The 56,239-nt window shown below is 63.1% G+C and carries 51 protein-coding genes and 1 tRNA gene (1 of these 52 cut by a window edge); 28 read left to right on the forward strand and 24 right to left on the reverse strand.

Annotated elements, in window-relative coordinates; translation table 11 throughout:
* Window positions 1-64 precede the first annotated feature (64 nt).
* On the reverse strand, window positions 65-433 hold the full coding sequence (locus NKH71_RS27410) for a four helix bundle protein (protein ID WP_023719407.1): 369 nt from the start codon (window positions 431-433) through the stop codon (window positions 65-67).
* A 67-nt stretch (window positions 434-500) separates the two neighbouring features.
* Complete coding sequence (locus tag NKH71_RS27415) at window positions 501-1,934, reverse strand: glutamine synthetase family protein (RefSeq protein WP_023719406.1); 1,434 nt, start codon at window positions 1,932-1,934, stop codon at window positions 501-503.
* 168 nt (window positions 1,935-2,102) lie between these two features.
* On the opposite strand from NKH71_RS27415, the gene NKH71_RS27420 reads away from it, so the two are divergent.
* The gene (locus NKH71_RS27420; protein ID WP_352493833.1) at window positions 2,103-2,819 is read left to right on the forward strand and encodes an HAD family hydrolase; all 717 of its coding nucleotides are present in this window, start codon (window positions 2,103-2,105) and stop codon (window positions 2,817-2,819) included.
* Window positions 2,820-2,851: 32 nt separating this feature from the next.
* Here NKH71_RS27420 and NKH71_RS27425 read toward each other — a convergent pair whose 3' ends face one another.
* Window positions 2,852-3,241 (reverse strand): ANTAR domain-containing protein, encoded by a 390-nt coding sequence (locus NKH71_RS27425; RefSeq protein ID WP_156948085.1) that lies wholly within the window; start codon window positions 3,239-3,241, stop codon window positions 2,852-2,854.
* A gap of 431 nt (window positions 3,242-3,672) precedes the next feature.
* Between NKH71_RS27425 and NKH71_RS27430 the strand changes: the two genes are divergently transcribed.
* Window positions 3,673-4,134, forward strand: coding sequence for a RidA family protein (locus NKH71_RS27430; protein WP_023719403.1), 462 nt, complete (start codon window positions 3,673-3,675; stop codon window positions 4,132-4,134).
* Between the two features lie 64 nt (window positions 4,135-4,198).
* On the opposite strand, the gene NKH71_RS27435 is transcribed toward NKH71_RS27430, so the two are convergent.
* Window positions 4,199-4,441: an SMc00767 family acetate metabolism repressor gene (locus tag NKH71_RS27435; protein ID WP_352482385.1), complete on the reverse strand. Its 243-nt coding sequence runs from the start codon at window positions 4,439-4,441 to the stop codon at window positions 4,199-4,201.
* A gap of 61 nt (window positions 4,442-4,502) precedes the next feature.
* The gene (gene aceA, locus NKH71_RS27440; protein WP_023719401.1) at window positions 4,503-5,792 is read right to left on the reverse strand and encodes an isocitrate lyase; all 1,290 of its coding nucleotides are present in this window, start codon (window positions 5,790-5,792) and stop codon (window positions 4,503-4,505) included.
* Between the two features lie 239 nt (window positions 5,793-6,031).
* Here aceA and NKH71_RS27445 point away from each other — a divergent pair, with 239 nt between their 5' ends.
* Window positions 6,032-7,483, forward strand: coding sequence for a helix-turn-helix domain-containing protein (locus tag NKH71_RS27445; protein ID WP_352482384.1), 1,452 nt, complete (start codon window positions 6,032-6,034; stop codon window positions 7,481-7,483).
* A 43-nt stretch (window positions 7,484-7,526) separates the two neighbouring features.
* Here the strand turns inward: NKH71_RS27445 and NKH71_RS27450 are convergent, their stop codons facing one another.
* Window positions 7,527-8,273 carry a class I SAM-dependent methyltransferase gene (locus NKH71_RS27450; RefSeq protein WP_352482383.1) on the reverse strand — a complete coding sequence of 249 codons (747 nt, stop codon included), beginning with the start codon at window positions 8,271-8,273 and terminating at the stop codon, window positions 7,527-7,529.
* Window positions 8,274-8,519: 246 nt separating this feature from the next.
* Here NKH71_RS27450 and NKH71_RS27455 point away from each other — a divergent pair, with 246 nt between their 5' ends.
* From NKH71_RS27455 to NKH71_RS27475, 5 genes are all read left to right on the forward strand, one after another.
* On the forward strand, window positions 8,520-9,467 hold the full coding sequence (locus NKH71_RS27455) for a DMT family transporter (protein ID WP_352791196.1): 948 nt from the start codon (window positions 8,520-8,522) through the stop codon (window positions 9,465-9,467).
* 352 nt (window positions 9,468-9,819) lie between these two features.
* Window positions 9,820-10,920 carry a polyamine ABC transporter substrate-binding protein gene (locus NKH71_RS27460; RefSeq protein WP_352791200.1) on the forward strand — a complete coding sequence of 367 codons (1,101 nt, stop codon included), beginning with the start codon at window positions 9,820-9,822 and terminating at the stop codon, window positions 10,918-10,920.
* A gap of 72 nt (window positions 10,921-10,992) precedes the next feature.
* Window positions 10,993-12,132, forward strand: coding sequence for an ABC transporter ATP-binding protein (locus NKH71_RS27465; protein WP_352791194.1), 1,140 nt, complete (start codon window positions 10,993-10,995; stop codon window positions 12,130-12,132).
* Window positions 12,133-12,141: 9 nt separating this feature from the next.
* The gene (locus NKH71_RS27470) at window positions 12,142-13,110 is read left to right on the forward strand and encodes an ABC transporter permease subunit (protein WP_031194151.1); all 969 of its coding nucleotides are present in this window, start codon (window positions 12,142-12,144) and stop codon (window positions 13,108-13,110) included.
* Window positions 13,107-13,925 (forward strand): ABC transporter permease, encoded by an 819-nt coding sequence (locus NKH71_RS27475; RefSeq protein ID WP_352791192.1) that lies wholly within the window; start codon window positions 13,107-13,109, stop codon window positions 13,923-13,925. The genes NKH71_RS27470 and NKH71_RS27475 overlap by 4 nt, the downstream gene beginning before the upstream one ends.
* A gap of 11 nt (window positions 13,926-13,936) precedes the next feature.
* On the opposite strand, the gene NKH71_RS27480 is transcribed toward NKH71_RS27475, so the two are convergent.
* Window positions 13,937-15,787, reverse strand: a complete 1,851-nt coding sequence (locus tag NKH71_RS27480; RefSeq protein WP_023719392.1) for an AsmA family protein — start codon at window positions 15,785-15,787, stop codon at window positions 13,937-13,939.
* A 182-nt stretch (window positions 15,788-15,969) separates the two neighbouring features.
* Here NKH71_RS27480 and NKH71_RS27485 point away from each other — a divergent pair, with 182 nt between their 5' ends.
* Entirely contained in the window at window positions 15,970-17,928 is a 1,959-nt protein-coding gene (locus tag NKH71_RS27485; protein WP_352791191.1) for an acetoacetate--CoA ligase, read from the forward strand.
* Window positions 17,929-18,202: 274 nt separating this feature from the next.
* Here NKH71_RS27485 and NKH71_RS27490 read toward each other — a convergent pair whose 3' ends face one another.
* Entirely contained in the window at window positions 18,203-22,006 is a 3,804-nt protein-coding gene (locus NKH71_RS27490; RefSeq protein ID WP_352482380.1) for a PAS domain S-box protein, read from the reverse strand.
* A 253-nt stretch (window positions 22,007-22,259) separates the two neighbouring features.
* Between NKH71_RS27490 and NKH71_RS27495 the strand changes: the two genes are divergently transcribed.
* Entirely contained in the window at window positions 22,260-22,718 is a 459-nt protein-coding gene (locus tag NKH71_RS27495; protein ID WP_352895488.1) for a phasin, read from the forward strand.
* 344 nt (window positions 22,719-23,062) lie between these two features.
* Window positions 23,063-23,139 (forward strand) — tRNA-His (locus NKH71_RS27500).
* 44 nt (window positions 23,140-23,183) lie between these two features.
* Here NKH71_RS27500 and NKH71_RS27505 read toward each other — a convergent pair.
* A complete protein-coding gene (locus tag NKH71_RS27505; RefSeq protein WP_352482377.1) occupies window positions 23,184-24,107 on the reverse strand; it encodes a LysR family transcriptional regulator in 924 nt (307 codons plus the stop codon).
* A gap of 137 nt (window positions 24,108-24,244) precedes the next feature.
* On the opposite strand from NKH71_RS27505, the gene NKH71_RS27510 reads away from it, so the two are divergent.
* The 3 genes from NKH71_RS27510 to NKH71_RS27520 all read left to right on the forward strand — a co-directional run bounded on the left by NKH71_RS27510 (window position 24,245) and on the right by NKH71_RS27520 (window position 26,160).
* On the forward strand, window positions 24,245-24,997 hold the full coding sequence (locus tag NKH71_RS27510; protein WP_352791189.1) for an SDR family NAD(P)-dependent oxidoreductase: 753 nt from the start codon (window positions 24,245-24,247) through the stop codon (window positions 24,995-24,997).
* 90 nt (window positions 24,998-25,087) lie between these two features.
* Window positions 25,088-25,816: an SDR family oxidoreductase gene (locus tag NKH71_RS27515; RefSeq protein ID WP_352482372.1), complete on the forward strand. Its 729-nt coding sequence runs from the start codon at window positions 25,088-25,090 to the stop codon at window positions 25,814-25,816.
* Entirely contained in the window at window positions 25,816-26,160 is a 345-nt protein-coding gene (locus NKH71_RS27520) for an Atu4866 domain-containing protein (protein WP_502895967.1), read from the forward strand. Before NKH71_RS27515 ends, NKH71_RS27520 begins: the two co-directional genes overlap by 1 nt.
* 378 nt (window positions 26,161-26,538) lie before the next feature.
* Here NKH71_RS27520 and NKH71_RS27525 read toward each other — a convergent pair whose 3' ends face one another.
* Genes NKH71_RS27525 through NKH71_RS27540 form a run of 4 tightly spaced genes read right to left on the reverse strand, consistent with a single transcriptional unit; the run spans window position 26,539 to window position 30,664 of the window.
* On the reverse strand, window positions 26,539-27,009 hold the full coding sequence (locus tag NKH71_RS27525; protein WP_352482371.1) for a hypothetical protein: 471 nt from the start codon (window positions 27,007-27,009) through the stop codon (window positions 26,539-26,541).
* Window positions 26,987-28,114: a DmpA family aminopeptidase gene (locus NKH71_RS27530; protein ID WP_352547835.1), complete on the reverse strand. Its 1,128-nt coding sequence runs from the start codon at window positions 28,112-28,114 to the stop codon at window positions 26,987-26,989. The genes NKH71_RS27525 and NKH71_RS27530 overlap by 23 nt, the downstream gene beginning before the upstream one ends.
* Window positions 28,115-28,121: 7 nt before the next feature.
* On the reverse strand, window positions 28,122-29,687 hold the full coding sequence (gene xseA, locus NKH71_RS27535; protein ID WP_352482369.1) for an exodeoxyribonuclease VII large subunit: 1,566 nt from the start codon (window positions 29,685-29,687) through the stop codon (window positions 28,122-28,124).
* Window positions 29,684-30,664, reverse strand: a complete 981-nt coding sequence (locus NKH71_RS27540) for a LysR substrate-binding domain-containing protein (RefSeq protein ID WP_352493845.1) — start codon at window positions 30,662-30,664, stop codon at window positions 29,684-29,686. Before NKH71_RS27540 ends, xseA begins: the two co-directional genes overlap by 4 nt.
* Window positions 30,665-30,796: 132 nt before the next feature.
* Here NKH71_RS27540 and NKH71_RS27545 point away from each other — a divergent pair, with 132 nt between their 5' ends.
* The gene (locus NKH71_RS27545) at window positions 30,797-32,224 is read left to right on the forward strand and encodes an MFS transporter (protein ID WP_352791185.1); all 1,428 of its coding nucleotides are present in this window, start codon (window positions 30,797-30,799) and stop codon (window positions 32,222-32,224) included.
* A 61-nt stretch (window positions 32,225-32,285) separates the two neighbouring features.
* Here the strand turns inward: NKH71_RS27545 and NKH71_RS27550 are convergent, their stop codons facing one another.
* Window positions 32,286-33,242, reverse strand: a complete 957-nt coding sequence (locus tag NKH71_RS27550) for a LysR substrate-binding domain-containing protein (protein WP_023716458.1) — start codon at window positions 33,240-33,242, stop codon at window positions 32,286-32,288.
* A 178-nt stretch (window positions 33,243-33,420) separates the two neighbouring features.
* Here NKH71_RS27550 and NKH71_RS27555 point away from each other — a divergent pair, with 178 nt between their 5' ends.
* The gene (locus NKH71_RS27555) at window positions 33,421-33,711 is read left to right on the forward strand and encodes a DUF1127 domain-containing protein (RefSeq protein ID WP_023716459.1); all 291 of its coding nucleotides are present in this window, start codon (window positions 33,421-33,423) and stop codon (window positions 33,709-33,711) included.
* Between the two features lie 176 nt (window positions 33,712-33,887).
* Here the strand turns inward: NKH71_RS27555 and NKH71_RS27560 are convergent, their stop codons facing one another.
* The 4 genes from NKH71_RS27560 to NKH71_RS27575 all read right to left on the reverse strand — a co-directional run bounded on the left by NKH71_RS27560 (window position 33,888) and on the right by NKH71_RS27575 (window position 38,074).
* Entirely contained in the window at window positions 33,888-34,964 is a 1,077-nt protein-coding gene (locus tag NKH71_RS27560; protein ID WP_352895489.1) for a DUF937 domain-containing protein, read from the reverse strand.
* A gap of 102 nt (window positions 34,965-35,066) precedes the next feature.
* Window positions 35,067-36,440 (reverse strand): glutamate--cysteine ligase, encoded by a 1,374-nt coding sequence (locus tag NKH71_RS27565; RefSeq protein WP_352895490.1) that lies wholly within the window; start codon window positions 36,438-36,440, stop codon window positions 35,067-35,069.
* 204 nt (window positions 36,441-36,644) lie between these two features.
* Window positions 36,645-37,379: a 16S rRNA (uracil(1498)-N(3))-methyltransferase gene (locus NKH71_RS27570; RefSeq protein WP_352791199.1), complete on the reverse strand. Its 735-nt coding sequence runs from the start codon at window positions 37,377-37,379 to the stop codon at window positions 36,645-36,647.
* A 32-nt stretch (window positions 37,380-37,411) separates the two neighbouring features.
* Window positions 37,412-38,074: a hypothetical protein gene (locus NKH71_RS27575; RefSeq protein ID WP_352482363.1), complete on the reverse strand. Its 663-nt coding sequence runs from the start codon at window positions 38,072-38,074 to the stop codon at window positions 37,412-37,414.
* Between the two features lie 74 nt (window positions 38,075-38,148).
* Here NKH71_RS27575 and NKH71_RS27580 point away from each other — a divergent pair, with 74 nt between their 5' ends.
* Complete coding sequence (locus tag NKH71_RS27580; RefSeq protein WP_023716464.1) at window positions 38,149-38,847, forward strand: type 1 glutamine amidotransferase; 699 nt, start codon at window positions 38,149-38,151, stop codon at window positions 38,845-38,847.
* 291 nt (window positions 38,848-39,138) lie between these two features.
* Entirely contained in the window at window positions 39,139-39,279 is a 141-nt protein-coding gene (locus NKH71_RS27585; protein ID WP_023716466.1) for a hypothetical protein, read from the forward strand.
* 28 nt (window positions 39,280-39,307) lie between these two features.
* Here the strand turns inward: NKH71_RS27585 and NKH71_RS27590 are convergent, their stop codons facing one another.
* From NKH71_RS27590 to NKH71_RS27600, 3 genes are read right to left on the reverse strand one after another with little or no spacing between them, the layout of a single operon-like run.
* Window positions 39,308-40,078, reverse strand: coding sequence for a metallophosphoesterase family protein (locus tag NKH71_RS27590; protein WP_352791198.1), 771 nt, complete (start codon window positions 40,076-40,078; stop codon window positions 39,308-39,310).
* A 38-nt stretch (window positions 40,079-40,116) separates the two neighbouring features.
* On the reverse strand, window positions 40,117-41,253 hold the full coding sequence (locus tag NKH71_RS27595; protein WP_023716468.1) for an alpha-hydroxy acid oxidase: 1,137 nt from the start codon (window positions 41,251-41,253) through the stop codon (window positions 40,117-40,119).
* 55 nt (window positions 41,254-41,308) lie between these two features.
* Window positions 41,309-42,112, reverse strand: a complete 804-nt coding sequence (locus NKH71_RS27600) for a FadR/GntR family transcriptional regulator (RefSeq protein WP_352482361.1) — start codon at window positions 42,110-42,112, stop codon at window positions 41,309-41,311.
* Window positions 42,113-42,476: 364 nt separating this feature from the next.
* On the opposite strand from NKH71_RS27600, the gene NKH71_RS27605 reads away from it, so the two are divergent.
* The 6 genes from NKH71_RS27605 to NKH71_RS27630 all read left to right on the forward strand — a co-directional run bounded on the left by NKH71_RS27605 (window position 42,477) and on the right by NKH71_RS27630 (window position 49,658).
* The gene (locus NKH71_RS27605) at window positions 42,477-43,760 is read left to right on the forward strand and encodes a DUF3422 family protein (protein ID WP_023716470.1); all 1,284 of its coding nucleotides are present in this window, start codon (window positions 42,477-42,479) and stop codon (window positions 43,758-43,760) included.
* 138 nt (window positions 43,761-43,898) lie between these two features.
* Window positions 43,899-45,395 (forward strand): FAD-linked oxidase C-terminal domain-containing protein, encoded by a 1,497-nt coding sequence (locus NKH71_RS27610; protein ID WP_352482360.1) that lies wholly within the window; start codon window positions 43,899-43,901, stop codon window positions 45,393-45,395.
* A 223-nt stretch (window positions 45,396-45,618) separates the two neighbouring features.
* On the forward strand, window positions 45,619-46,875 hold the full coding sequence (locus tag NKH71_RS27615; protein WP_352791180.1) for an FAD-binding protein: 1,257 nt from the start codon (window positions 45,619-45,621) through the stop codon (window positions 46,873-46,875).
* Entirely contained in the window at window positions 46,872-47,255 is a 384-nt protein-coding gene (locus NKH71_RS27620) for a DUF4870 family protein (protein ID WP_023716473.1), read from the forward strand. The genes NKH71_RS27615 and NKH71_RS27620 overlap by 4 nt, the downstream gene beginning before the upstream one ends.
* A 68-nt stretch (window positions 47,256-47,323) precedes the next feature.
* Window positions 47,324-48,625, forward strand: coding sequence for a glycolate oxidase subunit GlcF (gene glcF, locus NKH71_RS27625; protein ID WP_352482357.1), 1,302 nt, complete (start codon window positions 47,324-47,326; stop codon window positions 48,623-48,625).
* A gap of 31 nt (window positions 48,626-48,656) precedes the next feature.
* Entirely contained in the window at window positions 48,657-49,658 is a 1,002-nt protein-coding gene (locus tag NKH71_RS27630) for a hypothetical protein (protein ID WP_352482356.1), read from the forward strand.
* A 9-nt stretch (window positions 49,659-49,667) separates the two neighbouring features.
* Here the strand turns inward: NKH71_RS27630 and NKH71_RS27635 are convergent, their stop codons facing one another.
* On the reverse strand, window positions 49,668-50,588 hold the full coding sequence (locus NKH71_RS27635; protein WP_023716475.1) for a bifunctional 5,10-methylenetetrahydrofolate dehydrogenase/5,10-methenyltetrahydrofolate cyclohydrolase: 921 nt from the start codon (window positions 50,586-50,588) through the stop codon (window positions 49,668-49,670).
* Between the two features lie 274 nt (window positions 50,589-50,862).
* A complete protein-coding gene (locus NKH71_RS27640) occupies window positions 50,863-51,597 on the reverse strand; it encodes a L,D-transpeptidase (protein WP_352482354.1) in 735 nt (244 codons plus the stop codon).
* A gap of 222 nt (window positions 51,598-51,819) precedes the next feature.
* On the opposite strand from NKH71_RS27640, the gene NKH71_RS27645 reads away from it, so the two are divergent.
* The gene (locus NKH71_RS27645; RefSeq protein ID WP_352482353.1) at window positions 51,820-52,455 is read left to right on the forward strand and encodes a DNA-3-methyladenine glycosylase I; all 636 of its coding nucleotides are present in this window, start codon (window positions 51,820-51,822) and stop codon (window positions 52,453-52,455) included.
* Between the two features lie 4 nt (window positions 52,456-52,459).
* On the opposite strand, the gene NKH71_RS27650 is transcribed toward NKH71_RS27645, so the two are convergent.
* Window positions 52,460-52,714, reverse strand: a complete 255-nt coding sequence (locus tag NKH71_RS27650; protein ID WP_352482352.1) for a hypothetical protein — start codon at window positions 52,712-52,714, stop codon at window positions 52,460-52,462.
* A 355-nt stretch (window positions 52,715-53,069) separates the two neighbouring features.
* On the opposite strand from NKH71_RS27650, the gene hisS reads away from it, so the two are divergent.
* From hisS to hisG, 3 genes are all read left to right on the forward strand, one after another.
* Entirely contained in the window at window positions 53,070-54,632 is a 1,563-nt protein-coding gene (gene hisS / locus NKH71_RS27655) for a histidine--tRNA ligase (protein WP_352592591.1), read from the forward strand.
* Window positions 54,633-54,810: 178 nt separating this feature from the next.
* Window positions 54,811-55,926, forward strand: coding sequence for an ATP phosphoribosyltransferase regulatory subunit (locus NKH71_RS27660; protein ID WP_023716480.1), 1,116 nt, complete (start codon window positions 54,811-54,813; stop codon window positions 55,924-55,926).
* A protein-coding gene (gene hisG / locus NKH71_RS27665; protein WP_352592594.1) for an ATP phosphoribosyltransferase crosses the window boundary here: on the forward strand, window positions 55,923-56,239 show its 5' portion. The gene runs 385 nt beyond the window's last position; 317 of the gene's 702 nt are visible here — the first part of the coding sequence; it begins with the start codon at window positions 55,923-55,925; its stop codon lies off the right edge, out of view. Before NKH71_RS27660 ends, hisG begins: the two co-directional genes overlap by 4 nt.

Here is a 56,239-nt window from a genome sequence, read left to right on the forward strand (position 1 = left end):
GTAGGGCAGTAGGGCAGTAGGGCAGTAGGGCAGTAGGGCAGTAGGGCAGTAGGGCAGTAGGTGTCTATTCAGCCGACAGCTTGCGGATGAGAAGCCGCAAGAGCTTTCCTACGCTCTCGCTGTGAGGCATTAATGATTCGACTGCCTCGCGAGAGGTAATTCCAACCCGTTGCGCGATTAGAAGGTGTGTCTCCAGTTCCTTGAGTGATCCCTGGGCGATCCTGAGAAACTGCTGGTAGGAAGCTCGGCTTTCTCGGCCGTAACCCTCGGCGATGTTGGCTGGCACAGACGTTGCTGCCCGACGCACCTGACCCGTCAGCCCGTAGAGCTCGTCCTTCGGCCAGGTCCTTGTGACTTGGGAGATTGCAACCGTTAGGTCCATGGCTTGCTGCCAGACGATCAGATCCCTGTACGATGCGATCTTGTCCGTCATCCTTGCCCTACTGCCCTACTGCCCTACTGCCCTAACTGCCCTACTGCCATATTGCCCTACTCCCCTACTACACATTCAGCAGCAAATACTCCCGCTCCCATGGGCTGATCACTTCCATGAAGGTCTCGAATTCCGCCCGCTTGATCGCCGCATAAGTCGCTGCGAAGGATTTGCCGAGTAGGGCGCAGAGTTCCTCGTCGGCCTCGAACAGGTCGACGGCTTCGAGCAGGCCGCGCGGCAGGTCGATCTCATCCTCATTGGCGGTCGTCAGTACCGGCGGATCGGCCTTGATCTTATTGGTCATGCCGATCAGCCCGCAAGCGAGCGATGCGGCCAGCGCCAGATAGGGATTGGCGTCGGAGGAAGGAATGCGGTTTTCGACGCGCCGCGCTGCCGGGTCGGAGCGTGGCACGCGAAAGGCCGTGGTGCGGTTGTCGTAGCCCCATTTGTTGTTGACCGGCGCCGAGGCCGCCTGCGTCAGCCGCCGGTAGGAATTGACGTAGGGCGCAAACATCACCAGCGCGTTCGGCACATGTTTCTGCATGCCGCCGATGAAGTGGAAGAAGGCCTCGGTCTCCGAGCCGTCCTCCGCGGAAAAGACGTTCTTGCCGGTCTTCTTGTCGATGATCGACTGATGGATATGCATGGCCGAACCGGGCTGCCCCTGGATCGGCTTGGCCATGAACGTGGCATAGATCTCGTGCTTCAGCGCCGCCTCGCGGATGGTTCGCTTGAACATGAACACCTGGTCGGCGAGCTCGATCGGATCGCCGTGACGCAGATTGATTTCGAGTTGGCCGGCGCCCTCTTCGTGGATCAGCGTGTCGATCTCCAGGCCCTGGCTTTCGGAGAAATGATAGATGTCGTCGATCAGTTCGTCGAATTCGTTGACCCCGGCGATCGAATAGCCGGCGCCGCCGCCGATCGGCCGTCCGGAGCGCCCGACTGGCGGGGTCAGCGGGTAGTCCGGATCGGGGTTCTTGCGCACCAGGTAGAACTCGATCTCGGGCGCCACCACAGGTCTCAGCCCGCGTCTGTCATAGGCGGCAAGCACGCGCTTCAGAACGTTGCGCGGTGTGAACTCGACCGAGCGGCCGTCCTGGTGGACGAGGTCGCAGATGACCGCCGCCGTCGGGTCCTCCTCCCACGGCACCACCGTCAGCGTCGAGAGGTCAGGCATCAGCTTGAGGTCGCCATCGTCCTCCGGATAGTGGAAGCCGTTGCCGTCCTCCGGATAACCACCCGAGATCGTCGTCATGAACACCGCCGAAGGCAGGGCAAGCGAGGTGTTGGAGGTGAACTTCTTCGACGGCATCATTTTGCCGCGCGCAACCCCGGCCTGGTCGGGCGTGATGCATTCGATGTCTTCGATGCCGCGCCATTCCAGCCAGGCGCTGACTTCCTTCCAGTTCTTGACGCCACGTTGGTTTTTCACGAAGGCAGGCGTGCGGGCGCGTCCTCCGCGGCTCGACGGACGGACTTCCTTTTTTGCAGGCGGCATCAATCACCAGATTTGTTGCAGATTGTGGAGTATAGCCGTTGCCGGCGACCAAAGGGAAGGGGAGCCGGCTAGCGTGCGCCTCGATTACCGGGGGAACACAACGACTTCCGGATAAAAACATCCTGGTCTAGGGTCGGCGTCCCGCAACGCCGCAATTGAAGACGCCGAATGCAACACAGCCGCAAACTGACGACGATCGGCTTCGACGCCGACGACACGCTGTGGCAGAACGAACAGTTCTTCCGCATGACCGAGAAGCGCTTTGCCGCGCTGCTCGCCGACCACGCCGAGGAGGACTGGATTTCGGCAAGATTGCTGGAGGTCGAGAAGCGCAACCTCGCGGTCTACGGCTTCGGCATCAAGGGATTTACGCTGTCAATGATCGAGACGGCGATCGAGGTCACCGAAGGCCACGTGCCTGCCTCAACCATTGCCGAAATTCTCGCCGCGGGCCGCGAGATGCTCAGCCATCCGATCGAGCCGCTTCCCTATGCGCGCGAGACCGTGGAAAAGCTGGCCGGCGCCTACCGCCTGGTGCTGATCACCAAGGGCGACCTCTTCGACCAGGAACGCAAGCTCGCGCAATCCGGACTGGGCGAGTTGTTCCATGCGGTCGAAATCGTCAGCGACAAGAGCGCTGCCACCTATAGCCGGATCTTCAGCCGCTACGGCGATGGCCCGGAAAAGGGCATGATGGTCGGCAACTCGCTCAAATCGGACGTCGTGCCGGCAATCGAAGCCGGCAGTTGGGGCATCCACGTGCCGCATGAACTGACCTGGGTGCTGGAGCATGTCGAGCCGCCGGTCTCAGCACCGCGCTTTCGCCAGATAGCCAATCTCGGTGAACTGCCGGGCCTGATCGAGCGTATCGGCGAGATTGATTGATCAGGTCTGCAGTCGACGCGTCGCGGTAGAGGTCAGTTGCGGCCGAGCCCGACCAGCCGGTCGATCACCGGCTGCAGCCGTTCGGTGGTGATCGGCTTGACGACCACCGCATCGATGACGCTCGACAGGCCCAGGGTCTCCGGAGTGCCGGTCTTGACTGAGAGCAGGATCACCAACGGAAGCGATTTGCCTGACGCCCTTCGCAGCGCATCGATGCCCGACAGCAAGGCGTCGCAGTCACCGTTCTCCGCTCCGCCGTCGAGAACGACAGTGCCGGGAATCAGCGCGTGCAAGGCCTTTGCCGCGGTTTCGGGAGTTTCCGAGATCGGTTTGAGGCCGGACCGCTCAACGATCTTTGAAACCACGACCCGGTTGATCGGTGATTTTCCGACCACCAGCACCCGCGAGAAATCTGGGAGCATCCGCTTCTCCACGCCCCGGCTAACGAACGCCGCCTGCTTTGCAGTCTCGATTTCGCGATTCGCTGGGCACATGGCGGGGCAGGCCGTTGTTCAGTGTTTCAATGCAGGGTTGAAACTTGAGAGGTAATTGGCGTGAGATCGCTGCTCATGTCAAGCTGAAATGGCATATCAGGAGAATATCGCAAGAAACATTAAAATTAAAATTAAGTGCTTTTCTTTGCCGCCGCTCGAAAGGAGAAGTCGCCATTACAACTGGGCAGGCTTCAGCGAAGTTTGGCTGTGCAGCGCGAACGCATCAACTCGCAGCCGTAGCCGGATTGAAGCAGGTTGGATGAAGGCGAGGCAAGTCTGTCGCGAGCTTGTCGCATCGCCTCGCTGGACTATCCTTCCTCGTTGGCTAAGCACGTCTCTTTGAGCGACGGGAGATGACAATGGAACTCGTGACTCATAAGAAATTTAAAAACGGCCGGTTGATGCCATGGGGAAAGGGTACGGTCGTTACCGGCGCAAAGGGGTTTGTCTACCTTTCCGGAAATACCGCGACGGCCGAGGACTACGATCCGATCGGCAAAAGCGGCGGCGGCGCCATTGGCGACGCGGCAGCACAGTGGCGCGCAGTTCTCACCAACATCAAATCAGATCTGGAGGAGCTTGGCAGCGCGCTCGAGCATCTCATCCGGCTGACCTTCTTTGTTAAGGGGCCATTTCCCGATGGCGGCGTTCTGAGCTCCCCCAATTTCCGCTTGGACGTCTTGGACGAATTCTTTGCGGTGCACTGCCCGAAGCACTGCAGCTACAACAACCCGCCGCCCTCGGAAGTTATTGGAGTTGCAGCGCTTGCTCAGTCTGATCTTGTCATTGAAATCGTTGCATTAGCAGCTCTGCCGGACTAGGCAGAGCCGCAGCCTGCGAGGTGCGATAGCATGCGTTCAAAAAGGCGCGGTGCGGTAGAATTCATTAGTCGGGGCTCCGCTGTGTGACGATGACCGGGATCAGCAGATCGCCCCAGTTGCCATCGCCGCCATGGTGACGTGCCGAGCGCACCAGTTCGACCGAGACGCCGGCCTCGACCGCCTTCATCACCGACTGATTGAGCCTGTGCAGATCGTTCGCCAACATGCGAATGGTCGCCTGCTGGTCGACATTCATGCTGGTGGCTTGCTCTTCGGCCCGTTCCTTGACGCGGCTTATCGATGCCATTGGTCTTCTCCTTGTGTTGTCATGCCCGTTTGGGCGTTCCCTCTGTTTGTCTGCTATTCCGCTATTCCGCTGCCGGCCTGAATTGGGCGTGCTCGGTCGATCCATGCATGGCCGTGGTCGAAGACTGGCCACCGGTGATCGCCATCGAGACGGCGTCGAAATAGCCGGTGCCGACCTCGCGTTGGTGCTTGGTGGCAGTGTAGCCATTGGCTTCCGCGGCGAATTCCGCCTGCTGCAGTTCCGAATAGGCCGCCATCTGCCGCTCCTTGTAGCCGCGGGCGAGCTCGAACATGCCGAAGTTGAGCTGGTGGAAACCGGCCAGCGTAATGAACTGGAACTTGTAACCCATGGCGCCGAGTTCCTTCTGGAACTTCGCAATCGTCGCGTCGTCGAGATTCTTCTTCCAGTTGAAAGACGGCGAGCAATTATAGGCAAGCAGCTTGCCGGGATGGTGCTTGCGCACACCCTCGGCAAACGTCCTGGCCTGCGCCAGATCGGGCTTGGAAGTCTCGCACCAGATCAGGTCCGCATAGGGCGCGTAGGCGACGGCGCGGGCGATGCAGGGCTCGATGCCATTGCTGACACGATAGAAGCCCTCCGCGGTGCGGCCGGCGCCATAATCGACGAAGGGCTGGTCGCGCTCATCGATGTCGGAGGTCAAGAGCTGTGCCGCTTCCGCATCGGTGCGGGCCACGACCAGCGTCGGCGTGCCCATGACGTCGGCGGCAAGCCGCGCAGCGTTGAGGTTGCGGATGTGTGCAGCGGTCGGGATCAGCACCTTGCCGCCGAGGTGGCCGCATTTCTTCTCCGAAGCCAGCTGGTCCTCGTAATGGACGCCGGCCGCACCCGCCTCGATGAATGCCTTCATGATCTCGAAGGCGTTGAGCGGCCCGCCGAAGCCGGCTTCGGCATCGGCGACGATCGGCGCGAACCAGGTGTCGACCGACAGCCCCTTGCCTTCGGAAGTCTCGATCTGGTCGGCGCGCTGCAAGGTGCGGTTTATGCGCTTGACCAGTTCGGGCGCCGCATTTGCGGGATAAAGCGACTGGTCCGGGTACATGGCGGAAGCGGTGTTGGCATCGGCGGCGACCTGCCATCCCGACAGATAGATCGCTTTCAGCCCGGCCCGCACCTGCTGCATTGCCTGGTTGCCCGACATGGCACCGAGCGCGTTGACGAAATCCTCTTCATGGATGAGCTGCCACAGCCGGTTTGCCCCCATTTCGGCGAGGCTCTGCCGAATCTGCACCGAGCCGCGCAGCCGTCTCACGTCCTCTGGCGAATACGGCCGTTCGATGCCATCGAAGCGCCCTTGGGGCGCCGACGGGACAAGGTTGTAAAAATCGGTTATTGGTCACTCCAGGCTGGCTTTAATGCCGGTTTCGGAAACGCCGTACAGAAGGAATATGTGCGCCGTGTGCGTGACATCATTTACATGTCGGCACTAGGCAAGCGAGACAAACTCCGAAATTGGCCATGAAATAAGAGAAAACCTGTGTTGTGTTTGACTGATGAGAGCTGTAAATTTGTCATGATTGTAAACGCCGCCATGCCATCAGCGGATGTAAAATTCTTGTCAAGGACAGTCGATTGGCCGACCATAAAATCTTTGCCGGGCCGCGCATTCGTCGCATCCGCAACGCCAAGGGCCTGACCCAGACGGCGATGGCCGAAGGGCTCGGCATCTCGCCGTCCTATCTCAATCTCATCGAGCGCAACCAACGGCCGTTGACGGTGCAACTGATCCTGAGACTGGCGTCCGTCTACAAGGTCGACCCACATGAATTGCAGGGCGAGGCGAGGGGTTCGGTCGCCGATTTGAAGGAAGTGTTTTCAGATCCGTTGCTGGCCGGCGAACTGCCAGGCGACCAGGAACTCATCGAGCTTGCCGAGGCGGCGCCCAACGCTTCCGCCGCTGTGATAAAGCTGTTTCGCGCCTATCGCGAGCAGGCCGCGCGGCTATCCGATCTCAACGAGCTGCTCGCGCGTGAGGGCAAAGCCACCGCACTCTCCGGCGCCCGGCTGCCGATCGACGAGGTGCATGAGATTTTCGAACGCCGGCCGAACCATTTTACCGCGCTCGAAGAGGAAGCCGAGGCATTCACGTCGGTGCTCGATCCCGGCGACGATCTGTTCAGTGCGTTGAAGGCTTGGCTGCGGCGTGAATTCGGCGTCGTCGTCAAGGTACTGCCGGTCGCCACCATGCCCAACTGGCGCCGTCGCTATGACCGTCACTCGCAGCGCCTGTTCCTGTCCGAGCGCCTGTCGCCATTCGATCAGCTGCGCGAGGTGGCTATGGAGGCCTGCCTGATCCGCATGAGCGTTGCTGTCGCTGTCGAGATCCAGGCGCTGAAGCTGGCCACGGACGAAGCCCGCCGGCTCGCCCGTTTCGAGCTCGGCCGCTATGCCGCGCACGCGCTGATGATGCCCTATCAGCCTTTTCACGCCGCTGCGGTCCGCGCCCGCTATGACATCGACATGTTGCGGTCGCGCTTCGGCGTTTCCTTCGAGCAAGCGGCGAACCGGCTGACCACGCTGCAGCGGCCGGGTGCGTCGGGCGTGCCGTTCTTCATGCTCGAGGTCGACAGTGCCGGCAATCGCTTCCGCAAGGCGGGCAGCCACGGCTTTCCGCAAAGCCGCTTCGGCGGCGGCTGTCCGAAGCTGCCGGTCCATACCACCTTCGCCCAGCCCGGCCAAATCCTGGTCGAGGCCGTGGAAATGCCCGATGGTGCGGCGTTTCTCTGCATCGCCCGCACGCTCGAAGGCCCGCAGGGCTCGTTTGCCGAGCGACCGCGCCGCACCGCGCTGCTGCTCGGCTGCGACATCGGTTTTCGCGATGAGATCGTCTATGGAGCAGCGTTGCCGGGGCCGGCCGCCATCGGCAAGGCCGGACAGAACGCCACTGTGTCCGCGACGCCGGTCGGCCCTGCCTGCCGGCTGTGTGAACGCATCGGCTGCCTCGCCCGCGCCGAGCCACCGCTGACACGCCCGCTCGGCCTCGACGAGATGGTGACGGGACTGTCGGCGTTCGATTTTCAGTGACGGCAAACAGAGTTGCCGGGGATCGTGCCGCGGGCGCATTCTTCTATCGGCTACCGCTGCCTATCAGAACGTCCATTTCAATCGTCAGCGGCTCTCCAGGGCTCGGCGAAGCTAGCCCGCGCCAGACCTCCTCGCGCACGATGTGCTTCATATCCGGAGGAAGCTGGACATACTCCTGACCGCTCAATGTTGCGCCCTTGGCGATGCCGCTGAAATAGTCGTCGAAGGACGAGAACTTGATGGGCCGCGTTTCGAGCTGGACGTCAATCTTTCGAAACCCGGCGCGATAGAGCAAATCATGCAAGCATGTGGCGTCGGGGACGGAGAAGAAGCGATTTAGCTTTTCAGCTTTCTCAGGGGCATGGCGGGCGATTACCGCACCTATTCTGGCGAACAACGAACGCTCTGGCGTCGTTGTCACGCTAACTGCAGTCCAGCCGTTGGGGCGCAGAACCCGGCGAAATTCCGAAAGCGCTCCAAGCTGGTCCGAGAAGAACATGAGCCCAAGCTGACAGGTCACTGTGTCGAACCGACGGTCCTCATAAGGAAGCGCGTGAGCGTCGAACGTAGCGAGGGTGATTGGCTGGTCTTTCAAATTGCGTTTGGCGGATTCGAGCATGGCCGGCGAGATGTCGCCGCCAATCACGGCGCCGGAAGGGCCTACAATGATGGCAGCGGCTTGCGCTGCCGCTCCGGTGCCCGTTGCGACGTCGAGCACGCGATGGCCAGGCGCAATCCGTGCTGCCTTCAGCAAGGACGGGATAAACGAGTTCGTCGCACGGGCGAACAACTCGTCATAGCCAATCGCCGCCGTTTTGTAGAATGGCTCATCCATGGGGGCGCCCTATACATTTGCACCGTACGTCGAGCATGGGGCGTCTGTCGATGATCGGGCATCTCTGTGCACCTGTCGGTGCGCCAAATGGAACACGATGCTGGATCACTCCCCATCCCCGTCTTTGCGTTACGCGATTAAGGCACGTTTCTGTCGTCCGCTTTGCATCGTGCCGCCTCGAAACCGCCGACAGTCGTAATCATGACCGACATATCATCACCGCAGATCGCCGTTTCGCCTCCGCGAAATGAGGAGCGTATCGGTTTCCTGCTGGTGTTCCTGTCGGCGCTGATGTGGAGCCTCGGCGGTACCATTGCCCGTTTCATCGATGCCGGCGACAGCTGGACGGTGGTGTTCTGGCGCTCGGTCTGGGCCGCCGCCTTCCTGCTCTGCTTCATGGTCTGGCGCGACGGCTGGCGTGGCACGCTGAAGCTGTTTCGCGGCATGGGCCTGGCCGGCCTTGCGGTGGCGTTTTGTTTCGCCACGGCGTCGACCTCTTTCGTCGTGGCGCTTGCATATACCACCGTCGCCAACATCCTGTTGATGCAGGCCGGTGTGCCGCTTCTGGCGGCGTTGTTTGCCTGGGCGCTGTTTCGCGAGCGGGTGGCCGTGGCGACCTGGCTGGCGATCGCCGCCGTCATTGCTGGCGTCGCCGTCATGGTCTCGGAATCGCTCGATGGCGCCGTATCGCCGATCGGCGATGGGCTGGCGCTGCTCATTGCCGTTATGTTCTCGATCGCAACCGTCATCACGCGCCGCTTTGCCCATGTGCGCATGACTCCGGCGACGTGCCTCGGGACGATGCTGGCGGCCGCCTTCGCGGCATCGCAGGCGTCGGCACTGGGCGTTTCCAGCCACGATATGGGCTTCCTTTTTGCCTTCGGCGTGGTCAATCTGGGGCTCGGCCTCGCCTTCTTCGCCACCGGCGCCCGGCTTGTTCCGGCGGCCGTGGCGGCGCTGCTCGGCACGTTCGAGCCGATCCTAGGCCCGATCTGGGTCTGGCTCATTCATTCCGAGGTGCCGTCGGCGCGTACCATCGTCGGCGGTGCGGTCGTCGTCACGGCGCTCCTCGTCCATATCGGGCTCGAATTCAAGCGCCAGGCGCGGCCGCAGCGGGCGGGCGTCACCGGTGTGCCTTCGCCTAATTGATGCAGCGCGCGCGCCAAAGCGAGATGGACCATTGACAATGTCGCAGCCGCGCGGGCAGGCTGCGATCACGGCAACAACAAGACAGGCGTATCTTGCCAAGTCTCCATGCCGGCTGCATCGAGGCCGGACAACATCGTCGTCTCCCTGCGCGCGCCGTAGCGAAAGCTTCTGACGGCGCCGCAACACCACCAACGCCACGCCAAGTCTTCACTGTCGCCTCGTCGCCGAACCATAATGGCGCCGGCAATTCGCGCTTGTGGCCTGCCTGCAAGCTCAATACCCTGAAGCAAATGCCCAGCCGGGCGCACGCCGCGACGAGCTGGCGACGGAACACTCATCAAAGGAGAATAGCATGACCCGCAAAGCGCTCTGGCTTTCGGCGACTTCGGCGTTTCTGGCAGTTTTTACCTTGGGCGTGCATGCCGAGGACCGTGTCGTCAATGTCTTCAACTGGTCGGACTATATCGACAGTTCGATCATCGACGACTTCACCAAGGAAACCGGCATCAAGGTCGTCTACGACACCTATGATTCCAACGAAATTCTCGAAACCAAGCTGCTTGCCGGTGGTAGCGGCTACGATGTCGTGGTGCCGACGGCAAGCCCGTTCCTGGCCCGTCAAATCCAGGCCGGGGTATATCAGAAGCTGGACAAGTCGAAGCTGCCCAACCTTTCCAATATGTGGAACGTGGTGATGGAGCGGGTTGCGAAGTTCGACCCCGGCAACGAATACTCGGTCAACTACATGTGGGGGACCACAGGCATTGGCTACAACACCGAGAAAGTGAAGGAAGCCCTCGGCGTCGATAAGATCGACAGCTGGGATGCGGTCCTGAAGCCGGAGAATATCGCCAAGCTCGCCAATTGTGGCGTGTACTTCCTGGATTCGCCTACAGACATTTTTCCGACTGTGCTGAACTATCTTGGCCTCAAGCCTGACTCGACCTCTCCTGACGACCTTGCCAAGGCCACAGATCTCATGCTGAGCATCCGGCCATCTATCCGCAAATTCCATTCGTCGGAATACATCAACGCGCTCGCCAATGGCGACATCTGCGTGGCTGTCGGATTTTCGGGGGATCTCTTCCAGGCCCGCGACCGTGCGGCGGAAGCGAAAAAGGGGGTCGACATCGCCTACACGATTCCAAAGGAAGGTGCGGAAATGTGGTTCGACGAAATGGCGATCCCGGCCGATGCACCGCATGTCGCCGAGGCACACGAATTTCTGAACTACATGATGAGACCAGAAGTTATTGCCAAATCCACCAACTTTGTCTTCTACGCCAATGGCAACAAGGCCTCTCAGCCGCTCGTCAGCAAGGAGATCCTTGATGACCCGGGCATTTATCCGGATGACTCGACGCTGGCCAAGCTGTTCACTGTCGGTCCATATGACCCCAAGACGCAACGTCTCGTCACCAGATCGTGGACCAAGGTCATCACGGGACAATAGTGATCTGACGCGACCCCGGTGGCTGACTGCCGGGGTCGTTTTTCAGGGGCAGAATCAGGCACGGAGTGGGACATGAAATCGCTTGGCAGCATCCGCAGGGATTTCGCGCCATGGAACGATCCGAATGCCAAGCCATACATCCAGTTCGACAACGTCACCAAGAAGTTCGGCGACTTCACTGCCGTCAACAATCTGTCGCTGACCATCTTCGAACGCGAATTCTTTGCCCTGCTCGGGGCCTCGGGCTGCGGGAAATCGACGCTGCTCAGGATGCTTGCCGGCTTCGAGGAACCGACCGCCGGCCGTATCCTGCTCGATGGCCAGGATCTGCGCGGCATCCCGCCATATCGGCGGCCGGTCAATATGATGTTCCAGTCCTACGCCTTGTTTCCGCACATGACGGTCGAGAACAACATCGCGTTCGGCCTCAAGCAGGAAGGCATGGCCAAGGCCGATATCGACAAGCGCGTCGCCGAGATGCTGAAGCTGGTCAAACTCGAGCAGTTCGCCAAACGCAAGCCGCACCAATTGTCGGGCGGCCAGCGCCAGCGTGTCGCACTGGCCCGCTCTGTGGCCAAGCGGCCGAAAGTCCTGCTGCTCGATGAGCCGCTTGGCGCGCTGGACAAGAAGCTGCGCGAGGAAACCCAGTTCGAGCTGATGGATCTGCAGCAGAGCCTTGGCCTCACCTTCGTCGTCGTCACCCATGACCAGGAAGAGGCGATGACGATGGCCGACCGCATCGCCATCATCGACAAGGGCGAGGTGATGCAGGTGGCGACGCCGGCCGAGGTCTACGAGGCGCCGGGTTCCCGCTTCGTCGCCGGCTTCGTCGGCAATGTGAATATGTTCGACGGCAAGATCGCGGCTGGCGAGGCCGGCAGCGCAAGCATCGACGCCGGCAACGGCATCACCATCCGCACCGAAAATGCCGGCCGTGCCGCCGCCGGAACGTCCGTTACCTTTGCTATCAGGCCGGAGAAGATCAAGGTTTCCTCCACGAAACCGGCTGGTGCCGTCAATGCCATCGAGGGCGAGGTCTACGACATCGCCTATCTCGGTGACATGACCATCTATCACGTCAGGCTGGATGACGGTCAGGTGGTGCGGGCAAGTACCATGAACGCGGCACGCATCACCGAGGATCCGCTGACCTGGAACGACCGCGCCTGGGTTTCCTTCCGACCCGACGCCGGCGTCGTGCTGACACGGTAGGGACTGATCATGTCCGCTGTCACCGCCGCAACAAGCTCCTCGGCAAGCGCTGCCGGCAAATCCGCCTTGGCCAGGCTGGGAGCGGCTTTGGTTAGCCGTCTCGTCATCATCATCCCCTACCTCTGGCTGCTGTTCTTCTTTCTCGTCCCCTTCATCATCGTCTTTAAGATTTCGCTGTCGCAGACCGCGATAGCCATGCCGCCCTACACGCCGGTGCTCGATTTCCGCGACGGCGTTTCCGGGGTTGTCGCGTGGTTTGGCGCGCTCAATTTTGACAACTACATCTGGCTGACGCAGGACGCGCTCTACTTCAACGCTTATGTGACGAGCGTCATCGTCGCCGCCATCTCGACGGTCCTGACGTTGGTGATCGGTTATCCCATCGCCTATGGCATGGCACGCGCTCCGGCGACGATCCGCCCGACCTTGCTGATGCTGGTGATCCTGCCGTTCTGGACCTCGTTCCTGATCCGTGTCTACGCCTGGATCGGCATTCTCAAGCCCGAGGGCCTGCTCAACGAGCTGCTGCTCGCCACCGGCATCATCAGCCATCGGCTGATCATCCTCAACACCTACACGGCGATCTTCATTGGCATCGTCTACTCCTATCTGCCGTTCATGGTCCTGCCGCTCTATTCGGCATTGGAGAAGATGGACAATTCGCTGATCGAGGCCGCCAAGGATCTCGGCTGCCCGCCGACCAGCGCCTTCTGGAAGATCACGTTCCCGCTGTCGCTGCCCGGCGTCATCGCCGGCTGCCTGTTGGTGTTCATTCCCGCCGTCGGCGAGTTCGTCATCCCCGATCTGCTCGGCGGCTCACAGACACTGATGATCGGCAGGACGCTGTGGAGCGAATTCTTCGGCAACCGCGACTGGCCGGTGTCGTCTGCCGTTGCCGTCATCTTGCTGCTGCTGCTGATCGTGCCGATCATGCTCTTCCAGCGAGCCCAGGCGCGTGCCCAGGAGCAGGACCTATGAACGCTACCTGGAGCCGCTTCAACATCGTTTCGATCGTGCTCGGCTTTGCCTTTCTCTACCTGCCGATCGTCCTGCTCGTCGTGTTCTCTTTCAACGAGTCGAAGCTGGTCACCGTCTGGGGCGGCTTCTCGACGAAATGGTACGTGTCGCTGTTCCACAATCAGGGTCTGATGGACGCCACCTGGGTGACGGCGCGCGTCGGCGTCATCTCGGCCACCGTGGCGACCGTGCTCGGCACTCTGGCCGCGCTCACCCTGACGCGCTACACGCGCTTTCGCGGCCGGCTGCTGTTTTCCGGCATGGTGTTTGCGCCGCTGGTCATGCCGGAAGTCATCACCGGCCTGTCGCTATTGCTGCTCTTCGTCGCTGTCGGCTTCGACCGCGGCTTTCTCACGGTGACGCTTGCCCACACCACGCTGACCATGTGCTTCGTCGCTGTGGTGGTCCAATCGCGCCTGATCACGTTCGATCGTTCGCTGGAAGAAGCCGCGATGGATCTCGGTGCGCCGCCGGTAAGGACCTTCTTCCAGATCACACTGCCGGTCATCATGCCGGCGATCGTCTCTGGCTGGATGCTGGCCTTCACGCTCTCGCTCGACGACCTGGTTATTGCCAGCTTCACCTCGGGGCCTGGCGCCACGACGCTGCCGATGAAGATCTACAGCCAGGTCCGCCTTGGCGTGACGCCGGAAATCAACGCGGCGTGCACCATTCTGATCGCGGTCGTCGCAGTTGGCGTGATCATCGCTTCGCTCGCAAACAAACGCCGCGAGGTGCAGCGGCAGCGCGACGAGCAGGCGGCGCAGCGAGGTTGAGTTCCTGCTGCTTACTCGCCTGAAACACCGCGACTTATCGGCGAGATGAACGGCGTGCTCCAGGTGCCGCCGACGAAGAACGACGACTGCTTGGGCGCTTGGCCGTTCGTCTGCGTGGCAGCCTGGCTCGGCTGGACGATGCCGCCGGACAGCGCCAGCCCGCGTCCGGCATAGGATGCGATGCCGGAAAGCCAGATCTTGTATTGCGCGGAATTCACCTCGGCCTTGTCGATGCGCGCCACGCCGTTCGAAACGCTCGCCTTGAGCTCGGCCCCGTCGATCGGCAGCGTTCCGTCCGAGACGTCGTCAAGCGCAAAGAATCCACCCTGTTCGGTGTGCTTGAGGAACGCCGGCAGGTTAAGCCGGCTCAGCGCACCCGCGCCGAAGGTCGCGGACAGCGAGCCATTGGCGTTTTCGAAAATGGAGTCCCAGGTTCTGCCCGGCCCCTTGAGGATGACCGAAACGGTTCCGGTGCCGATCGGCACCAGCCGCGTCATCCCGGCCGCGGTGCCGAAAGCGCCGCCGTCGATGTCGGAAGCAAGCAGCCGGATCTCGACTTCCGTGCCGGCGGGCTTGCGGTCGAAACGGACGCTGCTTTGGACGTTGCCGCCAAAGGCGGATGCATCGGAGATGTCGAAGACGGCGAGGCCGTTCTTGACCTGGGCGGTGGCGGCGACGTCGGCAAGCTGGATTGCACCTGCCGTGGCATGCGCGGCGGACAGCCTGAGATCGAGATTGATCCGGTCGGCGAAGCTTGTGTCGATCTCGCCCGGGCCGGCGGCGCCGGCGGATGGTACGGGGGTAAAGGCGGAGAGAAACGATCTGAGGTCGAGCGTATCGAAGGCAAGTGTGCCGGAGATCACCGGCAGTGCCTCGCCGTAGGTGAAGTCCAGCGCGCCCATTCCGGGGTTGTTGTCGAGGGTCAGGGCCGTATTTTCGAATTTGATGCGCCCGGCCGTCGCCGTGATCTTGCTTGAAACCGAGATCGAGCCGATTGCCGCACCGGGCGCGATGCCGGCCTGCGACCATTCGAGCACGCGTCGCAGCGAAGGTGCGGCAAATTTTGCCTGGCCGTCGAAATAGCCGTTCTCCGACATGCTGGCCAGCCCGTCGAAGGAAAAGCTGGCCGGCGCCGCCTTGAAGGAAAGCGTGACCGGTGCTGCGCCGCCGCCAAACAGCACAAGCGGGTTCGGCGATGCGGCGTCGACGGAAACGCTTTCGCCGCGCCATATCCCGGTCGCCGACAGCGTCGCATTGCTGTTCATCGCGGCCCAATTCGCCTGGCCGCTCAGGCTGCTCAATATCTCCTGGTCCTTGCCGCCGATGGCGGCGACCACGCGGCCATCCCTGAACTCGACTGTGCCGAACGGATCTGCCGGCAGCTTGCCGAGATCCGGCTTGGCGGGATTTGTGTTGATCACCGCGCGGGCAGCATCGATCGAACGCGTAATGCGCCCGCCGCTCGGAATCGCAGGCAGGAAAAACCCGCTCGCGGTACGCTGAACCCTGATCGTCGGTCGCACCAGCCGCGCCGTCGAAAACACCACGTCGCCACGCAGCGCCGCCATGGCCGAGAGGTCGACCTCGACCCGTTCGGCCTCGATCACAGGCGGTGCATCCGTCTCTGTCCATTGCGACAGCGTCACGTCGCTCAGGATCGCCCGGAAATTCGGCCAGACCTCGATGCGCGGCGCGCCGTCGATGGTGACCCTGAAACCGCTCCAGGCGCTCATTTCCCACGCGATGCGGTCACGCACGATACGGGTCGAGGCGATCAACGGCAAGGCTGCAACGACCAGCGCGACGACGGTGACGGCTGCGCCGATCGCCCATATTCCGCGTCGGATCAAAGGTGATGGCATATCGCCCCGTATGCTTCCATTCCGACAAAATCGCCCGACGGGTGTAACCGACGGCTGACGCATTTCAAGTCTTTATGGCCCGGCGATGGCATTTGCGCACACCCTGACCGGCGCGGTCCAACAAAATCTTGCTCTGCTGCATCGCGATATGCATAAGCGATGCAGCCTGCGGAGGAACAATGATGGCCGACGACGCACCGCTCTGGATGCCGACGCAAGAGCAGATCGACGCAGCGCCGATGACCGCCTTCATGAACGCCGCGGCGAGCAGGGCCGGCAAGGCTTTCTCCTCCTATGCCGACCTGCATCGCTGGTCGATCGATGACCGCGAGACCTTCTGGAGCCTGGTCTGGGACTTTTGCGGCATCGTCGGCGACAAGGGCGAACGCGTGCTGGTCGATGGCGACAAGATGCCCGGCGCGACCTTCTTCCCTGACGCGAAGCTGAACTTCGCCGAGAATCTTCTGAAGAAAACCGGGCTTGGCGACGCAGTCGTCTTTCGCGGCGAGGACAAGGTCGAGCGGCGGCTGTCCTGGAACGAGCTGCATGCGCTGACCTCGCGCCTGCAACAGCTCTTCCTGTCGCTCAAGGTGAAGAAGGGCGACCGCATCGCCGCGATGATGCCGAACATGCCGGAGACCGTTGCGGCGATGCTGGCTGCCGCCTCGATCGGCGCCGTCTGGTCGTCCTGCTCCCCAGATTTCGGCGAGCAGGGTGTTCTCGACCGGTTCGGCCAGATCGAGCCTGTCGTCTTCATCGCGCCGGACGGCTACTGGTACAATGGCAAGGCGATCGAAGTCGCCGACAAGATCGCGGCTGTGGTGGCGAAGCTCGCCACCGTGCGCAAAGTCCTGATCGTCGATTATCTCGGCACGTCGACCGACGTCGCGGCAACCATCGGCAAGGCGGCTGCGCTGGAGGAGGCGCTGTCACCCTTTGCCGCCAGGCCTGTCAGTTACGAAAGGCTGCCGTTTTCGCATCCGCTCTACATCCTGTTTTCGTCAGGCACGACCGGCATCCCCAAATGCATCGTCCATTCAGCCGGCGGAACGCTGATCCAGCACGTCAAGGAAGAGCGGCTGCATGCCGGCCTGCTCGACGGCGATCGCTTCTTCTATTTCACCACCTGCGGCTGGATGATGTGGAACTGGCTGGTGTCGGGCCTGGCGTCGGGCGCCACCTTGCTGCTCTATGACGGCTCGCCTTTCTACCCGGACGGCAATGCGCTGTTCGACTTCGCCGATGCCGAGAAGATGACCTATTTCGGCACCTCGGCCAAATTCATCGATTCCGTGCGCAAGGCCGGCCTCAAGCCGATCCACACGCATGATCTTTACAGTGTGCGCACCATCTCCTCGACCGGCTCGCCGCTGTCGCCGGAAGATTTCCGTTTCGTCTATGAAGGCATCAAGAAGGACGTGCATCTCGCCTCGATCTCCGGCGGCACCGATATCGTCTCCTGCTTCGTGCTCGGCGTGCCGATCGAACCGGTATGGCCCGGCGAGATCCAGGGACCCGGCCTCGGCCTTGCCGTCGACGTCTGGGACGATGATGGCCGTCCGCTTCGCAAGGAGAAGGGGGAGCTCGTCTGCACCAAGCCGTTTCCGGCAATGCCGATCGGCTTCTGGAACGACCCTGACGGCAAGAAATACGAGGCCGCCTATTTCGAGCGCTTCGACAATGTCTGGTGCCACGGCGATTTCGCCGAATGGACCGCCCATGGCGGGCTGATCATCCATGGCCGTTCCGACGCCACGCTCAATCCGGGCGGTGTTAGGATCGGCACGGCGGAGATCTACAATCAGGTCGAGCAGATGCCGGAAATCCTCGAAGCGCTATGCATCGGCCAGGATTTCGACAATGACGTGCGTGTCGTGCTGTTCGTACGGGTGGCGGCCGGCGTCGAACTCGATGCCGAGCTGGAAAAACGCATCCGCGCGAAAATCCGCACCGGGGCGAGCCCGCGCCACGTGCCGGCCAAGATCGTCGCCGTCGGCGATATACCGCGCACCAAATCGGGCAAGATTACCGAGCTCGCGGTCCGCGACATGGTGCATGGCCGCGCCATCAAGAACAAGGAAGCGCTCGCCAATCCCGAAGCGCTCGAGCTGTTCCGCAACCTGCCGCAGCTTGCCGACTGAGCATGGAGCCCGGGCTGGGAACCGGGGTCATGGTTAACGAAATGTCTCCGCGGAATTTACCTAGATTTCATGAGTGGTACACATTGGTAAATTTTCCGGCGTGCCGGTAAGGATTTGTTAAGGCCCGGCATCGATAGTCGTGCGTAACTTGAGGGAGAAATCCCGTTCCTCTTAGCCCCCAGAGGATCTGATTCGCTCAAGCCCCCGTTGTGACAGCAATTCTATCATTCAAGGCGTCCCATTGGACGCCTTTTTTCTTTGCGCAGCCATAGACCTAACCGGCCAGCACGCGGGTCGAGGGGAAGGCGACTTCGACCAGGGTTCCCTCGCCGGGCGTCGAGTTGATGGTGAACCGGGCACGGTTCGCTTCGACCATCGCCTTCGTCAGCGGCAGCCCGAGACCGGTGCCGTCGCCGCGGCCGCGCTTCAGCGCGTTGATCTGCTTGAACGGCTTCAGCGCCTGCTCGATCTCGGACTGGCTCATGCCGATGCCGGTATCGCGCACGCGCATGACGACGTCGCCGGAGAGCTCATAGGCCGTCGACACGATCACCTGGCCGCCGGCCTGCGTGTAGCGGACGGCGTTCGACAAGATGTTGAGCGCGATCTGCCGCACGCTGCGCAGATCGGCCACCACTTCCGGCAGTCGCGAGGCGAAGCTGGAGCGGATGATGACGCGTTCCCGGTTGGCTTGCGGCTGCATCATCGCCACGGTCTCGGCCAGCGTGTCGTTGAGCGACACCGCCTCATAAGCCATCTCCTGCTGACCGGCCTCGATTTTCGAAATGTCGAGCAGGTCGTTGACCAGATCGAGCACGTGGTTGCCCGAACGGTTGATGTCGCGCAGATAGTCGCGATAGCGGTCATTGGCCACCGGCCCGAATTTCTCGTCCACCATCAGCTCGGAAAAGCCGATGATGGCGTTGAGCGGCGTGCGGATCTCGTGGCTGATGCGGGCCAGGAAATCCGTCTTCTGCGACGAGGCGCGTTCGGCGACCGCGCGCGCCTGGGTCAGGTCCTCTTCGGCGCGCTTCCACTGGGTAATGTCGCGCACCACCGCGCAGAAGCCGCTGTCGTTGGGCAGTCTGCCGATGGTCATGAACAGTGGGATGAAGCGCCCCTGCGCCTCGCGTCCGATCACCTCGCGGCCATCGTTCATCACGCTTGCAACGCCGGGCTCCGACAGCCCCTCGAGATAGTCACGCGCCGCGCGCTGGCTTTCGATCGCAAACAGCGAGATGAACGGTTTGCCGGTCACCTCGTCGCTGTCGAAGCCGAACAGCGCTTCCGCCGGACGGCTAATTGAACGGATCGTTCCGTTACGGCCGATCAGCACGACGCCGTCGGTGGCGGTGTCGATGATGGTGCGCATTTCGGCAATGCGTGCCTTGAGCTCGGAAACATCCGGCTGCGTTTGGTCGTCGGCGGCGCCATGTGGAATGGCTACTGCTTCGTCGCCGGAACGGCGTACGACCAGCATCAGCGCCTTGCCGTTTCCCCAGGGGACGGAGCGTAAAATCGCGTCGATCGGAAACTCCTGACCGTCGCGCGTCTTCAGCCGTAGAGCGCGGTCGCTGCCGTCGGAACTGCCGTCGTCGGAATAAGGGTCGGCAAACAGCGCGCCGAGCCCGCCGGCCTCGTCCAAGGCATTGAGCGTCGCATAGCCGGTCAGGCCGAGGAATTCCTCGTTCGCGTAGTGCAGCTGGTCGCCGGAATGGATAAGCACCGGCACTGGCAGCTTGCCGAGGATCGAGGTGTCCGGACCCTTGTTGCCCTCTCCGGCAAACGCCGACGGCACGAAGCCGTTTAGTTTGAGCGGTGGTGCCTGCGGCCGCCCGATGGGCGGCGCCGAGCCGGCATCGCCGGCTGCGGCTTCGCTGTCATCGGACCAATCTTCGCTGTCCTCGGCGTCGCGGAAATCCTCCGCTGTCATGCTGTCGTCGTCTTCGCCATCCCGCGGCGCTTCGGCGCCGATCGTTCGACGGTTCGTGCTGGGCTCGATGCCTTCCTGGGCTTCGTCGCTGGGTTCGCGGTCGGCATAGTCGAGCAGCGACCCGGAGGCAGGGCGTGCGACGGGTTCGCCGGCTTGCGTCTCTTCTGCCGTCTCGTCGCGCTGCTCGCCGTCGAGCCGGGCGAGGTCCTTCTGGTCCTCGGCATCGGCCTCGGGCGGTTCGGCCGCCTCGCTTTCCGGACCTGGCGCCGGCATTTCACCCTTGTCCGTCGGACCGGCTTTTTTCAGCTTTGGCTCGCCGGTCTTGCCGGCTGCGTCGACTTTGGTCGCGGTCTCCGCAGCCGGCTTCGGCTTTCCGACGCTGGGCTGTTCGTCTACCGGCTTTTCGGCCGGGGTGCTGTCCTTCTTGAGACGCTCGCCAATCTCGCGAAACGCGCTGCGTTCCAGCGTCGACAGGCCCTTGTCGTTGGCCGGCTGCCGGTGCTCGGCCAGCCGGATCACCTTGTCGGCAAAGCGCCGCTCGGGCTTTGGCACGATGGTCAGTGCCGGCACTTCGCCTCGGAACGGATCGGCGGCTTTCGGTGTCTCGGGGATAGGTTCAACGGCTTCCGGCCTGACGCTCGCGGCAGGTTCCTCCTCGGCGGCAAGGGCCATGCCGGCCGCGTCCGGATCGACCACCGCATCGCCGCCGCGGGCGACGCCGAAACCGCGAAAACCTTCGAAAACGCGGCTGCGGCTGTAGACCGGGAGTGCCGCCAGATCGACGGGTATCTTCAGATCGGTGCCGGCGACCGGCCACAGCACGGAGCGGCCGGACCAGGTGTCGCGCCGTTCGAGCAGGCCGGCGATCTCGCCTGAAGCATCGAGGCCGTAGGCGGCCGAAACGTCGCCGAAGCGGCGGCCGATCACGTCGGCGGCGGGCTTGCCGACGAGTTCGGCAAATTCCGGCGACAGGGCACTGAACCGGCCCTCTGCGTCGGTACGCCAGACGAAACGCATGGGCGCGGCCGTACGATCGATCACGCGGCCGCGGCCCTGGGGCGGGGAAGCGGCTTTGATCGCTTGTGTGGCGCTTTCCTGCGGGGCGTCCAGACCGGCCTGCGAAGCGGCGGGGCTGGCTGGTGTCTCGACTTCGCCGGGCACACCTGCCCCGGGCGGGACCTGCGTGTCGTCGCCCGCATTGAAGTACCAATGGTCATGCTGCGTCGGCGTTTCGCCAGCCGTGTGCTGATTGTCGGCCCCCGAAACCTGCTTGGCTGTGTCGGCAGGCTCGTGCTCCGTCGATGCGGAGCTGCCTTCGATCGCGGCAAGGTCGATCTCCGCCGCGCCGGTGTTGGTGATTGGCGGCTCGGCGATTGGCTGTTTGTTGTCCTGGTCCGTTGGCTGGGGAAGACCGCTCGGCGCCGCTGCTGCCTCGCTGCCGGGTTCCGCGACGGCGCGCTCGCCAACAGGGGCCCCGCCGTCAAGCCGGTCCTCGTCGATCACCACCAGCAGGTGCCGCTCGTCTGTCAGACGGGCAAGGCCTGCCGGATAGGAGCTGGATCCGCCCGGAACCAGGCGCTTGACGATGCGGTCGCTGTCGTTCGCCACGTCGGCGACAAGCGCGGCCAGCGTCTCAGGCCGGATGCCGAGCGACGAAAAGCCGTCCGACGCGGCGTCGATATTGCCCTTGGCATCGACAAAGGCGATGTAGTGGCCGTCTTCGGTAAAGCCGCTGATGGCGCGATCGGCGATCTCGGCCGCGCTGCGCGAGCCGGTCTGCGCCGCCGGCAACGCCAGCATGATTGCTTCCTCGCCATCGGGCATGGTCACCGCGCTGGCCAGGAAACCAACCGCGCGGCTGGTCAGCCCGGTAGCCAGGCGGACCGTGATGGCACGGTCGCGGCCGATCCGCGGAAAACCGCTGGTTGCCATGATCTGGCGCCTGGCGATCAGCGGCAATCCTGCCGAAGCGCCGATGATGGCTCCGATGTCGGGATAGCCGAATACCGCTGCGCCGGGGCCGTTGGCCCATATCACCTGCTCGAGATCTGCCGACAGAATGGCGATCGCGTCGCCGGCGGCGAACCGCAGGCGGACCGCGTCGAGCACGGCAACATCGAGGAAGGAGTAGTTTTCAGCCGGCATGCGCTTGGCGACTCTCACAGAGCGGGCAATTTGCGGTTAACGCTTTGTTAATAAAAGCCGACGGCGCGAAGGTCCACAAGTCATAGCGTGCAACCAGCGGAATCTCTAGGCGCGTGGTTAACGTCGCGAAACAAATAATCAATGGTGCGATGCAACAAACATGTTGCAATGCACAAAATTTGCCTTTATATTGCCACGATAGATGAACGAGACGGCTTTCTGTCAAAGCCGCTGCCGCTGAAAAGGATGGAAAATGTCCAGGACCAAGACCGCCGACACGATCGAAAACGTTGAATTCCCAAGCTTCGACGCTTCCAAGGCCACCGATCAGATCCGCGCCTTCGCCGAAAAGGGCGTCGAGCAGTCGAAAGAGGCCTATGCCAAGCTGAAGACCGGCGCCGAGGAGACCCAGAAGGCTCTGGAGTCGACCTACGAGACCGCCAAGACCGTTTCCAGCGACCTGTCGCTCAAGACCATCGCCGCCCTGCGCGCCAATGCCGAGGCCGGCTTCTCGCATTTCGAAGCCCTGATTGGCGCCAAGTCGCTGTCGGAAGTCGTCGAGCTGCAGACTGCGTTCCTGCGCAAGCGCGTCGAAATGACCGTTGAGCAGGCCAAGGACTTCCAGGCGGTTGCTGCCGAGGCGGCCGAGGACGTATCCAAGCCGATCAAAACCGCCTTCGAGAAGGCCGTGAAAGAAATTAAGATCGCCTAATATTTGAACACAATTTGGCGATGCATCAAAAGGTCGCATTTCGTCAGACAAATAGATGTGCGATATAGTGGTTTAAGTGAATACCCGGCGGGTGGAACCTCCTCCCTCTGCCTACCGGGGTGACCAGCCAGCACCTCCTCCCGCTGGCTCGTAACAGGAAAAGGCCGGCACCTCCTCCCGCCGGCCTTTTCTTTGTCCGGCGAAAAATGACGCGATGTCGGAGCGATCTTTTGCTTTGCCAAAAGCCTTGAATTAAACTCCGATAGCCCGTATGGACGCATCGCCGAACGACAGAGCGGGTCCCGGAGAATGAACGTTCCGTCTGGATATCGCTGGGCAAGCGTGCCGTTGTAGCTCAGATGGTTAGAGCGCCGGATTGTGGATCCGGAGGTCGCTGGTTCGATCCCAGCCAACGGTACCATTCAGCTTTCAGCCAGGTTTCTGACCAATAGCGCCAAGCGGTCTCTACGACCCTGGCGCGGTCACCTGCGATCCCGCCTGACGCGCACCGCGCAGGTGATCCGCAAGGGCTCTCAGCTTCGGCGCGATATTCCGTCGGCTGGGAAAATAAAGATAGAAGCCCGCAAACGGCGGAAAATAGTCGTCGAGGATTGGCACAAGCTCGCCGCGGTCGATCCAGGGGCGGAATGTGTCCGCCATGCCGAACGTGATTCCGGCGCCTGCAACGGCCAGCCGGATCATCAGCCACATGTCGTTAGTGGTGATCTCGGGCGCAACCGCCACGTCGAACTCGCGCCCGTCCTCGCCAAACTCCCACCGATAGGGCGAAACTCCCGGCGCCGGCCGCCAGCCGATACAACGATGAGCCACAAGCTCGCGCGGATGGGCGGGTGCTCCGAACTTTTCGAGATAGCGCGGGGCGCAGACGGCCATCTGTCGCTGATCGCCCGATACCGGCACGGCAATCATGTCCTGCTCGATCACTTCGCCGAGCCTCACGCCCGCATCATAACCTTCGGCAACGATGTCGAATTCCTCGTCGGTGACCACGATATCCAGATGCACCTCGGGAAATCTTTCTGCAAAGGACGCCAGCAACGGCCCTGACAGAAACGTCTCCGCGATCGACGAAACCGCGATCCGCAGCCGGCCGCGTGGGCGGTCCAGAAACTCCGTGGTGGCTTCGATTGCCGCGTTCACGTCGGCGATCGCCGGTGCGACGCTCGCCAGCAGGCGCTCGCCCGCCTCGGTCAGATTTACGCTACGTGTCGTGCGCTGCAGCAATGCGATGCCAAGGCGCTGTTCAAGCCTGAGGACGCTCTGGCTGACCGCCGAGCGCGTCACGCCCAGCCGGTCTGCCGCAGCGCGGAAATTGCGTTCCTCGGCCACTGTGACGAAGACGGCAATTGCATTGAGATCGATGTCCATTGGTTAGCTAAACTTACCATCGAGGTTACCAGCGGGCGGGTTATCGCGACAATGCCATGGCTCTATCTCTGTCGCAATGGCAAGAAAGGCTTGATCCTCCCGATCAAGCCGATGCCGGATGACCAAGGAGATAACCCATGACATCACTGCCTTCCTCCTGGAACCTGGATGGAAAAGTCGCCCTCGTGACGGGCGCGGCACGCGGCATCGGCCGCTGCACGGCGGAGCTGCTGCGTGCCAGGGGTGCCGGGATCGTGGCAAGCGATCTCAGCGACACTGTACGTGAATTGGAAGCCGAGGATGTGGCAACCCTGGTCGGTGATGTCGCTGACGAGGCTCTGGCCAGACGCTCGGTCGAACTCGCGGCGAAGCGCTTCGGACGACTGGACATCGTCGTGAACAATGCCGGTCGCACGCTCAACAAACGTCTGACGGAGACCTCGGTCGACGACTATGACCGCATCCTGCAGATCAATGCGCGCGGCAGTTTTGTCACCGCCCGGGCTGCGGTGGAGTTGATGGCCGCCGGTGGTGGTGGCGCGATCGTCAACGTCTCATCGATCTCGGCGGTTGCGGCCTTCGAGACGCAGGCGGCCTATGCATCCTCCAAGGCGGCAGTCGCACAGCTGACCAAGGTGATAGCGATCGAATACGGGCGCATGGGCATTCGCTGCAACGCCGTTGCCCCTGGCGTGATCGAAACCGACATCATGGAAGGCGTGGTGGAGAATGGCCGGGAGATGCTGCGCAGCTTCGGCGATGCGCATCCGATCGGCCGGATCGGCCAGCCGCAGGAAGTTGCCGAGGCCATCGCCTTTCTTGCCTCGCCGGCGTCCAGCTTCATCACCGGGTCCCTGCTTCTGGTCGATGGCGGCTACACCGCCCAGTGACCCCAAATAAGGCTGGCGCACTGCGGGAGCTCACCCGCACGCCATCCTTCACATCGTGAAAATAACCGCTGAACCAAAAGGATTATCTCGATGACCATGAACAAAGTTGTTCTGATCACCGGTGCCTCCAGCGGCATCGGTGCTGGCATCGCCCGCGAACTTGGCGCGGCAGGTGCAAAGCTGATGCTTGGTGCACGGCGCACCGACCGCCTTGAAGTCCTCGCAGCCGAAATCGAGGCAGCTGGTGGAATCGTTCGCGTACGAGCGCTCGACGTCACCAAAAGGGCGGATGTCGCAGCATTCGCCGATGCTGCGCGGGCCGAATGGGGCCAGGTCGACGTCATCGTCAACAATGCGGGCGTCATGCCGCTCTCGGCCATGGCAGCCATGAAGGTCGACGAGTGGGAGCTGATGGTGGACGTCAACATCAAAGGTGTTCTGTACGGCGTCGCGGCGGTGCTGCCGGAGATGACGGCACGCGGCTCCGGGCATATCATCAATATCGGTTCCATCGGCGCACTGGCCGTCTCGCCCACGGCTGCCGTTTATTGCGCAACGAAATACGCTGTCCGCGCGATTTCCGATGGGCTCCGCCAGGAGAGTGACGATATCCGCGTAACCTGCATTCATCCTGGCGTGGTGGAAAGCGAGCTGGCCAACACGATCTCCGACGAAGCCGCTGCCGCCGCCATGAAAACCTGGCGTGCTATTGCCCTGCAACCCGATGCCATCGCCAGGGCAGTGCGCTACGCAATCGAACAGCCCGACGATGTCGACGTCAACGAGATCGTCGTGCGTCCGACGAAGGCGGCGCATTGATGCGATCCACTTTGGCCGCAATGCTTACGGGTATTGCCGTTGCTGTAGCCCCAACCGGCCTGACCCTTCCTTCAACTCCAATCCTTGCGGAGGAATCAATGACGCGCCAAGATCACCCCTATGTCGGAATGTGGGTCACCGAGGATCGCCATATCAGGCACGAACTCCTGCCGAACGGCCGTTATGACGAAGCGCGCGGTGACCGCGAGAGCGCCTATCGGGGACGCTATGAAGTGCAGGGCAACCACATAGAATACTGGGACGATACGGGCTTCACCGCGGACGGTGAGTTCGTCGAAGGCGTTCTCTATCATGCCGGCATGATCCTTTATCGCCAGCGGTAGAGAGCCACCCTGAGACAAGCAATTCAGGGTTCCACAAGGCGCTATTGCATGCCTTGCATGAGGCGCTCGGCAGTTTGCACCACAAGGCCCGCCACACCACATATCTCCCAGCAAGCGCGGCGGAAAGAAGCAGGATCGCGGGCAGAGTCGACATTGCAAATGGTTGTCACTATATAGCGGCGGCTTTGACGGCTCGCCCTTTTACGTGGTGCCGGCGAGTGCGCGGTAAATGTGCTAGCTATTGTGTTATCTATTGTGATCTAAAACGGCTTGAAAACCGAAAAAAAGCAAATAGAAACAATAGCGCGGGTCAAACGAGTTTCGTCGAGAGAATCAGTCCTCAAGAACCAGAACGTGCTCCTTGAACCACCATTCCCTTCAGCTCTGTGGACCTCGGACAAGTTCGGCTTGCCGGGCGAAGCCGAGTCGGCTCGAATGGCAGCACGCATCTTTTCGAAGATGCCGACGTTTATGATTACCAATCGGCATAGCCGCTAGGGAAACAGCAGTATGAGTGAACACGCGATCGAGTTCTTGCGCGGGTGGATTGGCGAAAAAGTCCATTGCCAGCCCTCGCCAGCCAGAATCGAGAAGCAGGCCGAGACCCTCGCGAGGGAATGTGCGGCCAAAGCTGCCGAAGCCGGCATACCCCTGGAGGATATCCAGGAAGAGGTCGGCGACATTCAGGAGCTCATTGCTTCGAGGCTCGAAGAGGCGGCCGAGGCCGATCAGGACGAGCAGAATTCCAACAAGCCTGCCGGCTGACGGATCGCCCCCGGCAAAACCTGCCGGGCGATTATTGCCTGTCTGATGCAGTTGCGCGGTCTTATCGCCGCGCAGCCTTGCCAAATCTCTCCTCGAGCCATGCTTTCGGCAACGCCGGCACGAAATTGCCGTCGCGCCCGGTCATGTCATCATTGGCGACCAGCGCGTTGAGGATGGCTTCCTCCACGCTCTGAACGACGGCGTCGAAGAACGGGTTGATGTCGGCATCCGGTATGTAGCCGGCGCTGACCAGCTTGCCGGCGGCGCCGCGCGCCGCATCGGCATTGGCCGTGCTGACGGCGAGAACAATATCGCCGGATGAATTGTATCCATAGCCGCCGGTCAGCGCGACGCCGAGCGGCACGCGTTTCGCCAGTCTTTTCAACTGATGCGGCATGAATGGCGCATCGGTGGCGACGATCGCGATGATCGAGCTCTTTTCCGCTCGCGGCGTGTTGTCCCGGATCGCCGGTTCGGCGAGTTCCGCTCCGGCCCTGACGCCACGCACGACAAGGTTCCGCCGCGCACCGAAATTCGACTGGACGAAGCAACCGATCGTGAAACGCTCTCCGTTCCAGTCGACGCTGCGCGAGGATGTGCCCGATCCCGCCTTGAAGCCAAAGGTGATCATGCCGGTGCCGCCGCCGACGCTGCCCTCTTCGATCGGCCCGCTTTCAGCCATCTCGAGCGCCGAAAATACATGCTCGAAGCTCACATGGTGGCCGTTGATGTCGTTTAGAAAGCCGTCATAAGTCTCGCCCGCTACCGGCAGTGCCCAGGCGCTGTCGAGCGATTGCGGCAGCACCTTCTGCATCCAGCGCAGCGTTGCGTCGCGGCTGACGCCGCAGGAATGCGTGTTGGTGATGGTGATGGGAAGATTGAACGCTCCGAGTTCCTCTATCAGATGCGAGCCGGTCAGTTCGCCATTGCCATTGGCGCTGAACACGCCGGCGAACGCCGGTACGGCCAGTTCGCCCCTGGGCCGTGGCAGGATCGCGGTCACGCCGGTGCGTACTGGACCCTTGCCGACAACGGGCGGCCCGTCCCCTGAGATCAGCGTGGTATAGCCGACCGTCACGCCAGGCACATCGGTGATGGCGTTGAAGCGGCCCGGCGTGCCATCGAATGGGATCGCGAAGGCGCGGGCGCGCGGTTTGCCCGAGGGCGTCGCAAGATGAGGGTCGGTCATTTCTTCCTCAGAAAAGCGAACCTTGGCCGCCCGGCGCCTTGAGCTTGGCCGCGGGCTTGGCAACCGTCTTCGGCCGCGCCGTGCCACTGATGGCGACTGCATCCGCGGTGCCGTCGGCGAACTCCAGCGAAAGCGCCATTCCCGACACCACGTCCGTCGCATGCTTGACCACCGCGCCGTCCACATCCTTGACCAGTGCGAAGCCCCGCGCCAGCACGGCCTTGTGCGAGAGCGTCGCCAGCAACCGATCGGCCTGCGTCAGTTTTCCACGCAGACGGTCCAGTCGTCTCGAAATCGCGTGGTCCTGCCGCCGCGTCAGGGCCAGCAGGGCATCGCCTTGCAGTTTCTGCCGCCTCGCGATCGGCGCCGGTGACAGTCTGGCCGCCGTGCGCGAAAACCGCGCCCGACGCTCGCGCACGATGGCAAGGAACGCCGCTTGCGCACGGGCGAGGTCGCGGCGGGTCAGCGTGCGGGCTTCGTTCATGCGCCGCGACAAGGTGGCCGGCGTCAGCCGCTGCCCCAGAAGCCTGGCCCGCTTGCGCTCGACGCTGACCGACAGCGCCCGGCCAAGCCGGCTCGTCGCCTCGTCGAAGCGCCGCCGCGGCAGCGCCAGCAACTGGTCGGGCGAGGGCAGCGCACGGGCGGCCGCGCGCGCCGCTTGCCGCTTGCGTTCGAAATTGCGCGACACCGCGGTGTTCAACCGTGCGCTGAGACCGGCAAGCGTCGCTTCGAGGTCGACCTTGACCGGCACGGCGATTTCGGCGGCGCCCGTCGGCGTCGGCGCCCGCACATCCGCGGCCAGATCGACCAGCGTCCAGTCGGTCTCGTGGCCGACCGCGGAAATCAACGGAATGGCCGAAGCGGCGACGGCCCGGGCGAGCGCTTCGTCGTTGAAGCCCCACAGATCCTCCAGGCTGCCGCCGCCGCGTGCCACGATCAACAGGTCGGGCCGCGGGATGGCGCCGTCCCATGGCAGTGCGTTGAAGCCGTTGACAGCAGCGGTCACCTCCGCTCCCGCCATTTCGCCCTGCACCCGCACCGGCCAGACGAGCACATGCAGCGGAAAGCGGTCCTTGATGCGGTGGATGATGTCGCGGATGACGGCGCCTGTCGGCGAGGTGACGACGCCGATGACGCGCGGCATGAAGGGCAGCAGGCGCTTGCGGCCGGCGTCGAACAGGCCTTCGGCCTGCAGCCGGCGCTTGCGCTCTTCCAGCAGCGCCATCAGCGCGCCGGCACCGGCCGGCTCAAGATTGTCGATGACGATCTGGTAGTTGGACTTTCCGGGATAGGTGGTCAGCCTGCCGGTGGCGATCACCTCCATGCCTTCCTCTGGACGGAATTTCAGCCGGCTCATCGTGGTCTTCCACACCACGGCGTCGAGCCGCGCGCGATCGTCCTTCAGGCAGAAATAGGCATGGCCGGAGGAATGCGGCCCGCGATAGCCGGAAATCTCGCCGCGCACCCGTACATTGCCGAAGACGTCCTCGACCGTGCGCTTCAGCGCGCCGGAAATCTCGCTCACCGTATACTCGGTGGCGTTGGTGCGTGATTCGGATGCTGTGTCGCTCATCGGCCGATTGGGGGACGGTTGTTGGCCGCCGTCAAGGCGCCTGTATCCGGCCGCGTGTCATAACGCGATCCCATCATCTCGCTACGGCCAAAAAATTCGGCAGCCAGATAATCGCTGAACGCTCGAACTGCCGGCAACAGGCTGCGCCCCGAAGGCGACAGCAAAGTGATCCCAGCTTCTCCCGCCGTCCATTGCGGCAGGATGCGTTGCAATATGCCATTGCCTGTTTCGGCCTGGCAGAAATAGGCCGGCAGCGCCACGATCCCCAGGCCCGCGATGGCAGCCTGTTTCAGTGTTCCCAGATCGTCGCTGCGCAAGCGCGCCGTGAACGGCATCAGCACAGTCTCGCCGCCGGTGTTGCGCAGATTCCAGACCGCCCCGCCGGTCGGCCCGTTCAATGCCAGGCCGCCATGGCCGGCAAGGTCCTGTGGGCTTGTCAGTATGCCTGCGCCGGCAAGATAGATGGGTGCGGCGAAAAGGTGCCAGGGCGTCGGCGCGAACCGACGCTGGATCAGGCTGGAATCGGGCAGCGGCTCGACATGGCCGCGAAGTGCAAGGTCAAACCCCTCGTCGACAAGATCCACATACCTGTTGGTCGCGTGCTGGATGATGTTTACCTTGGGAAACTTTAAAAGGAACCGGGGTAGCAATTCCGCCAGGAACGACTGCGCCATGCCGATCGAGCAGGTGAAGCGGACCGTACCGCTGGGCTCGGCCAGTCGTCGCGCCGCGGCGCCTTCGGCCGATTCCGCCTCGACCAGCATTCCCACAGCAAACTGATAGACCTCCTGGCCGATATCAGTGACGGCGAAGCTGCGGGAGGTTCGCTGGATAAGACAGACGCCCAGCTGTTTCTCGAGCTCGATGATGCGCCGGCTGATGTTGGACTTTGATCGTCCAAGCGCGTGGCTTGCGGCAGTGAAGCTCTGTTTCTCGACCACCTTCGCAAAATAATAAAGATCGTTCAGATCCAGCACAGTCGCACATCGTTGCCAATAGAGGACGATACTTCCAGTTCTATGCCATTTTGGCTGTTTCGTCCAGATACTACCTTGCCAATTGCCGCGCTGATCAGCGGGTGCTGGGCTCCATTTGGAAAAGGAATAGGCATGACCGACCAGTTGAATATGAGCCACCACTCGAGCGTGGCTGACGTATCGGCCCGACCACGGTTTAGTCTGGTTTTGACATTGCTGGCTTTTGCCCAGCTTATTATTTCGATCGACTACAATATCGTTTTTGTCGCTTTGCCCGAAATCGGCCTGGGCCTCGGCTTCTCGGCGCAGACCCTGCAATGGGTCGTGAGTGCGTATGCGGTTGCGTTTGGCGGCTTCCTCTTGCTTGGAGGCAGGGCATCCGACCTGCTTGGGCGGCGGCGAATGTTCGTTTTCGGGCTTGTCCTCTACGCAGTGTCTTCGCTGGTCGGCGGTTTCGCCACGACGCCTCAGATCCTGATTGCCGCGCGCGCCGTGCAGGGCTTGGGCGGCGCTTTTCTTTTCCCGGCCACCCTGTCGCTGGTCAACACCACCTTCAGCGAAGGTCGCGAACGCAATATCGCTTTGTCCGTATGGGCCGGCTCTGGTGCCGGGGGCATGGTTCTGGGCTCGTTGCTTGGCGGCGTGCTGACCCAGGCATTCGGTTGGGAGGCGGTGTTCTTCGTCAACGTGCCTTTGGCCGGCATCGCGATCGTGGCGGCCTTTCCGGTGATTCTAGGAGACAGCGGGTACCAGTCAGGCGGCAAGTTCGATCTGCCGGGCGCATTGACGGCGACGGTCGGTACCACCCTGCTCGTTTTCACGCTCGTCCAGGGTCCAGAGTACGGCTGGGCCTCACAGGGTATTCTGGTCAGCGCTGCCGTTGGGATCCTGTTGCTGGCGCTCTTCGTGGCCATAGAGGCGCATAGCCGCGACCCGTTGCTGCCGCTGCGGCTGCTGGCCAACCGCAACCTCAGCACCGGCGTCGTCACCACATTCCTGTTCACCGCCACGTTCGGTTCTTTGCTCTATTTCCTGTCTTTCTACTTCCAGACAGTGCAGGGCTTCGGCGTTCTGCAGACTGGTTTCGCCTTCATGGTCCCGATGTTGGCCGTCTTGTCGGGCAATGCGCTGAGCGGTCGGATGGCGACCCGTCTGGGTACACGAAACACGCTCGTCATCAGCCTTGCGATCGGCGCGATTGGTACGGCGGCCCTGGGCATGGCCATGTCGGCGGACAGCACTTATGCCGACCTGGTCCCCGGACTGATTGTCTTCAGCCTCGGCGGCGGCATCACCTTTCCAACAATGTTCGCAGCCGCAGCCAAGGGCGTTGCCGCGCATGAGCAAGGCATCGCCTCAGGCATTGCATCCACGGGTCAGCAGGTCGGTAGCGCGGTGGGGCTGGCTATCCTGGTAGCCGTTGCAAACGCCGGCACCGGCGGTTTGACAGGAGAAGCGCTGCGCGTCGCTACCGCGGAAGGTGTGCGGATGGCCGTCTATCTCGCCGCTGCCGGTACTGCGGCGATGATCCTCGTCGCACTGAATTTCCGTCGTCATTGAGGCCGAACTTGCTTCAGCTCCGCGGTGGCGGGGCCCCCATGGCGCTATGAGACACGAAACCCTACCAGCCCGGCAGGATCTGGTTTGGCTTGGTCCGCTTCATCTTCGCGAAGGCGAGGGCGGCGAAATCGAACGTGCCGGTCTCCTCGCCGAGCGGCACGGAAATATTGTCGAGGCTTTCCGAAATATGGCGGGCGAGCGCGTCGACGATCTCCGGCCGCGAGGTCTGGCCGCGCATGATGCCGATGCGGCAATCGGGCAGGGCGCCGAAACCGTCGGCCTCGCCCAGCACCCGCATGCCGGGCCGCAGCGCGCATTCCGGCAGCACCGAGATCGCCAGGCCGGAAAGCACCGCCGCGGCGATAACGGTGGCCGAGAAGCTGGTGAACAGGATGCGGTAGTCGCGGTTCTGCTGGTCGAGCACGTCGGCGGCGGCCCGCCGCCAGATGCAGTTCGGCCGGCCGAAGGCCATCGGCAGGATCGGCTGCTCATGCGTCGCATGATTGGCCGAGGTAACCCACAGCAGCGGTTCGCGCCGCACCACTTCCGATTGGCCGCGCGCGTCATTGTGCGTCACCAGCGCCAGGTCGAGATTGCCGCGCTTGATGTGTTCGACCAGTCCCGGCGTCGGTTCGCAGATAACGGTCAGTTCGACATGCGGGTTGGAACGGGCAAACCGCGCCATGATCTCGGGCAGGAAGCGATCGGCATAGTCGTCCGGCGTGCCGATGCGGATGGTGCCTTCGAGCCGGCGGTCGTCGAAGGCGGCCAGTGTTTCCTTGTTGAGATAGAGCAGCCGCCTTGCGTAGGAGAGCAGTCTGTCGCCTTCCTCGGTCAGCCGGTTGGTGCGGCCGTCTTTTTCGAACAGCGGCTTGCCGATCCGCTCTTCGAGCCGCCGCATCTGCATCGACACTGCAGACTGGGTGCGATGCACGGCTTCCGCCGCGCGGGTAAAGCTGCCGGTGTCGACAATCGAGATGAAGGTCTGCAACTGATCGAGATCGAGCGGCGCTTTCATCGGTCTAATCCATCATTGATGTTGATGCTAAAGATTAGAAACATTCGTTGGATTAATCAATCGCGCCGTGGCAAATTCCGACTGTCCACATGAAGGCATGTGAATCGAAGCCGGAACGGCCGCTGTCGCCAGCGCCCGATCGACTGGTTTCGCTTGTTCGAATGTGAAGGAGACCGACATGGCTACGTTTGATTTCGCTACCGAGACCTCGCGCATCACCTCGCGTCCGGCCGTTGCGACGCGCGTGGCCAATGCCGCTGCCAATGTTTACCGCGCCTGGAAAAACCGTCGCGCCTTTTATCGCCTCGGCGAGATGTCGGATGCCGAGCTCGCCGACATCGGCCTGACCCGCGCCGACCTGCACGTCGCTGTCGGTGTGCCCTTTGGCCGCGATCCGACCGAGAGGCTTCGCGTCATCGCGGTCGAGCGCGCCGAAACGATCGAGGATATTGCCCGCAAGGTGGCCTGATCGCACAAATTCGCGATTTTGGTCGCATTGAACCTTTTTGAGGCACGAAGCCACCAAGTTACGCAGGCTCCCCACTCCCTGCCGGATCCCCCCGGCCAGCCTGCGCGCTGCCCGGTCCTCCCAGGACCGGGCTTTCTTTTTTGGGCGGCACTGATGATTGGATGCCGGTGTCTAGTCTACCGCCGGCCCATACCCTGCTTGAACTGGTCGAAGATCGACTCCATGCCTTTCTGGTAGTCGTCGCGCTGCTGGGCACCCGTCTCGAACATCTTGCCGAACAGGTCGTCGAACGGATTTCTCGGCCTGCCGCTCGGATTGGCCTGCGGCTGCGGCGCCTGGGGCTGCTGGGGCGCCTGACGCGCCTGCGGCTGCGGTTGTTGCGCACCACCGCCGAACATGTCCTGCAGTACTTTGCCGAGCGGATTGTCACCATAAGGGTTCTGTGTCTGCTGGGGCTGGTTCTGCGGCTGCTGCGGCTGTTGCGCGCCGCCGCCGAACATGTCCTGCAGCACCTTGCCGAGTGGATTGTCGCCATAAGGGTTCTGTGTCTGCTGCGGCTGGGTTTGCGGCTGCTGCCCGCCGCCGAACATGTCCTGCAACAGCTTGCCGAGCGGGTTGTCGCCGTAAGGGCTCTGCGTCTGTTGCGGCTGCTGTGCGCCGCCGAACATATCCTGCAGGACCTTGCCGAGCGGATTGTCCGCCGGGCCTGCAGGCTGAGGGGCCGGCGCCTGGCTGCCGCCGCCCGCCTGCCACATCATCTGCTCGATGAGCTCGCCGAGCGGATTGCCGCCGCCGGGCCCACCCCCTGCCGCATGCATCTGCCCGCCTAACTGGTTGGTGGTCTGCTTGAACAGCCCGCCCATCATCATCGAGGCAATTGCCGGCAGCATCTGCTGCAACACCCGCTGGCTGACACCGCTCGCCTGCGCGGCCTGGCTGGCGACGGCGCGTGACAGATCCTTCGAGCCGAACAAATGCCCCAGAATTCCGTTGCCTTCATCGAGGCCCTGCGGCGAGAAGGCCCGGCTTGCATCCTCGAAATATTTGGCGTGCTGGCCGCTGGCCATCGCCGTCATGAAGGAGCCGAGTCCATAAGGGTCCGCTGTGTTGCGCTTCAGCCCCTGCGAAAAGGCCGGCAGCAGCGCCGCGACCGCCGCCTGCGTCTGCTGCTGCGAAAGCCCGAACTGCTGGGCCAGCGCCTGCATGCCATTGCCGTTCTGGGGCTGTGCCAGAATATCGAACAAGGAAGGCATTGTTTTCTCCTCCGGCAAATCCTCGTTTGGAGAAGCCTAGTTCGTTTCCATCACTGATTGAAGCGAATTTGCCGGACCGTGGCTCATGCGGATAGCGAAGCGTTAATACGCGTATTCCATGAACACCGGCTCGATCGAGCCGCCCCAGCGTGTGTGGTAGGCCGACAGCATCTCTTCGGCGCTGGTCGTGCCGCGCGCGACGACCTCGTCGAGCGTGTTGAGGAACGAGGTCTCGTCATAGCCGTCGCGGTTCTTGCGGCCGCGGTTCTTCAGTCCCATGCGCGAGATGACGAGCACGTCGCGGGCGATCTCGCGCAACGTCGTGTTGCGGAAGGGCGCTGAAATGCCCTGTTCCGGCACTGCGTTGCGCATTGCCAGCACTTCGTCATAACTCCAGCTCGAAGTCAGCGCCTCGGCCGCGTCGAGCGCAGCCGCATCGTAGAGCAGCCCGACCCAGAAGGCCGGCAGCGCGCAGATGCGCCGCCACGGCCCGCCATCGGCGCCGCGCATTTCGAGAAAGCGCTTCAGCCGCACGTCCGGGAACAGCGTCGACAGATGGTTCGCCCAGTCGCCCATCGTCGGCAGCCCGTCCGGCAGTTCGTTATGGGCAGCACCTGCCATGAACTGGCGGAAGGTGATGTGCGTCATGTCATGGTACTGGCCGTCGCGGATGACGAAATACATCGGCACGTCGAGCGCCCATTCGACATAATCGGCAAAGCCGAAATCGGGCGAGAAGCAGAATTCGAGCAGGCCGGAGCGCCGGTTGTCGGTGTCGCGCCAGATCTCGCCGCGCCAGCTCTGCAGGCCGTTCGGCCGACTTTCGGTGAAGGGCGAGTTGGCAAACAGCGCCGTCGACAGTGGCTGCAATTTCAGCGACACCTGCATCTTGCGGCGCATGTCGGCTTCGCTCTCGAAGTCGAGGTTCACCTGGATGGTGCAGGTCCGGTACATCATGTCGAGGCCCTTGGTACCGACCTTGGGCATGTAGCGGGTCATGATCTCGTAGCGCGATTTCGGCATTTTCGGCGTCTCGGCCAGCGACCATTTCGGGCTGCCGCCAAGGCCGAGAAAACGAATGCCCATCGGTTCGGCGATCTCGCGTACCTGCGCCAGATGCGCATTGCCTTCGCGGCAGGTCTGGTGGATCGTCTCCAGCGGCGCGCCGGACAGCTCGAACTGGCCGCCGGGCTCCAGCGAGATCGCGCCCTGGCCGGTCGGCTCGACCAGGCCGATGATGCGGCCGGCATCCATGATCGGGTCCCAGCCGAGTTTGTCCTGCATGCCTTCGAGGATGGCGCGGATACCGCGCTCGCCGCCATAGGGCACCGGCGCTTTGCCGTCGATGTAGAACGGGAATTTCTCGTGCTCGGTGCCGATCCGCCATTTGTCGCGCGGCTTGTTGCCTTCGGCCAGATGCTCGACGAGTTCGTCGACGCTTTCTATCGGCCGGAAATCGGTAGTATCGCGCGCCATAACAGCCCTCCGCACATGACCCCGAAAATCGGCTTCGATTTTCGGAAAGGATCATGTGCCCAATCAATATGCTACAGCGTCCTTTGCGCGCCCGAAAGGACGCGCTGCGCTGCAGAGCGGCCGGACGACCGCCGGCGCTAGATGGACGAAATGTCAGTAGCCGATCAAGCGAAAAATCCTGAGCCAGAGGGTAACGGGAATTGATCACCAATCGCCGATTGTCGCCTGGATCAGCGCCAGTGCCGCCACCGCCGCCGTATCCGCTCGCAGGATGCGCGGCCCGAGCGGAATGGCGGTAACGAAGGGCAGCGCTCTCAGCATCCCGCGTTCCTCGTCGGAAAAGCCGCCCTCCGGCCCGACCAGCAGCGCGAGCTTGTTCTCCCGCACCGCCTGCAATGCCGGCAGGGGATTGTTGGTGGCGGCATCCTCGTCGCAGAAGATCAGCCGCCGCTCACGATCCCAGTTGCCGAGCAGGCGCTCGAATTTTTCCGCTTCGCGCACATCCGGTACCGCCAATATGCCGCATTGTTCGGCCGCCTCGACGACATTGGCGCGCAGGCGCTCGATGCCGGGTCTTGCCACTTGCGTATGCTGGGTGATGACCGGCTGCAGGGTGCCAGCGCCCATCTCCACCGCCTTTTGCACGAGGTAGTCGAGCCGTCCTTGCTTCAGCGGCGCGAAGCAATAGACGAGATCGGGCAGTGGCGGCTGCGGCCGCTGCAATTCCAGCACCTTCAGGCGCAACGCCTTCTTCGATTTCGCGGCGATCGCCGCCGACCATTCGCCGTCGCGGCCGTTGAACACCAGAACCTCGGCGCCTTCGCCGAGCCGCAGCACATGGGAGAGATAATGGCTCTGCTGCGGGCCGACCTCGAACTCGGTATCCGGTCCAAGCTCGTCCGGCACGAACAGCCGCTGCATCTTGTAATTGGCGCGCATCGCCGAGGAATGCGGCAACGTCACCCTCGGCGTCAAGCCTCGGCGGAAGGATGCCAGACAGGCTCGTAGCCTTGCTGCAGCACCGAAACAGTTGTCGCCGGCGTGAGCATGTGGATTGGACCGTCGGTAAAACCGCCGAACCCCACCGGTTCGCGATAGCCGCCGAAACTCCAGGACAGCGCGGCGCCGTCAAACAGGGCGTACGCCCTGTTTCCTGACGAGATCATCGTGCCGTCCGGCAAGTCCGCAAGCGCCTCCGGTTCCAGTCTCGGCGCCGGTCCGCCCGATGCCAGGCGCTCCTTGTGCAGGCGCTTGTCGAGTTGCGGCGCGCGCGGCTCGGCAATGCCGAAGGCGTCGCCGAAGCGCTGGACAAAATCCCTGGCTCGCTCGCGCCGGCAGAAAAAGCACGGCCGGTGCCCGGCCGCCAGCGCCGTCACCTCGTCGAGGAAAAACAGTTCGGTCCAGCCGGCCTTGCCGCCCAATTGGTCGTCGCTTTGCCGGTTGCGCCCCATCGGCTCGCGCCGCACATTGCGGAATTCGCAGACGCAGATGATCCAGGCTTGCAGCGCCCAGCGCTTCTTCAACAGCGTTCTCGTCTCGGCGTCGTGAATGATGCCGCGATTGCCCATGAACAGGCCGCGCTCCGGCACGGCATGGATGGCGCCGAACGGATCGACCCGGTTTTGCAGTGGCATAGGCGTTCCTTGTTGGCTGCGATGCTGGCGCCATGATATCGCTCGCTGCATCTATTTCATGTCAGCAGGTTTCGATGCGGGTCTTGGTCGTCCAGAACTTCGACAATGAGGGCCTTGGCCAGATCGGCGCGGCGCTTGTCGAGGCCGGCGCCGATATCGACCTGCGCCGGCCCTATCGCGGCGACGCGCTGCCGCAAGATAGCGGCGGGCATGACGCCATGGTGGTGCTCGGCGGCGCCCAGAATGCACTGGACGACGAGCTCTGTCCTTATTTTCCGGGCCTGCTCGACCTGACGCGCGATTTTGCCGAGAGGGATCGCGCGGTGCTCGGCATCTGCCTTGGCGGCCAGTTGGTCGCGCGCGCCTTTGGCGGCGAGAACCAGATCGGCGGTGCCTCGGAGTTCGGCTGGCACGAGGTCGCGCTCACCGCGGCCGCGAACGCCGATCCGGTGCTCGCCGCCTTGCCCGAAAAATTCCCGATCTTCGAATGGCACGACGACACCTTTGTCTTGCCTGAGAGGGCCGTGCGGCTGGCCGGCAACGCCGTCGCCGAGAACCAGGCGTTCCGCATCGGCCGCGCCGTCTATGGCTTCCAGTTCCATTTCGAGGCCGACCGGCCGATGGTTCGCGACTGGAGCACCTCCTTCGCACCGCTGATTGCCGAGCGGCATCCTGAATGGGCAGGTCGGCTCGACGATGAAATGGCCCGCAACGGACCGCAAGCCGATGCCGCCGGCCTGGCCATCGCCCGCGCCTGGGTGGCGACGATCTGACGACTCATACAGCCAACGTTGCCTATTTGGCGACGTTGCATATTTGGCACGCGGCGCCAAATCCGCCGGGGATAACGCGTTTCATCCTTGGCCTGTGTCAATCCGCTAGCCTAAAAGGCGCCGCTCTGCATCTTCCGTGCAACCGCGATGAACCTATCCTGTGACCCGCGCGACACACCGCCGATACAGAACATGCCTAGAAGCGCGAAACCGTCAGACATTTGCGACGAATTTTGCGTTTCAACGCATTGGTAACCCGCTCGTGTATAGATGCAGGAAGCTCAACAAGAGATGACGTCCGTGAAAGCAGCCTTTTTGTCCTTTGCCATGTTGTCGGCCATTGTCTTGTGCGGCCTCGGCATTTATTCCGCCGACGCAGCCAACAACCACAATGCCGTCGACGGCTACGGCGTCACCGCCGCGCTTCGCTAGACCCTCTGCTCATAACCCCACGCCTTCCCTAAGCCCGCTCACCCGTGACTGTCAGGATATGCTTGTCCGCGCCGTCCACGACGAGCGCGGTGAGGTTTCCCGACTGCCAGGCGAGGGTGTCGACATTGACGCGGTTGCCTGTGATCTCGGGCTTGGGCACCGGCGTATGGCCGTGCACCACGATCTTGGGATGAAGACCGGTGTGATCGTGGAAGACCTCGCGGATCCAGATCAGGTCCTGCGGGCTCTGGCTTTCCAGCGCAATGCCGGGCCGGATGCCGGCATGGCAGAAGAAGAAATCGCCGAACGTCACTGAAAAGGGCAGCGAGCGCAGGAATTCGACATGGTTCTGCGGCACCGCCTCGACCAGTGCGGCGTGCCCTTGCCGCAATGCCGCATCGGCGCGGCCAAACCAGGCGCTGCTCCCACCGAGTGACACACCATACGACAGCGCCGTCTGGATGCCGCCATAGCGCATGAACAGCCCGTCCGGATCGGGGACATCGAGAAAATCGAGAAAGCCGAGATCATGATTCCCGGCCAGCATCAGGTGACGCGGATCGCGTTTTTGCGCGTCGATCAGGAAATCGATGACGCCTTTGGAGTCCGGGCCGCGGTCGACATAGTCGCCGAGATGGATCACGCGCCAATCGGCCGACGGCCTTTGACCGAGCTCCGCCTCGATCCGCCGGTGCATGGCGGCCAGCAGGTCGAGCCGGCCGTGCACATCGCCGATCGCAAAAAGGCGCATGCCTTGCGGTCCGCGCGCCTCGTAAAAATTGATGCCGGGCTCCGTCAATGCCTGCGTCGCCTCCGTGGTCATGCCGTCACGGGACTTTAGCGCCGAAGCTGATCCTTGCCCATGTCGGTGACCAGACGCTTTCCGCACAGTGCCAGCGTTATGTCCATCTCCTTGCGGATGATTTCCAGCGCCTTGGTAACCCCTTCCTTGCCGAGTGCGCCGAGGCCGTACAGGAAAGGCCGGCCGATATAGGTGCCCTTGGCGCCGAGGCACAGTGCTTTGAGCACGTCCTGGCCGGAACGGATGCCGCCGTCCATATGCACCTCGATCGTGTCGCCGACGGCATCGGCGATCTCTTCGAGCGCCATGATCGATGACGAGGCGCCGTCGAGCTGGCGGCCGCCATGGTTGGAAACGATGATCGCATCGGCACCCGACCTGGCCGCCATCATCGCATCTTCCTTGTCGAGAATGCCTTTCAGGATCAGCTTGCCGCCCCAGCGCTCCTTGATCCAGGCGACGTCCTTCCACGACAGATGCGGATCGAACTGCTCCTTCGTCCACGACGAAAGCGAGGCGAGGTCGCCGACGCCCTTGGCATGGCCGACGATGTTGCGGAAGCTCCGGCGCTTGGTCCCGGCCATGCCGACGCACCAGCGTGGCCTTGTCGCCATCTGCCAGAGGTGCTTCGGCGTCATCCGCGGCGGCGCCGAAAGCCCGTTGCGGATATCCTTGTGGCGCTGGCCCAGGATCTGCAGGTCGAGCGTCAGCACCAGCGCCGAACATTTCGCCGCCTTTGCCCGGTCGATCAAATCGAAGACGAAATCCTTGTCGCGCAGCACATAGAGCTGGAACCAGAACGGCTTCCTGGTCACCGACGCGACATCCTCGATCGAGCAGATGCTCATCGTAGACAGCGTGAACGGCACGCCGAATTCTTCCGCCGCCTGCGCCGCCAGCATCTCGCCGTCCGGATGCTGCATGCCGGTCATGCCGGTCGGCGCCAGCGCCACCGGCATCGCCACCTTCTCGCCGATCATGGTCGATTCCAGCGAGCGGTTGTCCATGTCGACCAGCACGCGCTGGCGGAACTTGATCTTTTGGAAATCCTCTTCGTTGGCTCGGTAGGTGCTTTCGGTCCAGGCGCCGGAATCGGCGTAGTCGAAGAACATCTTCGGCACACGGCGGCGCGCCAGGTCCTTGAGGTCGGCGATGGTGAGGATGCTGCTCATGGATCTTTTTCCGCTGGTTCTTCGCTGGTTCTTCGTTGAATTTTCTGGCCGCGGCCTACGGCTGTTTTCTTGCCGGCTCGCCATCACCGGGCTCGGAGCGCTGCCTGAGCCTCAGCCGCGACACGCGCTGCCAGTCGCCGCTGCGCTCGGCCTCGGCCATCGACCGTTCGACATAGGAGATGTGGTCCATCGCCGCCTGCCGCGCCGCGGCCGGATCGCCGGCCTTGACCGCGGTGTAGATTGCCCGGTGCTGCGAAAGCAGCGCCTCGCGCGCACCCGGCACGCTGAACACCAGCCGCCGGTTCTGGAACACGCCTTCCGACAGCAGCCGGTAACAGGCGCGCAGCGTGTGCAGCAGGATGATGTTGTGCGCGCATTCGCAGATCGCGTGATGGAACTCAACGTCGATTTCCGCCTCGTCGTCGAAATTGCCGGTCCGGTGCGCCTCGTCCATCCGTGCCATGATGCGGTCGAGCAGCGCCAGATCGTCCGATGTGGCGCGCCGCGCCGCATATTCCGCCGCCACCGCCTCGATCTCGCGGCGGTACTCCAGATAGTCGGTCACCGCCTTGCGATGCATCGAGATCAGGTCGGCCACCGGCTTCGTGAACAGCTGGCCGATGACGTCGGCGACATGGGTGCCGCCGCCTGGCCGTGTCGTCAATAGCCCGCGCCCTTCCAAGGCTTTCAAGGCATCGCGCAGGATCGGCCGCGACACCTCGAACTGGCGCGCCAGCTCGCGCTCGCCCGGCAGCCGGTCGCCGGTGCGCAGCACGCCTTCGAGGATCAGGCTCTCGATCTGCTGCACCACCTCGTCGGCGGTGCGCGAATGCTCGATCCGGGAGAAAATGTCGCTCAAACGGGGTGCCTGGGGGTTGAACCGATGTCGCGCAAGATAAAGCCAGCGTCGCCAACTGGTCAAATTATTTATCCAATTCGCCCGGCCGGGTCGGTTTCACAGCCGCGGCTTCATATCACCTTCTGCTAAACTGGCTGTTTGCGTCCCCTGGCGATTGCCTCTAGAGCAATTCCAGGAAAAGTGTGAAACGGTTTTCCGTCCGGAATTGCGCAGAATCAAAGGGATAGAGCGGTTCGGCGTTTCCGTGAAACGATAAAACCGCTCTAGAGGGACATCATTGCCAAAGGGCTCAGAGAAGCCCGGGGGACCAGCCGTGCCAGACGCCGACCCGTCCAATCTCGAATTCCAGCTGCGCGCCAAAGCCATGGGCGGCAGCGTCATGGGCTTTCCGGCGCACGAAGGTCGGCCCGGCGCGCTCGGCGAGGTCCACGCCCGACCGCATCCGCTGGTCGAAAAGCCGCGCGTGCTGGTGCAGCTTTCCTTCATGACCGAAGGCGGATCGAGCGTCGATCTGGCAGTGCTTTCGGAACTGTCGCAGCGCCTTGGTATTGCCGCGCCCGACCGCCATGCCCGCCATCACGCGATGAAGTGGGGCAAGGGCTCGCTGCGCTGGGAACGGCACACGGAGTTCTCGACCTATCTCTGGGAAGGGCCGCTCGCCGAAAACGGCAGGGGGCAAGAAGATACCCCCTTCGGCAACGGGTTTTCGCCGCCGGGCACGGTGATTTCCGGCATCAGGCTCGAAATCCGCAAATGGACACCGGCGAACGAGCGGCTGATCGCCGGCTTCGACCCGACCAGCCTGTGCTATTCGCTGGTCGAGCGCGGCAACGCGGCCATCGTCACCGATTTCCGCCAGGATGGCGACGGCTTGACCCGCATGCTGGTGCTCGATCGCGGGCTGACACCGGCGCGCACCGGGGCGCTGTCGCAGCGGCTGATCGATATCGAGACCTACCGCACGCTGGCCATGCTTGGGCTGCCGCTGGCGCTGATGCTTTCGGGGCGTGCCCGCCGCATCGAGGACAGGCTGGCCCAGACCACGCTGGAAATGAAGGTCGCCGAAACCCGCGACAGCCAGACCTTGCTGGCCGACCTGACCGAACTTGCCGCCGAACTGGAGGCGGATGCCGCCTCCAGCCTCTACCGGTTCGGCGCCAGCCGTGCCTATGACGGCATCGTCGGCGAGCGGCTGGAGGCGCTCGAGGAAGAAGCCGTGCCCGGCTACGACACCTGGGGCGGGTTCCTGCAGCGGCGCGTCGCGCCGGCCATGCGCACCTGCCGTTCGGTCGAGGAGCGCCAGGCCAATCTGTCGCGCAAGCTGACCCGTGCCACCACGCTGCTGCGCACCTGGGTCGACGTCGAGGTCGAGAAGCAGAACCGCGATCTCTTGGCATCGATGAACAATCGCGCCCGCCTGCAATTGCGCCTGCAGCAGACGGTGGAGGGACTCTCGGTCGCCGCCGTTTCCTACTATGTCGTCGGCCTCATCGGCTACGTCGCCAAGGGCGCCTCGATCTTCGGCCATGCCTTTGCGCCGGAAATGGTCACCGCCGCCTCGGTGCCGCTCGCCGTCCTGCTCGTCTGGTGGGGCGTGCGCCGTGTCCGCCGCATGCACTCCGAACCGGGCAAGCAGCCGGGCGAGTAGTGTGGGGCGCGCAGCGGCAGATTGCCGCTGCGAAAGGCTGTCCCGGCCATAGGCCCGCGATCCCGGCCAAAGCGGCATTTGCAACCGATAGCCGTCGCTGGTAAAAGATTTTTACCAGTCGGTCGAAGGAGGCTGTCGATGTCCGGTCTTGCGATGCCGAAACCAGACGACGCCACGCTGCGCCGGCGCGATGAGATCGTCGCCGATATGCGCATCATCGTGCCGGGCGAGGGCGTCGTCGACGCAGCCAATGCGATGCGCGCCTTCGAGAGCGATGGGCTCACCGCCTACCGGCAATTGCCGCTGGTCGTGGTGCTGCCGCAAACCGTGGCGCAGGTCTCGCGCGTGCTGAAATATTGCAGTGACCGCAATATCCGCGTCGTGCCGCGCGGCTCCGGCACCTCGCTCTCCGGCGGCGCGCTGCCGCTGGAAGACGCGGTGCTGCTGGTGATGAGCCGCTTCAACCGCATCCTCGAGATCGATTTCCAGAACCGCATCGTCGTCGCTCAGCCCGGCGTCACCAATCTCGGCATCACCACCGCCGTCGAGCAGGAGGGCTTCTATTACGCCCCCGATCCATCCTCCCAGATCGCCTGCTCGATCGGCGGCAATGTCGCGGAAAATTCCGGCGGCGTGCACTGCCTAAAATACGGTCTCACCGCCAATAATGTGCTTGGTATCGAGATGGTGCTGATGAATGGCGAGGTGGTGCGCCTCGGCGGCAGCCATCTCGACGCGGAAGGCTACGACCTGCTCGGCGTGATGACCGGCTCCGAAGGATTGCTCGGTGTCGTCACCGAGGTCACCGTCCGCATTTTGAAGAAGCCCGAGACGGCGCGTGCCCTGCTGATCGGCTTCCCGACCAGCGAGCAAGCCGGCCAATGTGTCGCCGACATCATCGGCGCCGGCATCATCCCGGGCGGCATGGAGATGATGGACCGCCCGGCCATCCACGCCGCCGAGGATTTCGTCCAGGCCGGCTATCCCCTGGATGTCGAGGCGCTGCTGATCGTCGAGCTGGACGGGCCGGGTGTCGAGGTCGACCATCTGATCGGCCTGGTCGAAGCCATTGCCTATAGGAACGGCTCGACCACATGCCGCATTTCGCAATCGGAGCAGGAGCGGCTGAGTTTCTGGGCCGGCCGCAAGGCAGCCTTCCCGGCGGTCGGCCGCATCTCGCCCGACTATTACTGCATGGACGGCACCATCCCGCGCAAGGAATTGCCGCGCGTCCTCGCCGGCATGCGCGAACTGTCGGAGAAATACGGGCTCGGCGTCGCAAATGTCTTCCACGCCGGCGACGGCAATCTGCATCCGCTGATCCTCTACGACGCCAACGTGCCCGGCGAGCTCGACAAGGCGGAGAGTTTCGGCGCCGACATATTGCGGCTCTGCGTCAAGGTCGGCGGCGTGCTGACCGGTGAGCACGGGGTCGGCGTCGAGAAGCGCGACCTGATGCCGGAAATGTTCAACCAGATCGATCTCGACCAGCAGATGCGCGTCAAATGCGCCTTCGACCCCAATCACCTGCTCAACCCAGGCAAGGTGTTTCCGCAGCTGAGGCGATGCGCCGAACTCGGAAGGATGCACGTGCATCGCGGGCAGACGGCGTTTCCGGACATTCCGAGGTTTTGAGGGGTATGTTGGCGCTTGGACACCCCCCTCTGTCCTGCCGGACATCTCCCCCGCAAGGGGGGAGATTGGCTGCTTCAACGTCCTGCTCGCCTTCAAGCGTTGATGGTTGGCGAAAGCCTAAGCGACATCCGATCTCCCCCCTTGCGGGGGAGATGTCCGGCAGGACAGAGGGGGGTGGGAAGGATCGCGGCTTCTCGTCATTTACGACTGGTGGTTCTGCCGCATGACCACCTTCACCCCGACCACATCAGCGGAAACCCTCTCCACCATCGCCTGGGCCGCAGCGGAAGACTCGCCGCTCGAGATCCTCGGCCATGGTTCCAAGCGCGGCATCGGCCGGCCGCAGCAGAGCGAGCATACGCTCGACCTGTCGAACCTGTCCGGCGTCACGCTCTATGAGCCGGCCGAACTGGTGCTGTCGGCGAAAGCCGGCACGCCGCTGGCCGCGATCGAAAGCCTGCTTGCCGAAAACGGCCAGCAACTGGCCTTCGAGCCGATGGACTACGGCCCGCTGCTCGGCGGTGAACCAGGACGAGGCACGATCGGCGGCGTGCTGGCCGCGAACCTTGCCGGCCCGCGGCGGCTGAAGGCCGGGGCTGCGCGCGATCACATCCTTGGCATCGCGGCCGTTTCCGGCCGTGGCGAGGCCTTCAAGTCGGGCGGCCGTGTGGTCAAGAATGTCACCGGCTATGATCTGTCCAAGCTGATGGCCAACAGCTGGGGCACGCTGGCGGTGTTCACCGACGTCACCTTCAAGGTGCTTCCCGCTGCCGAGACCGAAGTCACGCTCGCCATCCGTGGCCTGCTCGACGATCATGCCACCGCCGCCATGGCGCTGGCACTGGGTTCCAGCGCGGAGGTGTCGAGTGCGGCCCATCTCCCTGAACGGGTCGCCGCGCGGGTCGCCGGCGGCAGTCTCGGCAGCGATGCGGCGACGCTGCTGCGCATCGAGGGTTTCGGCCCGTCGGTCGCCTACCGCATCGCGGCGCTGAAAGACCTGCTGAAAAACGCCGGTCCGCTGCAGGAGATTTCCGGTTCGGTCTCGTATTCTGTCTGGCGTGACATCCGCGATTGCGCGCCGTTCGCCGATGGCAGCGAAAGGCCGGTGTGGCGCGTCTCGATGGCGCCGTCGCAGGGCCACCTTATGGTGCTGGCGCTGCGCATGCAGGCCGCGGTCGATGCCTTCTACGATTGGCAGGGCGGGCTGATCTGGCTGCGCATGCAGCAGGACGATCCAGAGGCCGGCCTGTTGCGCGGGCTGATCACAAAGCATGGCGGCGGCCATGCCACGCTGGCTCGCGCAACCCCTGCGCATCGCGCGGCGATACCCGTGTTCGAACCGCAAGCGCCGCCTCTTGCAGCACTGTCGGCGCGGCTGAAGGCCGAATTCGACCCGAAGAATATCCTCAATCCCGGGCGTATGGCGCCGGGCGCAGGCTCTGCTACTCTCGCCCCAGCAACCGAGGGAGGAGCGCAATGAGCGATGCAGGCCAAAACGGTACGTCACGCCAGACCGACCGCTGGCTGGAGCCCGGTCCGACCAACGCGCTGGTCATCTATATCCTCTATCTCGCCGGCCTCGTTATCGGCGTCAGCGGCATTGTCGGCATCGTCCTGGCCTATATCAACCGCGGCAAGGCCGGCGGCTTCGTCGAAAGCCATTACGCATTCCTGATCCGCACCTTCTGGATCGGCCTGCTCTATGCACTGATCTCGGCGCTGCTGATGGTCGTGGTCGTCGGCGTCGTGCTGATGGTCGCTGTCGCCGTCTGGTTCATTGCCCGCTGCATTCTCGGCCTGCAGGCGCTGCAGCGCGGCGAGGCGGTCAAGAACCCGGAAAGCTGGTTCCTCGGACTATGAGCATGATCCCAAAAAGCGGATACCGGTTTTGGGAAAAGATCATGCTCAAACGGTAAGGATTCGTTTACGTGCAGACCTCCTTCTCGCTTGCCCAGCTTGCCGATCCGCATGTCGCGGAATCGGAAAAGATCCTGCGCAAATGCGTGCATTGCGGCTTCTGCACCGCCACCTGCCCGACTTATGTGACGCTCGGCAACGAACTGGATTCGCCGCGCGGCCGGATTTACCTGATCAAGGACATGCTGGAGAACGGCCGTCCCGCAGACAAGGAGATCGTCACCCATATCGACCGCTGCCTGTCCTGCCTCGCCTGCATGACCACCTGCCCGTCGGGCGTCAACTATATGCATCTGGTCGACCATGCCCGCGCCCATATCGAGCAGACCTACAAGCGTCCGCTGGCCGATCGCCTGACACGCGCCATGCTGGCGTTCGTGCTGCCTTATCCCTCGCGCTTTCGCGCGGCGCTCAAGCTGGCGAAGCTCGGCCAGCCATTCGCCGGCCTGTTCGAGAAAATCCAGGCCTTGAGGCCGCTGGGCGCCATGCTCAAGCTTGCACCGGCGTCGGTCCCGGCAGTCTCGCCGATGGCTTCGCCGGGCGTCCATGCGGGGCAGGGCGGCAAGAAAAATGGCCGCGTCGCCATCCTCACCGGCTGCGCGCAATCAGTGCTCGATCCCGGCATCAACGACACGGCGATTTCGCTGCTGACCCGGCTTGGTGTCGAGGTCGTCGTCCCGCAGGGCGAGGGCTGCTGCGGCGCGCTGGTGCATCACATGGGACGCGAGGACGCTGCCTTGGCGTCGGCCCGACGGAACGTCGACGCCTGGACGCGCGCCATCGAGCAGGGTGGGCTCGATGGCATCGTCATCACCGCATCCGGCTGCGGCACCACCATCAAGGATTATGGCTTCATGCTGCGCCTCGATCCTGCCTACGCCGACAAGGCGGCGCGCGTGTCGGCGCTGGCCAAGGACATCACCGAATATCTCGGGAGTCTCGACCTGCCGGAACCGGTGCGTAGACCGGGCACTATCGTCGCCTATCACTCGGCCTGCTCGATGCAGCATGGCCAGAAGATCACCCGCCAGCCGAAGGAGCTTCTGGTCCGGGCCGGGTTCGTCGTGCGCGAGCCGCGCGAAGGGCATCTCTGCTGCGGTTCTGCCGGCACCTACAACATCCTGCAGCCCGGGATTTCGGCGACGCTGCGCGACCGCAAGGTCAGGAATATCGAGGCGACCGGCGCTGAAATCGTCGCCACCGGCAACATCGGCTGCATCACCCAGATCGCCTCCGCCGCGACGCTGCCGGTGGTGCATACGATAAAGCTGCTCGACTGGGCCTATGGCGGCGAGCCGCCAAAATTGGTTTGATTGCTGCGCACCCGCCAATGAGACTGCCGAGATGCCCAACCCAAAATCCGAAGAGATTGGAACCGTCGTTCGGCTGCTGTCGGACAGATCGCCGGCGACGTTCCAGGCCAGCTATGGCGAATGCCAGACAATCATCGTTCGTCATCTCAAGGATGGGTCCGAATTCCTGTTTGCGCTCATAAAGGCAGCGGTAGAAGCCGACGTCCAGCAAGACAATCTGATTATCGACGCCGTTTCGTTTCTCGACGACGCGCATTTGGCTCGTCTGGCATTTTTCCTGCAAGAGGAAGTGAAACGCGGAATAGACGTGGAGGATCTGCTGGCTCACGTCGCCTTGCAGGCGCCGGAATTGTTTCCAGACAGTACCTTGGGCGACATTCCCGATTTCGCAGACTGGCTGACGCATGATGATCCTCGTTCGCCGCCGGCATGTCATCATTTCAGCTTTGAGGAGGGCGCTCCGAGCGACATGTCTTTTCCGACGCACCGCAATCATCCTACCTGGCATCTGCCGGCGACTGGCAGGCCACTTACGGTCGGCGGCGAAGGATCGGCAGTGTGCCCGACCTGTCGAGAGCGACTGATACATCTGGTTACGCTGGACGATCTTGAGCTGACGATGCCTCTTCCCAGACTCCGTATCGAGACCTGTGCGAATTCTCTCGAACCGACCTACTATTCCCACGACGCTGCCGGTGTGCCGACGCCGATCGCGCCTCTGCATTCGCCCTACATTGAGAGGCCTGCAAAAGCCGCCGAGAAAAAAACTGTTCGGTTGGCACCGACCCCTAAACGGTGGCTCAGGCAGTCGTACGGGATAAGCAATTCAAGGCAAAACCTGTTTCGGCTTGGTGGGCTGCCGTCATGGATTCAGGGGCCGCAGTTTCCAGTCGTTCCCGGGACGGACCGGCAAATGAAATTTCTTCTCCAGTTCGATTCACTCGCCGGTTTCTTCTGGGGCAGCGGCGGCATGCTCTACGTCTTCTGGGATGACGAGTCCCGGATCACCTGCCATGTGCCGCAATGCACGTGACGAAAGCGCCTACTCCGCCGCCAGTCTGTCCGCCGTGCCGTAGGTTGCCTGGTAGCGGGCGCGCTGGCGGCTGAGCGCCACCATGGTGTTGCGCAGCAGGATCGCCACGGTGATCGGGCCGACGCCGCCCGGCACCGGCGTGATCCACGACGCGACGTGCCTGACGCTCTCGGCATCGACGTCGCCGACGATGCGGCTTTCGCCGTCCGGTCCGATTTCCGAATTGATGCCGATATCAATCACGGCGGCGCCCGGCTTGACCATGTCGGCCTTGATCAGCCGCGGCTTGCCGACGGCCACGAACAGCGCGTCGGCGCGGCGTGCGTGTGCCGCCACCGAGCGTGTCATGTGATGGCAGACGGTTACCGTCGCGCCTTCGCTCATCAAAAGGAAGGCGATCGGCTTGCCGACAATCTCGGAGTGGCCGACGACCACCACTTCGAGCCCCTTGAGGTCGAGGCCGGTTTCCCTGAGCAGTTCGACCGAGGCAGCGGCAGTGCAGGGCGCCAGGTCGAGCTGGTTGTAGACGATGTTGCCGATCGACGCCGGATGCATGCCCTCGACGTCCTTGAGTGGATGCACCGCCGCCTGCAGCGTCTTGATCGGGATATGCACCGGCACCGGTCGCTGGATGATGATGCCGGTGACGCGCGGGTCGGCGTTGAGGCCGTGGATCGCAGCTTCGAGTTCGCCGGCAGTGATGTCGGCGCGAAAGCGCCTCTCCTCGAAGCCGATTCCGGCCAGCCCCGCCTTGGCGCGCTGGTTGCGGACATAGATGTCGACCGCCGCTGTGTCGCCGACGGTGATCGACACCAGCTTGGGCGGAAAGCCTTCGGCGGTGGCGATCGCCGCGTCCTCGCGCACGCTGGCGATGATGCGTTGGGCAACCGGGCCGCCCTTGAGATAGCGGCTGTCATCGGAGAGGGACATCGAGATAGGGCCTTTGTCTGGAATTTTGGCTGCCACATAGCAAAGGGACGGCGAAAAGGCAGCGCGAAAAGCGAACCGCTATGCCTGTCGCGCGACGTGCCGGCGAAATCTTCGTCAATTCTCGCTGGCGGAAACAAAAAGGGCAGCACGGCTTGCCGCGCTGCCCTTTCGTGACTGGCCGCATCCCCACACGGCCCGTCCCCCGTTGTTTATTCATCTGGCCTCAGAAAGCCAAAGCTAATGTCTTTCTAGACCAGATGATTCGTCGCGGCAACTATATCACCACCACCGTTGTTCCGATATTCACGCGTTCGTAAAGATCGACCACATCCTCGTTGCGCATGCGGATGCAGCCCGACGACACCGCGCCGCCGATGGTCCAGGGCTGGTTGGTGCCGTGGATGCGGTATTCGGTCGAGCCGAGATAGAGCGCGCGTGCGCCGAGCGGGTTTTCCATGCCGCCGGCGAGATAGGTTGGCAGATAACGGCCCTTTGCGGCTTCGCGGGCGATCATCACCGCCGGCGGCCGCCAGTCCGGCCAGACCCGCTTGTTGGTGATCTTGTGAGTGCCGGACCATTCGAAGCCCGGCTTGCCGGTGCCGACGCCGTAGCGCCGCGCCTTGCCGTTCTTCTCGACCAGATAGAGGAAATTCTCTCTCGTATCGATGACGATCGTGCCCGGCTTCTGCGGGCCGTCATAGGCGACTTCCTGCGGCAAATAGACGGGATCGATCTGCGGCCGCATCACCATGCGTTTGGCCGGCGCCTGCACCGCTGCGGTGCGCAACTGATCGGGTTCAGCTTGCCGCCGGTAGCGCCGTAGCGGCTGCGCTTCCTGCCGGCTCTGCCGCACGATGCCCGGCGCATGGCCGAGCTGCAGCACCCAGGGCGCCGAAAGGTCGGGGCTGACCACCACCGGCGGCCTCTCGGCATAGCGGTCGTTGGCATTGGCGGCGCCGACGGCAAGCACGGCCGCGGCGCCGAACAGTGGGAACAAGAATATCTTCATCGGATCGCACCTTGATCGTCGAACATGCCGGGGCGCAAAGCCTCCCCGATTTCCGCGACATTGGGCGCGAAGCGGCAACCGAAACATGAATCGGAATGCGTAAAATGCCTGTCTGTCAGTAAACCTTTTGGTGTGGTTACCGCCCGGTTCAGGAATCTGGTAAAGCCGCGGTAAAGGCCGCTTCAAAACGCGTTAACGCCAAGACACGAACGGAATTCCGCCATGGACGAAAAGACAGGTCTGCTTGCTGGTCCCGACGGCATCGCCCGCTGCTTCTGGCACGGCAACCTGCCGGATTATCTGCACTACCACGACCACGAATGGGGCCGGCCGGTCGCCGACGATCGCCGGCTGTTCGAAAAGATCTGCCTCGAAGGCTTTCAGTCGGGCCTGTCCTGGCTGACCATATTGCGCAAGCGCGACAATTTCCGCGAGGCCTTCGCCGGCTTCGATGTCGACAAGATCGCCGCCTTCACCGACGCCGATGTCGAGCGCCTGCTCGGCAATGCCGGCATCATCCGTCACCGCGGCAAGATCGTTTCGACCATCAACAACGCCAAACGCGCCCGCGAACTCATCAACGAGGCCGGCTCGCTGGCCGCCTGGTTCTGGAAGTTCGAGCCCGGCCCGGACGAGCGGCCCGAGATCGTCGACCTCGCCCATCTGCGCGCCAATCCGACGACGGCCGTTTCGGTCCGCATTTCGAAGGAGCTGAAGAAGCGCGGCTGGAGCTTTGTCGGCCCGACCACCGTCTACGCTTTCATGCAGGCGATGGGGCTGGTCAACGACCATCTCGAGGGCTGCGTCTGCCGGGAACCGGTCGAGGCGGAGCGGAAAGCGTTCAGGCGGCCGAAATAGCGGCTCAGGCGCCGCCGGCGCCGGCCAGGAAAAACCCGGCCAGGATGGCCGCCAGCGCGGCGAACACCGGATAGATCACCAGCAGGCCGGTCATCAGCACGTCGCGCATGGTCGGCCCGCTGCGCTGTTGCGCCGCGATCTCGAACAGTCCGGCGATTTGCTTCGTCGTTTTTGGCCCATAACCATCGGCCGGCCGCAGCCGGACCGGGGCGTCGCGTGCGCCGCTATCGATGATGTCGAACTTCTGTAGCGTGGCCATGGCCCCGAACCCCTTGTTTCGGCGCGCTTATCGGCCCGGATTGTGTCGGCACGATGCCGCGCGCATGGCGCAATTGTTTCAGCTTCTTTTTCTTGCCTTCTCCCCTTGTGGGAGAAGGTGGATCGGCGCGCAGCGCCGAGACGGTTGAGGGGTGTTGGAAGAAATGAGGCGCAGGCGTTCCCTGGAACACCTCTCATCCGACCGAGCTTCGCTCGGCCACCTTCTCCCACAAGGAGAGAAGGAAGAAGCGCAAACCCTTGCCGCTCCCGGCTGCATCGGTTAGGACACCCGCGCCGTGGAAATCGGATATTTAACCGATCCCCGGAGCGCCACGAAACCACCGAGTACCCATCCCATGGCCGACAAATCCGAAAAGATGAAAGCGCGGCTTCCGCGCGGCTTTGTCGACCGCGGCGCCGACGATCTGCGCGCCGTCGAGAAGATGATGGCGACGATCCGCTCGGTCTTCGAGCTTTACGGTTTCGAGCCGGTCGACCAGCCGCTGATCGAATACACCGATGCGCTCGGCAAATTTTTGCCCGACCAGGACCGGCCGAACGAGGGCGTGTTCTCGTTCCAGGACGATGACGACCAGTGGCTGTCGCTGCGCTACGACCTGACCGCGCCGATGGCGCGCTTTGTCGCCGAAAATTTCGAACGCCTGCCGAAGCCCTATCGCAGCTATCGCTCCGGCTGGGTGTTTCGCAACGAGAAGCCCGGTCCCGGCCGATTCCGCCAGTTCATGCAGTTCGATGCCGACACGGTTGGCACGCCGGGCGTCGCCGCCGACGCCGAGATGGCGATGATGATGGCCGATGTGATGGAGGCGCTCGGCATCAAGCGCGGCGACTACGTCATCCGCGTCAACAACCGCAAGGTGCTCGACGGCGTGCTCGAGGCGATCGGCCTCGGCGGCGAGGAGAACGCTGGCCGCCGCCTGCAGGTGCTGCGCGCGATCGACAAGCTGGACAAGTTGGGCGTCGAGGGCGTGCGCCTGCTTTTGGGTGCAGGGCGCAAGGACGAGAGCGGTGATTTCACCAAAGGTGCCGGGCTGGATAATGCGCAAATCGACGTTGTGATCAGCTATTTCACAGTCATGGCGCAGCACGATCCCGAAAAAATTGTCCAGACACTGGGATCCATCAACCCCGGACTCAGCAATCTTGTCGAGGAAAGGAAACTCGAACATCTGGGCATAACGAATGCGTCGTTTGTCGAGGGCCTTGCAGAGCTGGAACAGATAAGAACCATGGTCGCACAAAGCGGCTACGGTGAGGATCGCATCCGCATCGACCCCTCCGTCGTCCGCGGCCTCGAATATTACACCGGCCCGGTCTACGAGGCCGAGCTGCTGGCCGAGATCCCCAATGAGGACGGCCAGATCGTGCGCTTCGGCTCGGTCGGCGGTGGCGGCCGCTATGACGGCCTCGTCTCGCGCTTCCGCGGCGAGCCGGTGCCGGCGACCGGTTTTTCGATCGGCGTCTCCCGCTTGATGACGGCGCTGAAGAACCTCGGCAAGCTCGACATTTCGGATGTGATCGCGCCGGTCGTCGTGCTGGTGATGGACAAGGATACGGAAAGTCTCGGCCGCTACCAGAAGATGGTCGCCGAGCTGCGCGCCTCCGGCATCCGCTCGGAAATGTATCTCGGCGGCGCCGGCATGAAGGCGCAGCTCAAATATGCCGACCGCCGCGGCAGCCCGGTCGCCGTCATCCAGGGCGGCGACGAGCGCGCCAAGGGCGAGCTGCAGATCAAGGACCTGATCGAAGGCGCGAAGATGTCGGCCGAGATCGCCGACAACGCCGAATGGCGCGCCGCACGGCCGGCGCAGGTGACCGTGGCGGAAGGCGATCTGGTCGCCGAGGTGAAGAAGATACTGGCGGCGCAGGCGGCCGACCGGGCGAAAGGTGGCGCGTGAGCACCCCCCTCTGGCCTGCCGGCCATCTCCCCCTCAAGGGGGGAGATTGGCAGCTTCAGCCTCACCGTCTTCTTTCCAACGCTGGAGATTGGCGAAAGCAGGCGCGATATCCAATCTCCCCCCTTGCGGGGGAGATGGCCGGCAGGCCAGAGGGGGGTGCCTCGCGCCCCACATCCCCATGACCTCCCCCGCCATCGCATCCGACATCGCGACGCTCTTCGCCGCGCGCAACACCCATGCGGTCGAGGTCGCCGTGCTGCAGCCGGCCGATCCGTTCCTCGACATGGCGGGCGAGGATTTGCGCCGGAGGATTTTCCTCACCGAAAGCGAGACCGGGCAGACGCTTTGCCTGCGGCCGGAATTCACGATTCCGGTCTGCCTCGACCACATTGCCAGCCAGGCCGGCACGCCGCGCCGCTATTCCTATCTCGGCGAGGTGTTTCGCCAGCGCCGCGAGGGCGGCAACGAATTCTTCCAGGCCGGCATCGAGGACCTCGGCGACCGCGACACGGCCGCCGCCGATGCGCGTTCGCTGGCCGATGCGCATGCGCTGCTTTCGCTGGTGCTGCCCGGACGGGAGCTGGCGGTGACGCTTGGCGACCAGACCATCTTCGAGGCGGTGCTGGCAGCGCTTGGCCTGCCGCGCGGCTGGCGCATGCGGCTGGCCCGCGCCTTCGGCTCGGCGCCAATGCTGGAAGCGGCGCTTGCCGACCTCGCCAATCCGCCGCGCAACAGCCAGATCGCCGGCGCGGTGGCAGCGCTTGTCCTCGACGGCGATCTGGAGGCTCTTTCGGCGCATATCGCCGGCGGCATGGAAGAGGCCGGCCTGTCGGCAACGGCCGGGCGTTCGCCGTCCGAGATTGCGCGGCGGCTAATCGAGAAAGCCGAACTGCGCAGCGTCCGGCTGTCGAACGAGGCATTTGCGGCTTTGAAGGGTTTCCTGGCGATCGACGTGCCGCTAGATAGCGCCGCCGGGGCGCTCGCAAGTTTTGCCGCCGATGCCGGGCTTTCGCTGGGAACTGCGCTGGAGAATTTTGCCGCCCGCGCCGCGGCCATCGAAAGCCTCGGTCTGCCGATGTCTGAAATCAGCTACGATGCCGCCTTCGGCCGCCCGCTCGATTATTACACTGGCCTCGTCTTCGAGGTCGCGGCGCAAGGCGGCGACCGGCCGCTGGCCGGTGGTGGCCGCTACGACCGGCTGCTGACGCTGCTCGGCGCCAAGACGCCGATCCCCGGCGTCGGTTTTTCTGTCTGGCTCGACCGCATCGAGGCGCTGCGGGAGACAGCGCCATGATCACGCTGGCGATCCCATCGAAGGGCCGGCTCAAGGAGCAGGCGCTGGAGGTGCTGGCCAAGGCCGGGCTTGCCGTCAGCCTGCCCGGCGACGAGCGCAAATACCGCGCCCGCATCGATGGCCTGGACAGCGTCGAGATAGCCTTCCTGTCGGCTTCCGAGATCGCAGGCGAAATCGGCCAGGGCTCGGTCGATCTCGGCATCACCGGCGAGGACCTGCTGCGCGAAAACCTCGCCGACTGCGAGGCACGCGCCGAAATCATCGCCCGCCTCGGTTTCGGCAATGCCGACGTCGTCGTCGCCGTGCCCGACAT

Origin of the sequence: Mesorhizobium sp. M0983 (assembly GCF_040318975.1) — a bacterium.
Lineage (GTDB): Bacteria > Pseudomonadota > Alphaproteobacteria > Rhizobiales > Rhizobiaceae > Mesorhizobium.

Coding starts and splice junctions, on each gene's coding strand:
- NKH71_RS27410 (WP_023719407.1), bottom strand. CDS start 433: ATGACGGACAAGATCGCATCGTACAGGGATCTGATCGTCTGGCAGCAA.
- NKH71_RS27415 (WP_023719406.1), bottom strand. CDS start 1,934: ATGCCGCCTGCAAAAAAGGAAGTCCGTCCGTCGAGCCGCGGAGGACGC.
- NKH71_RS27420 (WP_352493833.1), top strand. CDS start 2,103: ATGCAACACAGCCGCAAACTGACGACGATCGGCTTCGACGCCGACGAC.
- NKH71_RS27425 (WP_156948085.1), bottom strand. CDS start 3,241: ATGCTCCCAGATTTCTCGCGGGTGCTGGTGGTCGGAAAATCACCGATC.
- NKH71_RS27430 (WP_023719403.1), top strand. CDS start 3,673: ATGGAACTCGTGACTCATAAGAAATTTAAAAACGGCCGGTTGATGCCA.
- NKH71_RS27435 (WP_352482385.1), bottom strand. CDS start 4,441: ATGGCATCGATAAGCCGCGTCAAGGAACGGGCCGAAGAGCAAGCCACC.
- NKH71_RS27455 (WP_352791196.1), top strand. CDS start 8,520: ATGACCGACATATCATCACCGCAGATCGCCGTTTCGCCTCCGCGAAAT.
- NKH71_RS27460 (WP_352791200.1), top strand. CDS start 9,820: ATGACCCGCAAAGCGCTCTGGCTTTCGGCGACTTCGGCGTTTCTGGCA.
- NKH71_RS27465 (WP_352791194.1), top strand. CDS start 10,993: ATGAAATCGCTTGGCAGCATCCGCAGGGATTTCGCGCCATGGAACGAT.
- NKH71_RS27470 (WP_031194151.1), top strand. CDS start 12,142: ATGTCCGCTGTCACCGCCGCAACAAGCTCCTCGGCAAGCGCTGCCGGC.
- NKH71_RS27475 (WP_352791192.1), top strand. CDS start 13,107: ATGAACGCTACCTGGAGCCGCTTCAACATCGTTTCGATCGTGCTCGGC.
- NKH71_RS27480 (WP_023719392.1), bottom strand. CDS start 15,787: ATGCCATCACCTTTGATCCGACGCGGAATATGGGCGATCGGCGCAGCC.
- NKH71_RS27485 (WP_352791191.1), top strand. CDS start 15,970: ATGGCCGACGACGCACCGCTCTGGATGCCGACGCAAGAGCAGATCGAC.
- NKH71_RS27490 (WP_352482380.1), bottom strand. CDS start 22,006: ATGCCGGCTGAAAACTACTCCTTCCTCGATGTTGCCGTGCTCGACGCG.
- NKH71_RS27495 (WP_352895488.1), top strand. CDS start 22,260: ATGTCCAGGACCAAGACCGCCGACACGATCGAAAACGTTGAATTCCCA.
- NKH71_RS27505 (WP_352482377.1), bottom strand. CDS start 24,107: ATGGACATCGATCTCAATGCAATTGCCGTCTTCGTCACAGTGGCCGAG.
- NKH71_RS27510 (WP_352791189.1), top strand. CDS start 24,245: ATGACATCACTGCCTTCCTCCTGGAACCTGGATGGAAAAGTCGCCCTC.
- NKH71_RS27515 (WP_352482372.1), top strand. CDS start 25,088: ATGACCATGAACAAAGTTGTTCTGATCACCGGTGCCTCCAGCGGCATC.
- NKH71_RS27520 (WP_502895967.1), top strand. CDS start 25,816: ATGCGATCCACTTTGGCCGCAATGCTTACGGGTATTGCCGTTGCTGTA.
- NKH71_RS27530 (WP_352547835.1), bottom strand. CDS start 28,114: ATGACCGACCCTCATCTTGCGACGCCCTCGGGCAAACCGCGCGCCCGC.
- xseA (WP_352482369.1), bottom strand. CDS start 29,687: ATGAGCGACACAGCATCCGAATCACGCACCAACGCCACCGAGTATACG.
- NKH71_RS27545 (WP_352791185.1), top strand. CDS start 30,797: ATGACCGACCAGTTGAATATGAGCCACCACTCGAGCGTGGCTGACGTA.
- NKH71_RS27550 (WP_023716458.1), bottom strand. CDS start 33,242: ATGAAAGCGCCGCTCGATCTCGATCAGTTGCAGACCTTCATCTCGATT.
- NKH71_RS27555 (WP_023716459.1), top strand. CDS start 33,421: ATGGCTACGTTTGATTTCGCTACCGAGACCTCGCGCATCACCTCGCGT.
- NKH71_RS27560 (WP_352895489.1), bottom strand. CDS start 34,964: ATGCCTTCCTTGTTCGATATTCTGGCACAGCCCCAGAACGGCAATGGC.
- NKH71_RS27565 (WP_352895490.1), bottom strand. CDS start 36,440: ATGGCGCGCGATACTACCGATTTCCGGCCGATAGAAAGCGTCGACGAA.
- NKH71_RS27570 (WP_352791199.1), bottom strand. CDS start 37,379: ATGCGCGCCAATTACAAGATGCAGCGGCTGTTCGTGCCGGACGAGCTT.
- NKH71_RS27575 (WP_352482363.1), bottom strand. CDS start 38,074: ATGCCACTGCAAAACCGGGTCGATCCGTTCGGCGCCATCCATGCCGTG.
- NKH71_RS27580 (WP_023716464.1), top strand. CDS start 38,149: ATGCGGGTCTTGGTCGTCCAGAACTTCGACAATGAGGGCCTTGGCCAG.
- NKH71_RS27585 (WP_023716466.1), top strand. CDS start 39,139: ATGACGTCCGTGAAAGCAGCCTTTTTGTCCTTTGCCATGTTGTCGGCC.
- NKH71_RS27595 (WP_023716468.1), bottom strand. CDS start 41,253: ATGAGCAGCATCCTCACCATCGCCGACCTCAAGGACCTGGCGCGCCGC.
- NKH71_RS27605 (WP_023716470.1), top strand. CDS start 42,477: ATGGGCGGCAGCGTCATGGGCTTTCCGGCGCACGAAGGTCGGCCCGGC.
- NKH71_RS27610 (WP_352482360.1), top strand. CDS start 43,899: ATGTCCGGTCTTGCGATGCCGAAACCAGACGACGCCACGCTGCGCCGG.
- NKH71_RS27615 (WP_352791180.1), top strand. CDS start 45,619: ATGACCACCTTCACCCCGACCACATCAGCGGAAACCCTCTCCACCATC.
- NKH71_RS27620 (WP_023716473.1), top strand. CDS start 46,872: ATGAGCGATGCAGGCCAAAACGGTACGTCACGCCAGACCGACCGCTGG.
- NKH71_RS27630 (WP_352482356.1), top strand. CDS start 48,657: ATGCCCAACCCAAAATCCGAAGAGATTGGAACCGTCGTTCGGCTGCTG.
- NKH71_RS27635 (WP_023716475.1), bottom strand. CDS start 50,588: ATGTCCCTCTCCGATGACAGCCGCTATCTCAAGGGCGGCCCGGTTGCC.
- NKH71_RS27640 (WP_352482354.1), bottom strand. CDS start 51,597: ATGAAGATATTCTTGTTCCCACTGTTCGGCGCCGCGGCCGTGCTTGCC.
- NKH71_RS27645 (WP_352482353.1), top strand. CDS start 51,820: ATGGACGAAAAGACAGGTCTGCTTGCTGGTCCCGACGGCATCGCCCGC.
- NKH71_RS27650 (WP_352482352.1), bottom strand. CDS start 52,714: ATGGCCACGCTACAGAAGTTCGACATCATCGATAGCGGCGCACGCGAC.
- hisS (WP_352592591.1), top strand. CDS start 53,070: ATGGCCGACAAATCCGAAAAGATGAAAGCGCGGCTTCCGCGCGGCTTT.
- NKH71_RS27660 (WP_023716480.1), top strand. CDS start 54,811: ATGACCTCCCCCGCCATCGCATCCGACATCGCGACGCTCTTCGCCGCG.